This window comes from Paenibacillus sp. V4I5 (genome assembly GCF_030817255.1).
Classification (GTDB): domain Bacteria; phylum Bacillota; class Bacilli; order Paenibacillales; family NBRC-103111; genus Paenibacillus_E.
The window spans coordinates 57672-115342 of the sequence record NZ_JAUSZB010000001.1; the positions used below are offsets into that span (position 1 = coordinate 57672).

The following is a 57671-nucleotide window of genomic DNA, read 5'->3' on the forward strand; positions in this document are numbered from 1 at the left end:
CGGCGCGTAAATCGATGTGGCCTGTATTCCAGGCTTATAAGAGCGGTGAGAGCAAGGATCATGTCTATGTGCAGCCGGTAGTGCGCTGCAAGGTAAAGTATCGGGATTGGTATAAGTCGGGTCTCATGAGGCTGCCAGTGTTTGAGGAATTTATTGTTTAGGGGATGTACATCATGGAATACCGCGTAAAGCATAAAGAAACAGGCGAAACGTTGGTCCTGAATCACAATGAAGTAAACGATATGGTTTACGGTGATAACGGTCAAATTATTGTTTTTGATACGAAGATGGAAGTTTACTTATTGATCGATGAAGAAGAATAAGAAGCACTCCCGACAAGAGAAGTGCTTAGGCATTATTTTTTTACTATTATCTTACTGAGATCACTATTAATTTGATTGAAAATTGGGCGGTGGATCCGAGCATCGTCGTCAATAGTAACATGTGAAGCAACGAAGGCGAACTCGCCCTTGACCTAACTATTATTATCATTTGAAGACGAAGATCATGTGGTATAAGAGTATCTATAACTCGAAGTTGTTGAAACGTTGATATGACCACACTATCGACATTAAATTGAATTAGGATCGATTTCAGAACAATTTCACTTTCGAAGTGAATAATCCTTTAATCAAAATCATGTGAATAGAAGCGATCTAAAAGCGCATTGATCAGCATTTTTTGATTCCCCTTACGCAGCTGAGCAACAAAATCCACAAAAAGAATGGAAATCAACTCGGCAAGGGACATTTCGAAATCAAGGTATTCGGATGCCGCATCATTCAAGAAAACATCACCTCTCTGAGCTGCATCCCTGCGTAAGTGGATATCGTAAATAAGCCATTTCTTCCGAACGAGAGAGTACTCGCCAACTTCAGTTCGTTTCGTTCGGGGGAAGTAAATTTTGCGCTTATCAATTAGGCTTTTGACAACTTCTTCTTGAGTAATGCTATTTGCATCGACCTTTACATCAGTCATATTTTCCCGAACAGTCATTAAAAAGTCATCATATAGTAAGTGTATCAAATGGTCTATCGACAGTTCAGCAAAGGCTCCTTTTGTAATTTTATTCAAATCACTAATGAAGACTGCAGCTCGATCGATATCAATTTTTTCCGCTCGCACCTCAATCTTTACGAATCGTTTGTTCCGTGAAAATAGGTCTCCCCAGGATATTCCACCCAGTTTTCTTAATCTATCTGTTACTACGTCACCGGCCTTCTCGATACGCATCACTATCAACCTCCCCTCTGTGAATGTAGTTCATAATAAGTCGATAAACGGTCTTCCGAATAGATAAATTCATCTTTCTTGCTAGCTCCTCAATATAATCAAAATCCCTCAGAAGAAGTTCAGCATGCATGTACTGGCCGGTATCACTGTAGACGAGTGGAGGATACCTTTCCGGAAAGATACTGTATTGTTCTAACGCCTTCTTTAGGACATGCGTATTAGAGATTGTTTCATATTTTTTCGATGGATCCTTATTTTCAATCCGAAGTTCCTTGGCCAGTTTTCTTAATTCTTCGCGTTGAGCCGGCGTTACGGGGAATTTAATATCCTTTTTCTTATCAGCTCGTTCGTTCCTTGTTCGATGCTTCGGTGGGGATGTGGGTTTGACTTTTGGTACATCAATTACCTGCTTCGTTTCAGAAATATTTGCACTCTTACGATGTTCATTCATTTCCGATCCTGGTTTCTTTGTAACAGGATCCGTTGGTCGTAATATAGCGTTTAGGCTTGAGCTCAATCCTCTTCCCTCCCGTTATTTATGATAAATAGGTCTATTATGTCTACGGTCATAATTCCACAATTCCATTATTCCATCTTATAGGACAAGTATATGGGGAGGACCATGGTGTTAGAACACATGATCCTTATGTTTAATCTCTAATCAAATAGTCAATCATGGATAATAGGATTAATCACGGGGGAGGTGCCAATATTGGCATCAAATGAACTTTCAAAAGAACAAGCCATGAAACTCGCATCTGCAATGTTAAAAAGTTCAACTAGGGTAGGGGCGCCGAAAGTTGCTTCTTCGAAGAAATAGTCATCCAGGAATATATAAGACAAATTAATAAACTATTGATGGTTTAATTTAAACTATCGATAGTTTATTTTAATTTTGATGAAGCCTTATCTGAAGCAGAACTGATGACTGCTTGCAGAAACAAATGAGTTCTTCATGAGTGAATGTTACTGGGGTGGATGTATGATTAGGGGGGACTTCATACCCATTCGTCTAGATTGTTCGTAACCAATAAAGCTTTTACAAATTTAGGGTTAATTATTTAGGTTAGATTCTCAGGTTTAAATCTTAGGTTTACTGTTCAGGTTTTATTCCTAATGAAATATTAATCATTTTTATATAAAAAACACTCTATAGTGTTATCCACAATCCCTTTTAAAATAAGGGATTTTTCTTCGTTTTATCCACACATTCAAAGAAGTAAATCGGGCACCTTATCAGAGCGTGGAGCGGGCGACTAACTATGCACTGATTTGCACACAGATTTCTTTATTTTTGACCCTAGTTTTCTCAGTTACGAACAAGCTATCAAAATTTCCAAAAAAAGCTACCTACGTATCCTAGATTATGGTATCTTAGAACTATGAAAGATGTCGAATTTTGGTAGAGAAGGGAGGTACCCTACCGTGGCGGGAAGCCATCTAGAGAATGAGGATTTACTTTCAGTTCAGAATACTTACGGAATAGAAGAGGAAGAAAGCTTACCTATCGCAGAGTTTGATCCTTTTACATCAAAAGAGACACCTTTTCCCAATGTTAAGCCATCCCTTGATATTACTGAAACAGGAGCGGGTGTTATAGGTCATCCGACTCACGAACACGAGACATCTTCTGGTAGTGAAAAGGAATCCACCCGAACAAAGATTGCCCCTGAATCCGAAGATTCCACCATTAAGGAAGCAACCAATCAAAAGAGAGCTGCGGAAGATGATATCGAATCTGAGCTGACGGAGTCAGACGGCAATTCCAAGGAAGAGAAGGATTCCTTATCAGAAGATAGCGATTCCGACGATAAGGGGAGCGGGAAGAAACTAAAGCGACGAAACAACGCAGTTGTGCGCCGTGGTAAACCTATAGATAGGACAGAAGCAGAACTTGTCCATCTAGTTCTCAAAAACACGGAAACAGCCATGGTTCTCCATTCGCTTTACGTCCATCGTCGTCTAACCAGCAGCCAGATCCGGAGTTTGTTCTTCAGAAGTAAGAATGAGAAGTCCTTTGAATATCTGTTGAACAAGCTGAACAACTACCGTGTTTTCGAGCGGGAATACATATTCACATTAGCGAAGAAAAAAGGCGATTTTCCAATTCATTATTCATTATCTTCATTTGGAATTCGGCTCTATGCCAGAGCTGTTATGGATATCTCTCTCTATGATGAAGAAGTCTCAAGTACGGATAAGTTGCCCAAACAGCATTACCTTTACAAAGACCTCCTAATCAGAGATCAAGATGTCCACCATTATGTTTTACAAGCTTTCCTTTGCGCGCTCTTGGGTTCCTTCTGGGGAAAAGAAGTCTATCTTCCTAGTTCTGAGTGGCGCCGCTTCCTTTACTTGGATCCGGCACCTGTCGATAAAGAAGGAGAGAAGCCCGAAGTTCCATATCGACCTGACTGGGTTATCTTCAAACCAAATGAGTATTACAACGATCTTGTCAGGAGCGGGAACTTAGGAAAGGATATCTTAAATGTACCAGTCAACTCACGGAACGAAGAGGACAACCGGATTGTAAAAGAATACTACCAGCCATTAATATCCGTGGAGTCGGATACAGGCACCATGAGTTCAACGCAGCTGGAAGGAAAGTTCAAGAAAATTCAATCCGTGCTGCCAGCCCTTCCGAAAGGCATCGCCTTCGTGGTCGCTGAGGGTTCGATGGGTAAGGTCAAAGTCGACGAGGACAAACGCGATCAGGCAAAAAGAAAAAGTCGGCAAAACAAAATCAGACTTCGAACCATTGCAGAGGCTGCAGAAAAGGCAATCAAAGACGAACTGCTTTCCGATACGTTGCAGATGTTGGTTGGATGGGAAAGTACGCTCACCCCTACGACTGAAAAATACATATCTGCAGAAGGAGAGCTTAAATCATACTTTCATGTGTCGGATGATACATGGAAGACTCTGTTCCCTTCCTATACGATGATGTCGAAGCGGGACTGGGCTACATACTCGATAAAAACTGGACTCCCAGATGTAGGGTTGATCGATAGGGGAGCGGGTAAGATCATCGCCTTCTATTTTGCCTTACCTCATTGGGTGAATCCACAAATTAAGGTGAATCATCTAATAGGAAACAAAATTCCCGATTTGAAATGTGTGCTGGTATATCCTGATAGATGCGATATTGATACAGACGCGCATATCGCAAACATGGAAGTACTTAGTCTAACTCTTGAGGATATCCGGCAGGATAAACGTGTTGCACATCAGAGGACATATGACCGACGAACCGGTGTGAAATGGGGGGAGGTGCCGTCATGGCCGTTCTGACCAAACGTTTACCAGTCATTGCACTCTGTATCGGCTTCATAATCATTTGGCTCATCTTAATGTCGACGATGGGAATGTGGATGGGATTTATCATTGGTCACGGAAATTTGACACATGAGCAAATGGGAAGAATGTTGTTTGTATTCTCACCACTCATGCCATTCTATCAACCACCGCTTACTGTACCGATCGGCCTTCTGATTTTTACTGGAATCCTTTGCAATGGCACCTGGTTATTCAGCACTCGTGTGAAATTAACGAATAGCTCTGTTCTGAGAAGATCGATTGCGTTCATCTATACGTGGGGGACGTTCACATTACTAGCGATGCTTGTCACGGCTGCTTATGTAAAGCCAATTGGGTACGATATCATATGGCAATTCGATGGTTGGGTGAAAACTCCAGAATATCGGGAGTATCTCCATCCAGGTGGGCTCAAGATGATGGGGTGGTTCCTGCTGTTGCTTCCATCCTACGCAATTATTCGTTACTGGATAAAAATCGTCGGCGAATATCGTTCCGACCCCGTATTGCAGGAATGGTTTGAGAATTACAAGTTCCAGTGGAAATGGATCGGAAGGTTTGGAGATGAGCGCGCTAACGTAATGCCTGACATCGTGCTTGCGCTAGAGGCTGATTCAAAAACACCGGTCGTACTTACGGGAGATTCTAGGCAGCTTGGTACCATGCTGATTGGTCCACCGGGATCTGGTAAAACGAGCTTGAAAATCATCAAAGCTTTCCGTCAAGATCTTGACCACTTACAGAGAGCCATTAATGCATTTCCGGTTTACGTTAAAAAGTATGGATATGGAACGCCGGAATTCCAGAAGGCTTGGGGTAATCATCTGATCGGGAGTATCATTGTTGAACCAGCTAAAGACCTTTGTGATAAAGCGTATGAGCTTACACTCGAGCACGGGATTCCCGAAGAATTTGTTGTTTACCTTGATCCATCGAATCCGGATACGCCTGGATTCAACTGTATGGTTGGTCCGCTATCTCAGGTAGCAGAGACATTGACTGCCGTCCTGGATAGTATGAGTGAGTCGAGCGATGACTTTTTCCGCCAATCATGCCGTACCGTTCTTAAAGCGTATGTATACTTACTTAAGTTCATCAAGAAGAACGAATGTACACTTCTCGATCTTGACCAGATGTACCAAGACCCTCGCTATACAGCTGATTTAGTTGAAGAACTTGAACGGCGTCTTCCTGAGCCAGCAATTGTCGCCAAAATGTCTCGGGATCGGCAGATTTTTTGGATGCTTGCTCGTCGTACTGCTCAATGGTTCCGAAATGACGGTATTGAACCGGAAAAGACTCGCGAAGGTGTGTTCGTTAGATTTAACGATGGTCCTCACAAAGGGAAAATCAAATATGTGGACAAGCAGTTTGAGTTTACACGAACCACCCGTAATCTAATCGCCGACTTGCTGCAGAATCCTTATTGTGCACGTGTCCTTCTTGGCGAAAACCGTGTGGATCTGGATAAGCTGATGGGTCGCGGGGGTATCCTGCTTTGTAATACGGCGAACGGAGAATTAGGTGATGTCAGTTCACCTTTCGGGAAACTAGTGTACATGTCTGTACAGAACGCGGTCTTCCGGAGAAAAGGTGAAGAAAAGACAAGACCTTTGATCTCATCGTATGCGGATGAATTCCTTGAATATATGAATGCCAAGTTCCTGAAACTGACAAGCCAGGGTCGTAAGTATAAGTATGCACCTCTTGTTGCTACACAAACGCTCTCTCAGTTCGATATTGAACTTGGTCGGGGCTTCGTGGATGGAATGATGGGTACAATTCGTAACTACATCGTTTACGGCGGTGTCGGGAAATATGACGCAGAAAAGTTGTCAGAGATTTTCGGTACGACGGTAGTAGATGAGTTTTCCCGCCGTGAAAGCATAACACCAGAGAATATGACCAGTCCGAACTACTCCTTTGCTGAAACGACTACTCGTAAGGAGATGGAGCTTGTTACGTCGGATAGCATCATGTATAACAAGTTCAAATATTCTTATATTCGACTAGTTGTTGAAGGAAGTACGCAAAAAGCCATTAAAGCAATGGGTGACTTTGTTGACTTCGGTCGGGCCGACAAGTGGAATAAGGCACTGAAAGCCGACGCGCTCAATTCCTTTATGGAACATTGGCGAATTGCCCTTAAAGAGGACGAACAGTTCGATATGGACTGGATCGAAGATAGTGCTGAATCTAAGGACGACGCTGAAAAAGGAATTCGGCTGCCAGGTCAAAGTGAAAGTACCTCTACCAGTTTAAGTGATGGCTCTTCGAATATTTCGGAAGCAGCAGCCACAACCGAGACGCAGGAAATTAAGCGTAAACCTGAATACATCGGTCATCCGTCATTCAAGGAAGTTCCGAAAGTGGATGTTCCGAGGAGACGTTTCGCTGAAATCGAACTCGTAAGTGGACAGCGGCAGACTGGAACAATAGATCCGGAGATTATTCTCGCCCCTGGTTCAGAGCCTTCCGCATACAGCGAAATTGAAAAACAAGCTTCTCAAAAAGAAGAAGTGACCATTGAGGAAAAAAGAGAGGACTCGGCAGCGTCTAATCCGACTCATGTAGTGGAAACGAAAGCTCCCAGTTCGGCGCCTCTATCTGCAGAACCAATTATTCAAGCCAGTGATTTTCTATTCGGCGGGCCTTCTCCAACGAAAGAAGATCCAATGAAGGAAGAGAAACTTTCTATTTCAACTCCTACAATTGAAAGAATAGAGAATACGCCGAGTGAAGCGATAGTTTCTGAGGATCGTGGAACTGAGAAAAATGATACTCCATCAAAGAAAGAAGCCACACAGACAATAGCCAACCCTAAACGTGATGAGGAAATTAATGCGGCTAGGCGAGGTAAGCCCACAAAGCAGGAACAGCCACCTATTAATAAATACAATATAGCGGATCCACCTAACAATGAATTTATTGCGCGGATGATCCAAAAGCAGAACAGGAAGAAAAAATAATTCTTAAGGGATAAAGGAGTCTAATTTCCATGTTGATGAACAACGATGCTATTTTAGAAATACTTCGAGAATCTATGATTCGTAAATACGTGCAAATGGGGACTGTAGCAGACGTAAAGCCAGTTACGCTCAAAGGAGTGAAAGACAGCGTCATTGTCATCAACTTCAATGGCGTTCCCGTATATTGCTCCCGTGAACAATTTACTACAAGAAAGGTTTCGAGTTTTACAGGCTTTATGGGTACGCCTGTACCATTCCTTGTTACGGATATCGACCGCGAGACTGGTGTAGCGATCGTTTCCCGAGTTCAGGCAATTCCGATCGTTCAAAATCAATTTCTGAAGAACGTCAAGGAGGGGGACATCGTACGTGGTACCGTAACAGGCGTACGAAACGATTCAAAACTCGTTTTTGTTGAGGTACAAGGCGTCCCCTGCATGGTGCCTCCTGGAGAGTGGGACTTAAACAGTATCACAGATTTAAGAGAAGTCGTCATGATTGGCGGAGAAGTAGAACTTAAGGTAATGGCCGTTGAAAAGATTAACAAAGACGGGGATGAAGGTGCAGATAGCGATTTTGAATATCGTCTCCGGTTGTCCCGAAAAGAAATTCAGAAAGAATACCGCTCTCAGAAATGGGACCAGATCGAGCAATACCACTCGGTCGGGGATCATATCCTAGCGAAAGTTGTGGCAAAGACGCAAAATGGCCCTAACACCTATTTGATTGAGCTCGCGTCAACGGGTATTGTCATTCTTGGCAATCTTCAGTATCCGCTAAGTCAACAATTCCGCTATGGCCTTCCTCTTGGGCTTCGTGTGCAAGCACAGGTTACTTCGTTAGATAAGATCAAACGGGTCGGAAGAGCGCGGATTTACCGAATTGACCCTACGCTGCAAACAGCAGGCGCATTTGGCAGTGGCTTCTGATTTGAATAGCTTGAATAGTGGAGCAGCTATCTCCTCGGCGTTGGAGTATTCTGATCTTTGGAGGGCGCAGGATGGCAGCCTGCCGCCCTTAGATGATCCAACGTTACAGTTTTCCGCGCAACGGAGTGAGAAGCCGTCTGTCCTTCATTTTCAAACCATTGTAAATCGCGTAACGGCTGGCCAAATTGGTCCTCCAGACCTCATCCTGACGAAGTTCTTCCAAGAATGGATCTGCTTAACCGAACGTCAAATCCGGCGTCTTGCTGCAAATTCATTTGAAAAGGCTCATCATATAGGCTCTCGACTAAGGACACTACAGAAGCTAGATTGGTTCGACGGATATTGGTTCAATCGCCATGGTATACCAGAAAAAGAACACGTATGGATGCTAGGACAGGGAGCGTTTCTGTTTTATTCGATGATGCATGGCATGCAGCTCCTAGAGCCGTGGCAACTTCATAAGTACAAGAGCTACTCGCTTTCTATATGTGCGGTCAACGAACTCCGTATGATCCTTGAGGAACGAGGCAAGTATGCCGAAGTGGTTTACGCCCCCAACTGGTCCAAAGGTGATCCAATTCGCCCTTTTAGTCAGTTCTTTGTACAGTCGGATAAAGGGCCGCTTACTATGTATGTAGAGCGGTTGGCGCAAAAATCTAACCCGCTCCGACTTATGCAGAAAAAACAAGAAATGTATGAAAAAATGGTCCAAGAAAATGACGGTAAGCTCCCCATGGTTAAACCTGGTGCTGCGATGGTTGTATGGAGTGTAGGGTCCCTAGAAGCGATCGAGGCAGTTGTTGGGTCCATTGATTTTATGTCGGATTCCTTTGTTCAAGTTTTTTTGCCCGATGAATGCTTAGATGAGTTTCCAAAGTCCTTCTTTGTAGCAAGGAAAGGTAAACGAGAAGGGGAAGTTGAGCTGCAGCGGCTTAATATGGATATTCTGTAAGGCTGCCGCCGAGCTTTCCCTCGGCGGTTTTTTTCATATTCGATGGAGGTGTAAGTTTGGCTAGAGAACAGATTATCGTTGTCGGTTTTGGTACGGAAGGCATGAATGAAATTATTAAAGAAGCTGTTGAAGAAACAGGTGTCGGCCGCGTGGCTGGCGTCGCTATGGTGAGGAAAAAACTTGTGGATCGGGTTATTGAACTTGCTGCCAATATGGTTATTGTTGGAGAAGATTTAGTTGGCGACAAGGAAACAGATGAGGAGTGGCTCGACATTATCGAGGAGCTACGCCGAGTAGACATGTATATGCGCATAGTGTTTGTGTGTAAGCGCCCGGAAGAAGATCTATTTCTGGCAAAGCTTGCACTTCAAGGCGTAACCGATATTTTTAATGAAGGTAAGCTTTCGTCTGAATGGGAAGAGCAACTCCTGAATCCTCCGAAATTTGACTCTACTGAGCGGTTTCGCAAGCAGCAGGAGAAAGCTACGGAGCAACTACGCAAACGAAAACGAGAAAACTCTTCTCCAGAGGAAATCTTGGAACAAGCACATATCCCGCAACAGGAGAAGAAGCTAAGCCCAGCGCCCGCTGAACCGAAAAGTGAAGTTAAAACCGAAGTCAAGATTGTTGAAAAACGAATAGTTGAGAAGCAGGTTGTCGTTGAGCAGGTACGAGTCCCATCACGGAGTGTAGTTGTCCTTTCACTATTCGAAGGAGCGGGTTCATCTCTGTTGACACGCATGTTGGCCGAGTATGTTTCAGAACTGCAAGTAGATGTTGGTGTCCTAGAATCACCAATCGCCCCTTCCGCTTGGTTCGAGATTATCAATGCTTGGGGATTATTTGACGGAAGTAAAGGATACATCAGCCGTAAAGAAGCGATCGTGAAGCAAAAACAAAAACAACCGATCGATCTGCCTGTTTGGGAGAGTTGGCACGAAACCGTGCTTCGAAACGAGGAGCTCCCTGCGTGGTCGGAAGTATTCACTCATGAACACGTCAAATATATCATTCGTGGACCGAAGGACGATCTGAATGGTTGGACGGAAACCGATACAGCACACCTGCTGGCGTACAGCCGTAATCTGTCCGTTTTATTATGTGATGTCAGTACAGATTATGATGATCCCAGCGTACAGATATTGCTTCGCAGCGCGGACCACATTATTGCGGTAGGAGGCTATGATGTGGTCCGGACGGAGAGGGAGCATTCTAAATTTAAGGAGCACCTTCACCGTTACTATGATAAGCTTCATGTTGTTATGAATAAGAGTACTCCTCGCCTGGAACGTTTACACTCTGGAGAGATTAAATCGATCTACAGCGTAAACAACCTTACCCATGTACCGGCCATGACTGAACTATTTGAGTTGTACATGGAAGGGGACTCCTTCTGGAAAGCTAGCTTTATTCGAGATGAGAAGCGAAATGCCATGAAAGAGGTCATGGATGAACTAGCGGACTTGATCCTTGGTGAAGAAGTCATGCAAAAGCTTCGGGCCCGGAAGAAAGGTAGCTTATGGCAACGTATGGGGGCTTGGTTTACACAAGATGATAAGGAAGTCGAGATCGACGAAGGGACGGCATAAATGGGGATGATGATTAGAAATTTTGCAGATGCTCAAAGCGCCGTCGAAAAGCTCCTAGAGGAGGAGAATGCAGATTCATGTTATTTGCTTAGTGATGAGATCGTTTCGGGACGTCTACAGTACCTGGAAGAATTAATCAATAGAAGTGTACATTTACAGAACATTGACAACTTAGAGTCCTATGATTGGCAAACCTTAGAAGAGTATTATTTAAGAACTGAGTCTATTTGTTCTCCAAAAGATATATTTTCACTCTTCGATGAGTTGGCCCATCTTGAACTCGAGGAGCCTTCTGTGAAAAACAGAAGCATTTATCAGGCAGTCTTCAATATGAGTAAAATTCAGTATTTTAGAGCGTTAGCAGCCGTTGATAATGATCCTGAACTCCTTCGATGCTTTGGGCGTCTGATGAATGCCGCAGATTATTTTATAGATCTTAATGGATCTAATGATGAATTTATCTCAATAGCTACATCCATTGTTAATGAGTTACCATCTATCAAATGGATGGCCTTGTCGGAATTAATGCGTGTCTATAGAGATGATCTCTTAGCAATGGTTAACGGTGAGCATAAATACTATTCTTACACCGACACAGAATATGGAGTTTTCCAACATGCGATTGTTTCCCGTTTTTCAATCCAGATCGAGGATATTGTCTTTCCAAATAGGAGTAAGGAGACAATAGAACTACCTTCGGACAAGCTTAACCTTAACAAGAATGGTCAAATATCCAATTCTGTTCCTGAAGATCCTGTCGTTATTTTTGAAAAAATGGATCGTATTATCGGTCTGAAAACAGTGAAAGATTTTATCCGCAGTTTATATTCCTTTCTTACTGTGCAAAAGAAACGGAAAGAGTTGGGTCTTGCAACTCAGAGTACACAAACGGTGCACATGATTTTTAAAGGGAATCCGGGTACGGGGAAGACAACCTTTGCTCGAATTGTAGCTGAGGTCTTGCACAGTGTCGGATATCTCCCACAGGTAAAACTTACGGAGATGGATCGATCTAAGTTGGTGGCCGGATACGTCGGGCAAACGGCGATACAAACCCGTGAGGCCGTTCAAAGCGCGCTGGATGGCGTTTTATTTATTGATGAAGCATACTCTCTTGCATCAGATGCTGACTCAAAGAATGGATTTGGTAAGGAAGCCATTGACACCTTAGTTAAGGAAATCGATGATAATCGTGATCGTATTGTTGTCATCTTAGCCGGCTATAGTAAAGAAATGGATGATTTTCTACAAACTAATCCTGGATTAAAATCCCGATTTCCAAACGTCATTGATTTTCCAGACTATAATACGGACGAGCTGCTAGAGATCGCGTCTCGAATGTACACAGAGTCGGATTATCAATTAACAGAGGTAGCCATTTCAAAGATGAGAGCTATCTTTGATGAAGTACGCCATGATTCTCAGTTCGGGAATGGACGTTATGTCCGCAACCTGTATGAAAAATCTTTGCGGTTACAATCGCATCGTCTCGTGAATGAAACTGATTTCTCCCGTGAAACTTTCATGATGATTGACGGAAACGATATTGAAAAAGTTTAAGGAGAGCGCAATGATTCCTGAACGCTATATACAGGTAGACCCCAGTGTGGCACATTACTTTACTACCCTTGAGTCCATATCCGCTATGGGGATATCCCTAAGAGCAATGATTAACGAGGATGAGGACCGTGCCATGCAACGAAGGAAATTCGTTGCTTTTACCCTTCAAGAGGTTGGCGAATTTGACCCGCTCCTATGTTCGTGTATTGCCGGTTATTTAATCAGCTTGGATGATAAGAAGCTTTTCAGCGATATAGCCCGCGGTGCGGGAATAACCATTCATGACAAGCTGCTTAAGAAGTCCGATTGGAAGAATATTCTACTGGAGAAAGTCCTCTTTCGCGTAACGAAGCCTGTCATTCGTGAATATCTGCTTCACTTAGCAGCCGGCGCAAGTAAAAGAGTAGTCGACCGTCTCACAGGGGCGTTTGGTAATCTTAAGGGTTTCTTAGATAACCTTGGCAACGAACAGAAGCTTGAATTCTATGAAGTTCTCCGTCGACAAGGGAAGACCTCTCCTGAACATAAGATTTATGCCCAGGCAGTCAATAAGATAGCTGTCTATGAATCGTGTGTCATACTTGATCGTAAGGAAGACGCCTCCCTTCTTATGGATTCATTCACGCCCTTAGATTGGGCGGTCTATGAAACAGAGATCTTAAATGGATATTATTTCGTCTATGGCGGCCGTATTGGCGGCAAGGCGGAGGGAATGACCTCTCATCTTACGGCTCTCCAAAAAGCGAAAGAATTTGAAGAGCGTTATGAATTCGAGCGTCTACAAACTGAAGAGTTGCAGCAACAACTGGAGCGGGTCAATCAATCCGCAGAGGAGCAATTGGAAGAGGCTCTGCGGCGCATTAAGGAGCTTGAAGAACACAACGAACTGCTGCAGCGTCTCTTATCAGAGCAGGAGCGGGTTACCGATGAATATAAAGCACTTCTCGCTGTGCAGCCGAAGCCTCTTGCTGGCAAGCATGTACTTGTTGTGGGACACCGCGATCAAAAGCAGATGTACGAAGAGGAGATAGCAAAGAGAGGTGGGTTTGGTGAATTCTTTCCTGCTACCGACGATGAAACCAATATTCATCTCCTTGCCGGACCAATCCGGCGCGCTGACCTCATATTTTATATTAGGACGTACACGCAGCATCGCATACAAAAATATATCCAGAGTAAAAATCCCGAGAACTTAGTTATTCTTACATGCAAAGGACGAGACAGTTTTACACGGGAAATTGATAAATACTTAGAAAAAATATAATCAGTATCTCGGGAGAACCATATGGAGATCGCCAAACTTGTTTATCAGGAAATTAATATCGCAGAAGAATGGTTTAAGCAGGCTACAGATGGATCTTCCAGAGAAACTATCGTTCGTTCCTTAGAAGACAAATACCGCATCCATTCCCAGAAGGATGCATTTGTATGCCTTTGCTGCAATCAACCTGTAAGGCTTGTTCTTCGAGAAGAATCCCCTCATTTTCGGCATCATGGAGACCGGTGTCCCAGTGCAGAGAACTACACTAAATATATTCACCGGATTCGAAGTGGCGAGAACACTCTTACGCATCGAGTAGGTCGTACCATCCTTCGTGCCTATCTCGAGGGGCAATTGAAACCTCGCGGTGTTATTCTTCAAGAAGGGTATATGTATCGTTCGGCCCTTAAGATTGTACCTGACTTCATATTGACGTTTCCGAATGGCACCAAATGGTCGGTAGATTATGTGACTGGCAAACGTGAGGACAACACGTATAATAATTACATTTCTAAACGTACATCTACGTACCAGGCAGCCGGCTTCAGGCCATTTTATTTTATAAATGCCGATTGGATCGCTGATGTACCTGATCGTTCCATCGTATCACTCTACTTAGCTGAATCTCAGATGAAAATTCAATCAAGTGTTGACCAACAGTGGAGCGCTTTTGTGAAGGAATTTTATGAAACATTTGATGCATCCTTTGTTCTCCGTGAGATGTTCGGGGTAAAGTCATTTGGTGAGCAACGTCTCACTCCGGAAGCGCAGGATGTATTTAGCCTCGCTTATATAGACCCGAGTGAGGGTCGCGCATGGATAGAAAGGTTCATTCCGACAAACAAGAAATTTGGGTACCATATCCACCGAGCGTCTATCTCTTTGGAGAAAGCAACATCCCTTTCCGAAAAGTTGGACGAATTCCAGTGGTGGGGGTTAGATGAAACAGAAGATATGAGGGCATGTCTTGAGCGGCTAACCCATCAGTATGAGGCTGAACAGGCGGCTATTGCAGAACGTGAGGCTGATCGACTGGAAGCTTTAAAGCGAAAGAGGGAGGAGGCGGCTGAGTATGAGGAGAGAATGAAACGTCAGAGGGAGCTTGCGGCTAACCTTACACGACGAGCTCCTACAACTGTACCTACAACTGCTTTACAACCCCGATCCGTTACAACCGCCTCAACCAAGGTCTTTGGCTTGCCTGCTGTGGAGATCGCTTCCTTGGTCGAGAAGATAACGTTGGAGATGACGGCTGCGGAAGCTAGGCGAATTCATTCAATTTTAAGCCCAAGGAAATCCAGTATCACAAAACCCACCCTTGAACAGATTCGAGCAAAAGCTCGAATGGTGCTGGGGCCAAATCGAAATCTAAATCCAATCCCACATGATTTACGTAAGGCCCTTATTGATCTGGCTTTGTTGTAGGGATCAGAGTCAAACGACATAAAACTACCCACAAAATACGCAGTTGTGGTTACAGAGCTAATTCAACCTGCTCTATCGGTTGAGAATATCTAATAAAATGAAACGAACTTAATCGAAAGTGGGCGTTTCTAATGCCAAAGCTTGTAGACTTAACCAATAAACAATTTGGAAAGCTCACCGTTTTGGAAAGGGATTTTGAAACACAATTGCAAAGAAATTCTCTAAAACCTATGTGGTTGTGCAAATGCGATTGCGGAATGAAAATTTCTGTTAGATCGAGTAATTTAAAGTCTGGAATAAGTGCTAGTTGTGGCTGCTCAAGAAAAGAGAACGATAAGAAAAATCTTATGCATGAATTAAATAGCGCAAATAATGAATCTGATTTTAGATGGATTCCTTTGAGTTTAGAAGTTAATGCTAAAGTAGATATCGATGATTATGATATTTTAAAGCAGTATACTTGGCGTATTGATGGTGCTGGCTATGCGAGTACAACAATAATAACTCACGGGGAAAGAACAGAAATATTAATGCATAATTTAATCATGCATCCACCAGTTGGTACGTGCGTGTCTTTTATCGAAAAGGGTAAGCATGATTACAGAAAAAAGAATTTAAAAATTGCAAATAGACAACAAATTGTTTTTAATCGAAAAGTAAGCAAGAATAAAAGGTATTCTAATTACAAAGGGGTTTCGAAGCGACGAGGAAGATGGATCGCGTCTATAGGTAAAGATAATAAGCGTTATAATTTAGGGACATTTGAAACTGACATAGATGCTGCAAAAGCATACAACACTAAGGCTATTGAGCTTTTTGGAGAGTTTGCTTGGCTAAATGAACTGCCATGAAAAAAAAGCAGTTGTTTAAGAAAGGTCTTCGCAAATGGGCCGGAATTAAATTTGTGGTTGTAATTGACTAGCTCAAAATGACATGAACTTAGTTTCTGGTTAGAAGTTCCTAACGATTTCGATATGGTACTACAAGATGTCAAGACAGTTATTTTAATATATTTAAGGTGTGAAATGATTCACAAGGATGGAATAAATAATTTATTTTGAAAATGTTTGTTGAATACCTAGTTCAAGATTAAGGGTGAGTAGTGTGGAGCAAAAGCGAAAAGGGTAGACGGGGAACGCCAGTAGAATGTAAAACGAACATTTATCCCCTGACAAAACCGGCATCAGGGAATTTCTGCTATAATCAGCTTCGTTAGATATTAGGCTACTGCCGATGGGGGACAAAATGATGATTGCTGAAATCCACAACAAGATATCTTCTACCGGTAGTAATCTCCACGAGAGACTGGAGGATCAGCTCACCGGGAACGTGTTCGGAACATTGAGGTATGTTCCATATACAATGGGGCTGCAGCCGATCTTATCACAAGCGTATTTTGAAAACGAATCACATCGTGATACCGTTCGATCGGCATTGGGAGAGATTTCTGATGACTGTAAGCTTATTTATTACTTCTGGCCGCGTCATGCAAACGGAGAAATTGACCTGATCATCGAAGCCCCGAAGCTTATGATTGGGATAGAGGTAAAATACAGGAGCGGTCTTTCCTCAGACGACGATATGGATTTGTCAGACAGCGAGGTATGGATGGAGAGCGACAATCAGTTGGCTAGGTACCAGTCGCTCCTGGGTGATGCCCCCAAATTGGGGAAAGGGAGCATGCTATTATTCGTGGCACCGGCTGATATTGGCGTCACAGTGTATCAAGACGTTGTACGAAGGAAACTTATACGGGACGAAGTCTTCTTTGGTTTACTTACATGGGAAAATGTATTACACGCACTTGAAGAAGCACAACCGCCGGCGGATCGTTATCAGTGCTTGGCAACTGAAGATATCATTGACCTACTGAGGAAAAAAGGGTTCGAGATGTTTAATGGTTTCGATGCTGTTTCGGTATCCGTAAATGCAAACAAGTATTATGAATACAATAAAGGTTATAGTTATTTATCCTTACCAATTCAGGAGGGACAAGCGTATGAATACCGGTGAGAATATAACGAATGCAGTCAAGGTAATCCAGCGGACGTATGAAAATTTATCTCGGATGTTTAAAGACCTAGATGAAATCGCGAACCGAGCGGGGTTTGTCACTATTACCCCGAGATTTCTCCGGTATAAATCTGATAACGATATTACTGGATGGATGGTCGGCGGGTTTATTAAGCTGTACCAACTAAAAGAGGATCCAGAGATTCCTGGCTCAGGTGGGTTACACAACGGGCCGATCTATGGTGTAGACGTCACATTGTCCGACGAAGGGTATTCATTCCCCACTCTTACAGTGGTGAAATATGTGTACAAGACATTAACTGGATGGGGGAAGCTGCCAGCGGTAAATGAGCATTGGGGACTCGAAACAAAGAGTACATGATATTTGAAGAGACCGAGGATGGTTTCACGCGGGGGACAATGCGTAAGGAGAAGCCTGAAAATACGTATTGGTGGCTCACGGAGACATTGTTTACTCGATTTGAGTTACTTTCGATTACCGGTAGAGAAGGGATCGAGGAGAAGATATTCTCTGTTATTGAAAAGCTTCGGACAAAATGATTCTAAACGTCAAAAACTTTCTTTCGGTCAAAGATCGCATCCTCTCGAGTAAAACGGATTACGGTTTGTTTGTTCGAGCTAATGTCAGAAAAATGTGATATGTTTGTCCAGGCAGTCATCGTGGAATGGCAGCCGCGTTACGCTAACGGGAAACTATAGTTCAATCAAGCCATGAAGGCAGCCGGCACACGATCGGCTGCCTTTGTCTGTTGAAGTAAACGGGCAGTTTAACATAATAGTTATTGTTTTCTTAAATAAGAGACCGCCATATAAAGCGGCGGTCTTGGGCATAACGTTAGAATATTCTTTGACGTCTCTTAACTAATGACATGAAAGGAATGAACCAAGTTGAAACTTATTCAAGTGACAGGTGAAGCCTTTCTTATGACATATCTATTAAATACTTGAATTATGGTTATGAGGAATACAATCATTAAAAGTCTTATTAACAAATCTATAAGTTGCTTATCAGCTGTAGTAGATAGGAATCTAAATCCATACTTCGCAATAATTGGTGAATCCGTTGCCGACCAATAGAGAAACTTTATGGAATGCCTGACTAAGTGCCATACATTGTAACATACAGAAAATATTAACGGTAGCAAACTTATAAACTGATTTCTTGTTACAAAATACAATCCAAGACCAAACAAGGCTAGGAATATAGCTCCAAATAGGTTCATTGGATACCAATATGTTATAGAAAATGATAAATACCAATTGAATGTTTCATGAGGAAATAAAATATTTGTTAAATAAGCTATGATAAATGGGGTAAATGCAACAGGTATGAGAATACGGTCAATCCGTTTTCTTGTTTTTATTAGGGTAACAACACTAAGTAACAGTGCAAGCATCAAGGAGGGTGATAATACCCTTAGACTAGGGAGTGCGATTGCGGAAAATATAAACAAAATGAGAAAGCACGCAGATATAATACCAATTAATTTGATATCTAATCCAAACATCTCTTTAGTTATTTGCTTTCTGAGTTGCTCTGGCTCACCGAATTTTGTTATTGCCTTTTTTACAGCTTCTTCTTCTCCCATGCCCTCTTTTTCCTTTAAAGATAAAGCTGAACTGTTTATATGAGATTCCATTTCTTCTTGCCACTCTGCTTTTTCGCGTTTTGATAAAAAACTATATTGCAAAATTTGTTCCAAGAATTGTCTTACTCTTTGCATCAGATAATCCTCCTAAGAACATGTTAATAATACTTGTATTTTGTTGCCATGATAATCTGCTCTCATCCAACTTTTTTTTGCCTTTTTCACCAATCTTATAGTATCTCCTTCTAGGAGTAGTTTTCTCGTCCCAGTAGCCATCAATATATGAATTAGCTTCTAAGCGTTTCAATGCTGGATAAAGAGTACCTTCTTTCAACTCAAAAAGACCTTGGGTTCTTTCGTTTACGATTTTAGTAATTTCATAACCGTAAGCATCCCCATTACTCAGAACTGAAAGAATAATAGCATCTATGTAACCTTTAAGCATTTCTTTTTGCAATTATGCCACCTCCATATACTTTGTAATTCTATGTATATAGATTAACAAGATACCATCAGTAAGTAAATAGTATTTTTTGTTACATCGCTCCTAGTTGTTTTTTTAATTGTGCCAAGCCAACTTAGCCATAATGGATTGCTCAAAAAACTGTTAACCCTTACCATTAGATATACATGCGGGGCGTTCAGCTAACGAAGAACGTTAGTTTAACACCGAAAGGGCTGCCACGTGGTAGCACTGTTCTCAGCTAATGGGAAGATTTGCTCATTCTCAACTCGTATTTGAATTTGGAAAAATGAAACAATTTTACTTATTTTTCGTATAAGAAAAAAGAGGTGATGATGTAATGAGAAAATCTTTGATCATAATGGCATGTATCATATTTATTGTGGGTTGTTCAAAAAATAATGATAATAAAGATTCTAAAATTCTCTCCGTCGATACAGCATTTACGAATCAAAATGGCTTAGAAAATTGGAAATTAGTGATGATTCCAAAAATCAATACTCTAGGACAACAGGGTTACGATATTGAATTTATGTATACAGGGAGTGTTCCTGTTGAAAGTGTAGTTATATATTATCGAGTGGATACAAAAGAAAAGCTTTCAGGTAAGACTGTAAAAGCCGATTCAAAAACCGTTGTTTCAAAATTAGATCCGAATGAAAAGATAACGTTATCCGAATTAGAACTGCCGATTAATATACCTGTATCGGTAGAAGTGGATTGGCTCGAAGGAAACCATATTAATAAGGGAACGGGGACTTTTAACATAACAGAATCAAAGCAAAAATAGGTTTTGTTTAACATTGTGGGGCGTTTATTGGTGTTTCACTCGCTGATCGCAAAGCTAAGGCTTGGGGTCGATAGCGGAAAAGATACCTGAGAGAGGGACGCCTCGGAAACTTGCTCTTGTCGTTAAACTAACGGATACGATAGTTCAATAAAACAACGGCATTATATGACTTTATTTCATATTCTGCTGCCTCTGTTTCGATTATATTTTTCGAAGTCTGAGGCTTAAAAATTCGAAAAGCCAAATACCCTTTTCAATGATGTTGTTTCGAAGAAGGACCTATTACTTTAATTTCGCTTTAACTTCCTATGTTACTTGGGGATGAAATCGGCTATTTTATTTTAAATGCTCAATAATCTGTAAGGCTCTAAAGAAATCATTGCCTGAATCATTTGTAGTTTTTCTTGCCAAGAACTTAAGTTCATTAATTTTACTAGTATATTCTTTATTAATAATTAATTCTAAATCAGGCAAAGTCTCCAAACCTCTGGTTATGTACCCAATTGGAACATATGGACTCCAGAACATGAAGCGAATGTTCTCAAAGTTTTTTAAATATGTTTCAGCGTATTCCTTTTGTTTTAGATGTTTTGAAGATATCTTTTCAACCGTAGTTTTATTATCAACATACAAAGCTCCTAGGAGATGTGTTGTGACTTCACACAAGTAGGCTGTATTAGTGGCAAAATTCATGCCTATTACGTCTAATTCATCTAAACCTTTAATTCCCCCGCCTCTTGGTCGTGCGTTATATTCAACAAAATCGCATCCTTCAATTTGTTTAAGGTAAGCACCTACAATTAATTCTCCCATTTCTGTCTTCAATCCTATTTACACTCCCTCAGAAATCTAACTTTCTTTCCTTTAACCATATTGGCTAAAGAGCTTTAATTCAACTTACGTTCACCCATTTCGTCCAGTAGATCATGAAGAAACGTATACTCCATAAATTCCAATGCCTTAGCTAATTTAGTTTCAGATAGTTTTCCTTGTGATTCTAATAACTCTTGTGTTTCACCGAGAAATTTTTCCAATAGGGCAATCTCTTTGTCAAGCAATTGATTTTAAAATCCGTTTTAAAATAGTTTTTGTTCTTCATTAATTTCGTCCTCATGCGACATTTTTAGTTTCCTCCAATCTCATAATGGATGAGTCTTTTAGTCCTAGTAAGCATTTAACAATCATGCTTTCCCCATTATAGAGAATCTTTTCATCTGCATTCTGAACACTCGGTTCTACCTTTGTTGTGGTATTTGGTTTTACACTTATCACAAAGTTTCATCCCTTTTTTATCCCATAAGAAAGCGCATTTACTACAATATGTTTTAGTCCCTTCAAAGGAAATATATTTCTTATGCTGGCTAATACTTTCTAATATAGCTTCTTTTCTAATTTTTTCTTCGAATGTCTGCCATATCTTCTCATTAATAAATTTCCTGGCAAAGCCACTTTGAAAATCGTCTTTGGTTGATAAGCCTATAAGTTTACCGATAACTGGTTCATCAAATTCATCTTTACATTTATTGCATCTGTATCTCGGTGTCTTTGTTTTTCTTTCGGTAAAATTAATCGAAGAACAATTAGGACACAGTTGTTTCTCTTCTGCTTCCTCAACCCAACGTTTTTCAGTCAACTCACTTATAAGTAAATTATTTTCAATTAGAAATCTATCGAAATATTCATCTATATATCTACCTACAATCGGATATTGAATACTTGAATAATCTTGTGGATGCCAAAAGTGTTGAATAACCTTTGTTCCTTCTTTTTTGTTGCATTGTTCGCAATGATCCTTCAATAATTCTTCTCTTCTTTTCTTCCATTCTGCGGTTTGCCAAGGTTTTGTACTCTTATTAAATAATTGATCAGCAACTTCTTGAAATCCGATTCTATCCTCTGCTAAAGCTACCTCTAACTTTTCTAAATCAATTAATTTCATATTGCATCCTCATAACATAGTATTTTTATTGATTGCTTTATTGTACTTTTATTTGTCTTTCAGTTTCTACAAACTCCAACCAATGCCGAGCAGGAATCATCAATACCATTATTCTCTAATAAAAGCATAGCATGATCAGAAAACTTGGTCTATTGCAATAAAATTTTAAAACAAAACAACTTGTTCGGATCCCCCGGTTCGTTCAGTCAGGAAACGAGGCAGCAACAGCAATTTATCAAAGATATCATCATTATTAGGCATATTTGTAAGTCCAAAAATAAAAACTTGGCTGATTTAGAAAAGACTGACGATGGCAGTCTTATTACTTTCTTGGGCCAGATAACTATCTCAAATCTGGTCATTTTGTGATTCTGTGGAACATTTTCACGAGAATTCAGAATTTAGGTACTGATAACCCTAAATAAGCCTTGTCAGATCAACACTTTGCGTATTTCACGACCTCCCTCTTTTTATTTAGGGGGTTATAAGCAATGTTCCACGGGGGTGTTTAATCCCGTTTTTTATCTTTTAATCCCGATTTAATTAATGTATAATGGAAATATGTGTGGTGTGGTGTGGTGGGTTAGCATATTAATATTGTCGTTCTTACTTCGAGTTCGCTGGATGGGGAAATAGGCATAATTGAGCTGGACTATTAAGGCTCTTCGAAAAATATGGTTGAATACGCTATTGTGTTTCTCAGGGGGGATTAACGATGAAGGAAAGATTAATTAACAAAGGCGAAGATGCTATGGAGAAAACCTTTAAAAGATCCAAAAAGGGATTGATTTTTGATTTACATCCATTTGAAACACTTCATGATAATGAGGGAAATGAAATAACTGTGGAATGGCCAGACGCTAAAAAAGAGTTGCTGAATGGAAAAATCATTGCTCAGTCAAGTGTGATGGGGGGCTACTTTTTCTTGCGGATTAAGAATGAAGGCTTACAGGAATATAGTGGAAAGTATGCAGGTTGGAAGGATGTATCTTTCGAAAAATACGACGATGTTTTTGAAAGTGATTGTCGGAATAATGTTAATAGAACAGAATGGTTGATAACAAACCTAATTATAGAATAAGCATGGGACATCAGTTGGGAAGTTACACCCAATTCCTGGCGTTGTTTGTGAGCGTAGAGAGCTTCTTAGTATCGACATTTCCATCTTGATTGAGAAAATACCATCCTACTTTACCTTAAATCGAATTGAGTGGTGTTAAAAGTATGAATGTATTGGACCATTTTGTAACTAGCTATCAACAGACGAAAGAGTTAAAAGAATTTATTTTAACGCTTGATCAAGTGGATCACGAAGTTAAAGGCTTTGTTTTCGTACTTGATAAAAAGCTAGCCGGCCTGGAAGAAAGAATTCTTAGCCTGCGTGGTGGAGAAACTCAATTTCCGCATAGATGTGGTCTATGTGAACGGCAGTATGCAGAAAAGGATGTTCGGATAGTGGGAGAGTTGAAGGTATGTCCGAACTGCAGATCCCTTAGTACCAGTTTTCTTGTCGCAAGTGATTTTGAAAACAAATTTAAGTTGTCTCGGGGTACTGTTAAACGAGATTGTCTTTCTAAAGAAGGGCAGCCAGCCAAATTGCAGTCTTTTATCGATTGTGGTCTGATCATAAAATCAGGCATTCATAACATTGTGCATGAAAGAGTCTACGGAATGTATTACGGCAGTGATACCTATAAGCGAAGAAAAAGATCAAAACAAAATCCTTGAAATTAGCAACTGCTATATCGATATGATAGAAGGAGATTTTCGTCATGATGGTTTCATTTACTAAAGCAATTCTGCATCAGTTAGGTCTTATCAAAGGATTAGACAGTGTTGTTTTCTTTTATTCAGAAGAAGGCGATACATGTATACGTAAAGCACTTACAGATGAAATAAATGATTCATACAAAATCACAGCTGCCGGCAATCTATATATACCAACTAAGTTCAGAAGCAGAATGTCGCTCGAGCCTTCAGATAGAATCAGAATAGTTAACATTGAAAATGGGACAGGTTATCTTACAGTCCAGAATAAACTGTGGCCAGCCAAAGAACATCTTGATTATAGGGAGCCGTTAGCAGCTGCTCGTCCTTCTCTTAACCAATATCTGAACCGTACACCAATTAAAAAAAATTCAGTAGACACGTTTTCGGATTTTATAGATTATAAAGCAGGGTTAAGAGATTCAGAGAATGTTCCTATAGTAATCATAGATTTTCGTGTACGTGGGGATCTTAAAGACGCCAAAAAGGCTATTAATACAGAGTATCCGGATAAACAAGTTGTTTGGATCATGCCTGTTTAGTAACAACTAGGGAGAGAGGTCAGGGAGTTCTTTTTTTCGCTAATTCTACGATCACTATCTTTTTTTGCAATATTAGGTGTTTGGGGGTGTTTGTTGCGATAGTTAATAAATTAATAAGAATAACAGCGTTTCAAGTAATGACTAGAGTTGCAGTCACAGTCTTTCTTATTCTAATAACGATGACTATATTGTACTTTGTACCTGCGAACGATAAAACCATTTACGCAGTAGGTGAACTATCTGAGACGGATAGTTATCTTGACAGACAGGGCTGGGAAAAATATAGTGGCAAACCATTTGACAATAATCTTCCTCCCATTTATGCGACGAGCGTTTACACAACTAATCCTAAAAACGTGCTGAGCTTACTGTGCGAAGTATTGTTGTTTCAACTTCAAGGCAGATCCCCATCACTCAAAACAAGCACATTAACCGCTCCGGGGCTGCAAGAGGATATATTGGATCAATATGACACTTATGCCGAAATGGTGCTACATAGCCTGGTTTCTGCGAAACGGGAGTTGTATTCTTTCGATATTGAAGTCAAACCTACGATTCAATCTTATGATCCGAAGCTTCACGAAAACAAAAATTCATTTGATATTAACGATATTATATTATCTATTGACGGTGTTGAGGTGAACAGTTTACACGAATATGTTTCGTTAAAAAAAACATGGAATCTCCAGTATGGGGATAGACATGTATTTACTGTTCTAAGAGAGGGGAATAAACAAGAGATTCCCTTTACTTATACGGAAAAGACCGGGGACCAGTTTATAACTGGAATTTCCGTTAGAGATTCTATTACAGATACAAATCATGCATATTTAATTAATGAGTTGTTTAAATATGATTATCATACTGCCGGTAATTCAGCGGGACTCATGCACGCTCTTAATCTAGTTCAAAGGATCAGCGATAGAAGTCTGACAAAGGGATATAAAATTGCCGGTACAGGGACGATGGAACTTGATGGAAAGGTCGGTCCAATTGGTTCAATAGATCTGAAAATTAAGACCGCTGATCGTGAAAAGGTCGATATCTTTTTTGTTCCGAAATATTACCCGATTGCGCGTTGGAAAGATATCACCTATGAAAACTCAAATGAGAAAGAAGCAATAGATACAGCTGCAAGGATCCATTCGAAAATGATAATTGTACCAGTGGAGACGCTACAGGGAGCAATTGACTTTTTAAGTAATCTACCTGAACGATGACGTTAGTATAATTTGAAAGAGGTGTACATAAATGACTCCGGTATATTGGGAACAAATAGGAAATTTCATCCTTTACATGATTATAGGCGTATCGATTTTGCTTTTTTTTGGTGTTCCCTTTTGCAGATGGTTTATCAATTATGTATCAAAATGAATAGGCGGTGTACATGATGCCTTATGTTTTAAGAACAAATACTATCGGGTGACAAATAATCGGCCTGAGTTATTAATCCATCTTCCTTTTAAGGGGGTATTCATATATCACGTACGAATCCATTCATGTTGCAAGCTCGAGCACGCGAAAATCGGATAACTGAGCTAATGGTTCATATCCTTGAAGAAACCGCACTCGCTTCACAATTTGCTAATTTTATTTGGAAAAGTCAATCACTTTCTCATGAATCGGTTACAATGGGCCTGGAGTGTGAAAAGCTACCTTTTGATGTGGATCAAGCGATCGTTATTGGATTAAGTAGAGACGGAAAGATTGATCCTTCCACTTCGAAGAAAGCGGGTGGAAGACCTGATGCATATTTCTGCTTCAAAGAAATCAAAAAAGTTATACTTCTGGAAGTGAAAATAGCTGCAAATACTCTAGATGAGGACCAACTTACTGGTCACTATGGGATATGTAATGCATCAAAGCTAGAAAGCCACGCAACCCTAACTTGGGATGAAGTTTTAACTTTCTTCCAGGATCAAATGAGTATGGCGTTTGAAGGGAGCAAGAATCATTATCTCCTAAAAAATTTCCTGGAATTCGCTAGGTTAGAATCCCTCGGTATAATAGCTGATCATGAATCATTTTTTGCACGATTTGGTATGAAAGAAGAGATCGTTAGATGCTTGCATAATCATTTTATCTCACAGGGATTCAATCCTGAATTTTACAATACAGCGGATCCACGTACTATGGAATATCGCAAAAAGAGAAAAAGCACAAGTCATGTTGCAATTGATCTTAAACATAACAGAATCATCTATAAATTTGGGAAACCAAAATACAAAGAAGACATGGAAAGACGCATCAAGAATTATTTTGGTATTAATTACATAGGCACATATTTTGATGAACCGTCACAGGCTAATTTATCTATAGATCTTATAACTTTAGACAATGTACAAGATGCTATCGCACTTTTTAATATGAGTAATCACTTTCGAACATCGGGGGAATAAAAACTACTAACGGAAATTAGTAGACTAGTTGGTCTACCTATCTCGGCATTTCTTTGACGAATCGCTTTAGGGATGAGTAGTTCTCTTTCCTACCTGTTCATCCTGGATACTGCGAAACATCGTTTTCGCCATTGTGGTATCCAATAGGACATGGCGTTGATGTCTTTTCTGAAGAGGATGTAAAAGCGATCGAACGAATAAAGGCAAGGGAAAGAGAAGTAGAGGAAGAACAAGTATGTTCGTTTATATCTGAAGTTAATATTGCGTGAATGAGCGTATTATGAAAATGGAGGGTGCGTGAATATATGTTGATGCGCTATGAGTGGTACCGCAAGTTGATCCTCGAAACTGGTTGGATCAGAATAGGAAAGAGCTTCAATTGAAACCAGGAATGAAAAAGGCTAAGTCAGCTCCACTTTTATCATATTCCCCGCTCCTTGAATTATTCTAAGCCATGAGTTAAACTTGATTAAAAGGTCAAAGAAGGTCAAAGTCATGGCTCTTAGGAAAGATTTAGAGGCTAAAACAATAATAGGAGGGCAAGAAAATGAAAAACAATAACTACTTCCCGCTAAAATCTATTGTAGTGACTAATCAGGACAAGCTTGAGTTTCTACAGGGAATCGATTTTCCAATTGACCCTGCCATTCTCCCTGTTGTTGAAGCGATCAATAAGACAAGCATTTTTTTGACCGACAGCTCTTGTGAAGGACAGAATGGAAACCCTTACTCTAAGCATTTTAAATATGCCTATGTTGGCATTGGTGTATTATACAACCAAATTAGTTGGCTTGAAAAATTCGCCCATCAAATTAAATCTACATTAGGAGAAGCAGTCGATTGCTCGCTTAATTTTTCAACTGTAAGTTATTCAGTAGATGACGATCACCCAAATGTAGAGGTTCCAGTTTTCAGAACTTTTCTTCGCGTTGATATCTATGAAAGAGAAACGTTTTCGCAAGTCATTCATTTCATTCAGAAATTTAGCGAAGACATGCCCGACATTAAACAATTTATAGATGATAGCATTTTTCAGAATGCAGAATACCGTGTGTCTGCTACTGTTCAACAAAACGTTGACGGACTAATAGCAGCTCACATTAAAGAAGATCTTGATGATACTCAACTGGAAAAATGCAAAGAAGAAATCCGTGCGTTAGGTGGGGAAATAGATGACGACTCCATCGTTAAAATATCATTTAGTGATAAAAATAGGCAGGTAGAAGAATTGTTCCGGCTGCTCACTGCTACAATGAAAGGTAATATGAAAGGGTTTTGCCAAATCAATCTTGACGATGATAAAAACTTCTTCAACAACATAAGAATTGATCTGTTCGATGATTTCCTATTACCAGTGATCTCAGCAATTTTACAACGCTTTTTCAACAGTCCTGACGGAAAGATTGCTGAAGTCTAAACTGAAAAAGAATATGAAAGTAGCGTAGTAGCTCTCTCGCGGCAGCTACTATTTCTTATGACTCCCCCTTTTATGCGGAAATCAATTTTTGTTACAAGAAGTTACTGAACACTGAAGGCATACCATCAATGAAATCTTCCTAATAGTTTTAGCTTGTACACGACTTAGAACCTCGTAATAATGTCGATAATAAAAGCTCCTTACTTGTATCCACGTGGGGCCGGGTTGCTAGATTAGCTAATTTATGCTAAACTACCAGCAGATTAGCATTTAATTGTTCAAGTCAAAGGCCCTATGGGCTCTTTATCTCAAACGGGATTTCTATGTCCACGTTTAGGAGAAAGAGTTCGTGGGCCTTTTTTGGTTTCCACTTAGTTCCATAAACGTTTGGTTTCAAAGGTTATTTTGTCATTTTTTTTTTTTTGGATCCTTTTCGTTTTCTCAACGATGCATTTGCCATTGTTATATCTGTGTCCAAGACATAAAATAGAGAGAGGAACAAAAATTCGTATGGAGCGTGTTCGAATGAGTAAAAGACTACTAAATGCAATCGAAAATTTTAGTCTTGAAATCTTTGATAAGCAAAAATCCTTAATGGATGAAGGCTGTTCTCAAGATATTATTGATGATTTCGTTACACGAGTTATTGATGAGAAGTCGTCTAAAATTCTAAATTTCATATCTACTGATCTAGATAAAGCCTATATTCAAATCGGTCGAGAAATTAATAAACTCAACGATAAGCTTTTAGACGCCAAAAGGGCTGAGGAAGATCCGGACGCAATTCACCTGCACGATCTCCAGCTTCTTGAGTATCAAATGAAGCTGCTTGAACACACCATCGTACAGAAAAAATTAGCGCGTCAGAAAAAAGGCGAACATCCCTTACTGACTAAGCATATCGATTATCCAATCTTTAGCGTAGACAAACCCAAACAAAAAACACTCGATAAATTGATTTCATCTGGGAATGTACTCATCGAGAAGCGGGGCAATGGATTTAGAGCCATCTATTTTAAAAATGAGCGCGGCACATATTTAACGGAACAGGATTCCAAAATATTCTCATGCCTATGTAAGTTGTGGGAGGAGAAAGGACGACAAATTGAATTCGATATTGAGATTCGTGAAATCGCGGAAGCCATGAAAACCCCGATGCCAGGCGGTGGTGATTATGAGTCCATCAGAGAAAGTTTAATGGATATATATAGCACTTCCCTAGTTTTTGAGGACGCTAAGGATGAGAGCTTTGAGGATCCGACAACGATCTCTTATCATCGAATGCTGCAATCATTAACTGTGAGAGGTAAGAAATTCACTAGCGCACGAATTCGATTTCACGACTACATTCAGGAATCTTTGCTCAATGGCGAATACACCATGATTAATATGTATTTGTTGAACGATTTATCTTTAAGTGTTTCGAAAAGCCTTTATCGTTTTGTTTTAAATGAAATGAAGAAAGAACGTAAGGATGTCTACACGTTTGAATTTACAACTCTTCGAGGTTATGTTGATGTAAGCCGAGATAACCAATCAAGAGCCTATCAGGTCATCAAGAAGGGTCTGCAGCAATTAGTAGAGCTTGATGTCATTACGAATGTAACCGATGTTAAACTTGAAGTAGGAAATTGGATGTTTTATGTGACGCCGCATCCCAATCAGCTTGCTCTTGTCTGAAACAACGAATTCAAACATCGTTACAATGTTGCGAGAAGGTCAACGGTAGCGATGTTTTTATTTTTTTAAAAATAAATTTTTGCTTAAATCTACTGTTATGGATGGTTAGAAACTTTGAAAAAAATGGTAACACCGAAAATATAAAACATAAGACGAAAAATACAACGTATACCGAGAAAATATACAACGTATGCCGAAAATACATACAACATAAGACGAAAAATACAACGTATGCCGAAAAATACAACGTATGCCGAAAAAAAATACAACGTATGCCGAATTTATATGCAACATAAGACGAGAATATATACAACGTAGGACGAAAAAAAATACAACATAGGACGAAAAATACAACGTACGACGAATTTTCATGCAACATACGACGAAATATACAACATAGGACGAAAATACATACAACGCATCCATTTTGACACACATAGAAACTATTGTTATTGTCGAAGAAGGCAGAAATATGGAAGAGATTTCTTCTTCCATTTCAAGGAAATAGAAAGCAAAAAGCCTCCAATTTGGCGAATTGGAAGCTTCGGGTGATTTCGAGAAGTTTTGGCGAACTCTCGAATGATCTTAGAGTGTTAGAGATCGGTTTAGCGGACCAGGTATCTCAATAAGAGAATAAGTTATACAGAAGCTCCGACTTTCGAAAAAAATCGATTGTTGAGGGCCTGCTTTCTTATTGCCTATACCTATTATACCAATAAATGATCTTACTATTCAATAGATTTAAGGGGAAGGAGGTGTAATTTCATGAGGTTTTTTCTTGCCAATAAACGCAGTCTTGAACAAGGGCTTCAAACTACTCCAATAAGACTATCTGTAACCTTTATGCAGGCTCTATTTGATATTGAACTCCAGTATGATTCTGGTCTCACTTATCGCGTTGGTGGGGAAAAAACTCGTGAATATCACCTTCATCACCTAACTCAATCCGATCTACAACTAGGTATTATCCTGCAGAAGTGCTGCAACACAGCGGGACGCTTTCATGATCTCACTGCACTCTCCAATGTTTACGATAAGATTACCGAGTATTTTGAAGAACCGGTATGCTTGTCACAATTCTATGCATCTTTTGCAAAGTTTAGAACACTAGGACTTCTTCGTGTTGAACATGATGAAGGCATTAATACATATAGCATGGAATTAAATCATTACCGGAACGAAGAAACGGATCGGATCGGTAACCACATGAAGGCACACCCGTTTATTTTCTCAAAAGCATTTACAAGCCTTTCACTGAGAGAGCAAAAACTATTCTTGTCCCTATACATTCAACAAGGTGTAAATCCAGATAAGGTAGAAGCAACATTCCGTTGCTTCGTACCAACAAAGAGTGAGCACGTACAATACCAAGACTTGCAGCGGTTCCTACACACAAATACTTCATATGTCCGAAGCGCAATTAGCCGGCTTGCGGAGGAGAAGTTATTTGATAAGGCTCCTTTGTTCAGTAAAGCTTTTTATCGCAAAGAGGGGAAAACGTTCAGTAAGGTATTCATTTTGGTGAATCCAGCACTTCATGAACATCCCCTTGATGAAGACTGCCATGATCCGATCCAACCACAGACCGCATACAAACGAAAAGCAAATCTGCTGCAAAGAGAACTCGAGAGTGTTGGACTCGGCGATCTAGTTGCCTACAAACAGGGGGCTGAATTCAATAAGATGGTTCGGGTTCTACGTAACGCGGGCGTAGGCGTTGTAAAATATGTGGTGAAATCAATTTACGAGCGCTTTGTCCTGAAGGAAGCATACCCACACCAGGTAGTTCCGCTTGTTTATGATGCTGTTCGTGATCGGACTAAAGCTCGCCTCTTGGCACTTGCAGACCAGCACGGCCTGTATAGACTCATCTCGCCAGGGTGGGATGAGAGCGAGAAAGAGAAACGGCATAACGAATTTGCAAATGCCCTTAGCCATCTATCTGAGGAGAAAGCAAAGTTTTTATTCGAACGACTTGCTCCAAAGATAAGGGAGCGATTCATGGTCCCACCGTCATCAAAGCCACACCGGTACCAGTATGATGAACGGTTGACATGGCTAAATGGAATTGAAGCAATTCGCAAACAAGCTAAACGATCGTACAAGGATCCGGAAGATTACTTCAAACTGGAGCAGGAATACGGCCACCGTTACACATCATTACGGGGAAATCATCGTTTGGAATCTCTCTCTTATCAAAGAGAAGTACGGAGTCTAGTCGATGATTTCCTCGAAGATATAGATAAGTTGCCTACTCTAATTCTCGTACCAGCTGTTGATGAGAACTTCCGCCTTGAAAACGAATTGTTTGCGTTGGCTGCTCAATCGGCCTAACCCCTGACCTGTAAAAGGATTGGGGTATTTGTGCTGCCCACATAAGGTTTTCGTATCATTCATATCCTGGTGATCCTCACGATCATGCCATCTGTAAGCCATTCTAGGTTCAGGAGGACTGAAATTTAGACATTGTTTAACATTACAATCTCGCTCTTTTCATCTGAAAAAATTGTTTTTTTCATATTTTTTATTGTGGATTGTCTGAAGTATGGGGATCTTGTGGAAAATCTACATTCCATCAATGTACCAGCCAAACTTATGAATTGTTTTTTTCGAATTGATTATTGGGGATGAACTTGATATTGAGGATAAAGGGGGATAAGTCGACAATGAGAATAGTAATAGTAAGGCCCAGGCTGATATATCATCAACAGTTTCAGTTATCATATAACCTGATATGAAAAAAACAAATATGTGCATTTTTACTCTTTGCATTTTGCAATTTTGAGTCGATATACTTTAAAAATGAATTTGCTTTATACAACGTAAATCACTCAAATCCCTTACTACGTAGGGGATCCCAGTCTCCCATAAAGGTTTTATTATTTAATTCTTTATAAAGGATGTCATATTATATAGGTTATATAACTATATGAGGATTTAATTTGAATCTTGTTCTTAATGAATCCCTGTGGTAATATTTTCATCAGAGTAGTAGTTTCACCTTGTCGCAAGTCAGAAGCCCTATGTGGCGGAATTTATGAGAAACGGGAGTATTATGCCATTTCTAATGATTCCTACCCCACATAGGGCTTTTTGTTTTCTACTCTATTGGCGGATGTAGCGACCCGTATCAATTAAAAGGCTCACACCTATTTGCATCATTGTAATTCTTGATTCCATTGGAATCTCGATCGATGCTTGGGTGTGTATTTTATTTTCAGGAGGTGAAGCCCCTATAGCATATACATATAGCATTAGGGGCGATGAGATGAGTACTATGACGGATTTGTTGTTACAACAAGACGAAGGATCAGTACAAGCCAGTACTGATAAAAATGCGGTTATCGTCAAAATCAAGGATAGGAAGCAATTCTTATCCATGGTGGAAGACGTCGCTAAAGCAGCTGCCACTTCGGATTCGATTCCTGTTCTTGAGATGATCAAGATGGAGATCAAAAAGTCCGTACCGAGAAGAAAGACCGATGGCAGTGGGGAAATGGAAAATGTCCCTGGTAATGCTTTGACGCTAGTTGGCAGCGACGGAACGATAACCATTGTGAAAGCTGTGGCAGCCGTCGAGGGGGCAGAAAACAGCGTAATTGAAGCAGACAGAGAAATCAGTGTGTTGATACCCGCTGTAACCTTCTCTAAAATCTGCAGCAATCTTCCCGCCGGTGATTTTAGGTTAGAGCTTGAAGAAGAGCGACTGACCATAAAGGCAGGCAAAGCAAAGTATCAGCTGGCAACTCAAGATGTCAGTATGTATCCGAACATCCAGACAGAAACAGATGCGGTTTCATTCAGTACCCGCTCCAAAGAATTCTGCTCGGTTATCAAAGAAACCCTATATGCGGTTTCCAAGGATGAATCGAGACCTCAAATCTGCGGCGTACAGTTAAAAGGTACTGATAGTGGTGTACTACTCCAGTCCACCAATCTGAAACTAGCTTCGTTACAGCTTTTGGCGGTTGAAGTGACTCCTTTCGAAGGCATTGTCTCTCACAAGACCGCGAAGCTAATCCTGGAAGTTTTCGATAAGACAGACGGGCCAGTCCGTGTTTCAATTGGGCCGAGTCTGATTACGGTAGCCGGCATCGGTGTCATGATTGTGAGTAAACTGATCACCGGCAACGTGATTGATCTTGAAACGCAGTTGCCCAGATCGTTTGCCTCTGAATGTACCGTTAACCGCAAGGAGCTCGAAGATGCATTCAAACGAGCAATGTCGGTTACAGGAAAAGAACAACGAGGAGTCAACTTCAAACTCGTAAGCGGCGAGTTTCATATTACGGCTAAGGGTGAGCTGGGTAACGGGGAAGAATCCATATTCGTTACTGATGCTACCGGTGATATGAAGGGCTGCGTCGATGCTGAGGTAATGAAGGATACGCTTAAATCGTTGGAAGCATATGAACAAATCCACTTTAGCTGGTTGGAACCCCTGAAGCCCTACATTTTGGCCCCAGTCTTAAAAGATGGTGAATCCTCCAATAGGCGAGCAGTTGTTGTACCGCTTCGCTCTCGTGAGGTGTAACGACATGATGGGGATCATTGAGAACATTAAGCTATCTTGCAGATGCTGCGGACGTGCTCAATCTCAAATTGTAGATGTAAAGGCGTCTGTTAAGGTTCAATGCCCAGAATGCGGACAAACGGAAGAATCTTTTCTTCCGCTGTCTTCTTTCGACAAAGTGGAGGGCCATCCTATTTATAGGGTATTTGAAGCTCGGCTGAAGGACGAGGGAACGATGATTAAGTTCTGCTGCAGCAATGTACGACAACCGAGTCTTGTAGAAGATATCCGGAGCGGGAGATTTCTCATTGACCCCGATACAGCGGTATGTATCTTTGAGACTTTCGATCGGAACGAAGCGCGCAGCATGGCAACCGAGTTCTAATGTATGGAAACAAAGGAGGCATGGGGATCATGGTTATCAGCATGGGAATGGGAATTTACGAAGTTTGCCCTGAAGCTTTAGAGAAGGGGAAGTTTCTCATTTTACGGGTAATCCGTCCAGATATTACAAAGGCATAAAGCGAAATTAAATCTAATCGCCCAGAGTGGGGGCTATCATTCACAGCCCACCACTTATAGGGGCTGCATAGGGAGAATACTTGTATGAACAACAATAAGGCTACTAACGGTGAAATTGTAAAGAACGAACTATCTTCTGCTGACCAATTCGGCTCATTTCTCTCACTAAATCGTTTCTTTGCTCTCCTTGAATCCGGAAAACCTACATTGAGCCAAGCTCAAGATGCTATTCAAGCCCTTTGCAATATGTACGGGGTAAAGGATGAAGAGGAATTACTCCTTAGAGGAGATAGCGAAATTACCACGATTTTTAAAGAGATGAAAGCCAAAATTTTGTCGTTCGTCAGCGTAGAACAGTAATCGACTATTATCTGATAAGGGAGGGAGCCTCGCTAAAAAAGTAATGGCGAGGCGTCACAATATGAAAAATGTCCAATTTCTTGGCTTTGAGTGCACGGTTGAAATTTCCCGCTATGTTAAGGGCGGCGCCGCAATTCAACTCTATGATGCGCAGGACGGTACACCGTTTGCGACAGCAAGCATTTGTGTGCCAGGACTAGAGCTTCCTTCTGAAAGCCATGTAGTGATCAAAAACTATGCGGAAAATGAAGGTATCCTAGATGCATTAGAGGAAGCAGGGATTGTAAAACGGACTGGAGTTTCTGTACGCACTGGGTTTGCTTCATGCCCTGTTGCGGAACTGATCTTGGAACCGGCTCAAGTATGATGTAAGGATATGAGGGTGCTTCGGCATCCTCTATTTTATTTTTACGAAGAAAGGGGTTCCTCTTTATGCATATTCAAATGAACTTGCTGACGTATCAGTCTGACCTGGACAATGAAGCTTATGAATATTTTTACGAGCTGCAGACGATAACCACTACTCGAAGGAGCGAGGCTGGGTATGCCGGTGATCATCGTGGGGAAGCGGCAGTACATAGACTCTATGCGGCTGGGGCAGAGTTGTACAAAGCCAGAAAGAAGGCTCTTGTACCACACGATGAGTTTATTAAGCAAATACTGGAGCTCATTGTTGAGACTTATTGCCTTTCCATTAATGGAAACGTGTTTAGGGATATTTACTTCGTACCTCAAAAGCCTGCTGTCTACCGACCGCGCTTTGCCCGAGACCTGAGGAAAAAGGTGCATGCTGGATTAAGAGTTCCGGCCGACGCACTTCTTGTTTTCTTTGAGTCGGGTGAAAGAGATTATTGTCATTATTTCACAGCGGTCTATATTCATGAAGGTCGATGGTACCAATCCCATCTATGGGACCTCAAAGATAAGGACAAGGTTGAATACAGAGTCAAAAAATTGTATGGGGGAACATTTCAGGCAGATCGTGAAGGACAATTTTGGTCACGTGAAGGTTTCCAAAAGGCAAAGGACGAGAAACGGCTAGATTCTCAGATTGCTGGAGCTGTTTTTTTAAATTATTGGCGTTTTTATGGACGAGATATGGCACTTGAGCGTCTGGGGCTTCCCCCATTGTCGTTGAAGACAGAAGGCGTAAATTGGAGGGATTATTTCTATGGAGTGGTACAAGGATCGGATAGTAGAGATCGGGAGCAAAGTCCATGTGTATCGGAATCTGCATAAGGATTCCATTGTCATTCGTTGTGCGAAGACCGGATTGGTGGCCGGGTACTGTAACACGGTGAGGCTAACCGATGCTCGCTTTTTTGTTTCAGAGAGCGGAAGAGCGAAAGTCTTGGAGAAGCGGGTTCGCTCAGTTCACGCATACGTCGTGGGTACTTTAAATGCCTACGACTTCGAGCTGGAGAGGGAAGGTAAAACTCCTATGACTGAGACCTTTATTAATGAACAGACATGGGAGCCAATTTTTACTGCACCTGAAGTTGTTGTCTCATACGATAGGGCCTTTATAAACAGGACGTTAATATCCACAATCCCGAGCGTGAACATAATGAGCGAGATTGAATGTGGTCAAATGTGCTTGATTGATTATGGTGCATTTCAAAAAGTTGCGACTTATTTAGCATCAGAGAACGGCAATAATGTATTTGTTGATACAAACGGCAAGTTTGTTTTAACAGATCGCTTTTTAACGAAAGGCTCAGTACGCATTAATACGCTTGAGGAGGAGTAAGAACTCCGTTGTCATTGACTAATATTTCATGATACAATGGCAATAAGAATTTTTGGCCCCTTAAGTGATGGGCGTTTGTGTGAAGTCGAAGACCCTATGGGTTGAATTTATGTGCGAAGTGCGCATAAATCTGCTCATGGGGTCTTTTTTGTTATTAAAGGAAAAATCGCTTTCTGTCGAAAGCGTAAGGGGGGATGATATTAAAATGATTTCGGTGAGCTAGTCGAAATTTAAATTGAGTGAGTGCGTAAAATGGCTGCTAAAACTTTTCCGTAATACAAACGGGGTGTTTTAGGAGCTATTTTTTGTTCATAGATATAGCTACATATTCGGTTTAAATCAGTAATCTGAAAACCAAAAACCCCAGAAAGTGCACTATCAACAAGAAATTTATAGAAAGTGATTGATTATATTTACATTTAATGAAATGTCGTAAACCTCAAAAAGTCTTTAACGGTCGTTAAAAGTTTTTATTAGGTTTTCTATAGTCCTGAAAAGCTAAAAGAATAATAATAGTAATGGTGATAAAAATGATGACTACAAAATACAATTTAAGTCAACTGGAGAAGTACTCTACTGGTCTTATTAGCTCACAATATTCAGTAGAAGATTATAAAAAAAATACTGAACATATTACTGGTTCAACGAGAAGAATGTTTTATTTAAAGAATTTTCACCAATACAACTTAATTCTTAAAATATTGCCGGTTCCTGACCGCCTAAAATTAGCGAAAGATTTTAGGGGGTTAAGTAATCAAGACTTAAAAGATAATGGAGTAACTAGTGGTTCCATCACGCGTTTCTTCAATTATGGTGAATCAGAAGAGAGTACAAGTACTTCGGGATTGAAAATTTATATGAATATGTCCATTGCTTTAGAGATACCACCAGAGTTTCTTATTTCAGATAATCCAGCACAATTTAGTTCAGGTTTTATCGAGGGAGTGTTGAATGAAATTCCCGAGATTGGATTGAACAAAATTGGTGAACAATTTGAAGTGTTAGACAAGAACTATTCAGGACGTGATAGTAAACAGCCTAGAACAATTAAGGCCTTCTTTTTAAAAGGACTGGGATTGTCCTTTACGCAGGAACCAGTATTTACAACACTAGATTTTCGTTACGATTTTTTTGAAATTTCTATTTTTATCAGCAGCGAAATCTCTTTCCAGACCCTACTATTATTGAAATTAAAACTGTTATTAGAAAATTTCTGTTTACATAGCTACTATTTTAGTCCGGCTACTCTAAGGCCTAACTTTGTAAAGGTTAATATTATTGGTTATCCAGCATCTTCAACAAAGTCTAGTGCTGAAGAATATGTACAAGAAATAGGCCTTGCATTCCGTGCGATAGAAATCGTTTAGTGAACTTTGTGAGGTTTTCAAGTAAATAAATAAAATCAACTGGCAAACCTCCTGATATGAACCGATCAGGGGGTTTTTACATTGGAGGATAATCGCAAACGAGCATTAGAGCTTCTAGAGACATGGCTAAAAGAAGAGGAGGAGCGAGTAGAACGCTCCGACAATGAAAACAAAGAGAACGATGCAAATTCAAACGCTCATGAAAACAAAGAGTGATGCAGCCATAGCAGCCAAGAAAAGAGTTATTGAGTTGATCATCAAAAGGCTACTATCCAAACCGACTGAATAAAGTCGGTTTATTTTTCTTTTCATTGGGTATAACAGTAATGGGAACAAATGTTCTATTACTTTGGAATGTAGGTGTTTGCATGTTTGATTTTGAGGAAGGTTATGCATTGCTAACTAATAATGGCATTGATTTTGAAGGGAGATTCTACTCATGTAGTGTAGCTCTAAAAAAACAGTGGTTTAGATTAAAATCAGAATCGATTTGTAATGAGGTAACGGTTTATTTCGCTCCTGATTGCCTTGATTGTATTTACATAATTAATCCTAATTCGGAGTTGATATGTTGTAATTTACTGCCTACTCCTAAAGTGCTTCCTGAAGAGTATCTAGTCCAATACTATGCTCGTTTTCAAGAGTTGAAGGATCACAGGGCACAAATAGATGCAGCTAAGAAAGGAAGAAGAAAATGGCTATAGCAATATACCCGCGGGTTTCAACTGGAAGCCAAGCAGCAGATGGTACAAGCTTAGACGTACAGACGGAACTCTGCTTAAAGCGGGTTTCTGATCTCGGCTATTCCTTAATCGATGTAAAGGTATACCGTGAAGAAGGTGCAAGCGGCGAGGACATCGAACGCCCTCAGCTTAACCGGCTTCGGCAGGATATAGCAGCTGGGCTGATAACTCACGTCTTTGTTACTCATCCTGATCGGCTCTCTCGGGATCTTACAGATAAGCTTTTTATTTGTAGAGAGTTTGAGTCCAAAGGAGTTACATTGCTTTTCGTTGATACCGAATATTCTTCAACACCGGAGGGCCAGCTGTTCTTTAACTTAATGAGTGTTATTGCTCAGTACGAGCTAGCACTCATTAAGAAAAGAACGGTGCGCGGCAGGCTTAAAGCAGTTGAACGTGATAAGAAGATTATGCCAATGCGCGTTCCACCGTTTGGTTATAATTTCGAAAACCAAAATCTCGTAATAAACGAAAAAGAGGCAGAGGTTGTTCGGAATATTTATCAGTGGTATATCTTTGATCACTTAACGCTTCGTGAAATTGGAAGTAAACTTTATGATTTGGGCGTATCACCAAAAAGGCAAGAAAGTTGCAATTGGGGATCTTCTTCAATTTCGCGTATTTTAAATTCAGAGGTTTATATCGGTAAATACTATTACAATCGCCGAAAATTCAAAAAGGTTAAAGGTGAGAAAACCAAAGGCGGTGCACCTAAAAAAACTTATGAATTTCGTGAGAAAGGTGACTGGATTTTGGTTGAAATTGAGCCTATCGTTGATTCGGCAATTTTTGAATTAGCACAAGAGCAAAAAGTGAAAAACACTACTAGATCCGGAAATACAAAATATGAATATCTTCTTAAATCAATAATTAGATGTTCACATTGTGGAAGAACTTGGGATTGTACAACCTATGCTTCAAAAGGTTTGTACGATGGTGTGAAAAGAAAGTATACCTGTTATCGATGTCCAAATAAAAACCCAAAGCGTTATGGAAATGGAGTAACAGCTTGTCCTGCAAAGACTTTAAGAGCTGATTTACTTGAGGATTTTATATGGAATCTCATAATGTCAGTGGTATCTGACCCAAATGAGTATATTGCACAGTTAGATATTATGTCGGAGTCGATTGCTAGTGAGATTAAACAAGCTAGTGAGTTAGCAAGAAATCAACTCAATGAAAAGGGGAAAGAAATTGAAAAAATAAAAATAATGTTTATGCGTGATGTAATTAATGAGGAGCAGATGGCAGAAGAGATTGCCAGAATCAATGTTTCTAAGTTGGATCTTCAACGAACTCTAGACAATTATTTATTGCAACTTGAAGGGTTTGAAGAGGGGAATTTGAATGCTGAAAAGATTACATTAGCTACAGAACGCATTAAGGAGTTCATTGGAAGCAATGGCTCAGAACTATCATTTGAAGATAAAAGAAAAATCGTCGAATGGCTTATTGATGAGGTGAGAGTTCATTATCTAGGTAATGAAGTTCAAATTACAATGATTGGCCACTTAGAAAACTTGTTAGCAGAGAAGACCAATAAAGAAACGGATGTTGGTGTAGTGCTGCATAGAAAGTTCAAGTTAAAGCAGGCAAATGTATATAGTCCCATGAAGATAGTTGAGTGGGAGTAGGTTTATAAATGACGATCTTTCATCTTAACTATTTTTTTGAGCAGGGCAAGTATAAGGAAATGAAACAGTGCGAATTCATTACGAGCAGTATTAAGGAAAATGTTCGTCTGTTTCAAATGAATTCTGAAAAAATGAGAATTGAATGGAAGGAAATTGGTGTAGTTAGCAAGTTTGTTTCTAACAAAGAATACGCCTGGGAAAAGGATGCTCTAAAGGAGATGTTTTATGATCTAGGCATTTTGGTTCATGCATGTTCTATTTGTATAGAGAAGTTAAGTGAAGATCAGCTATTAAGATTAATTAATAAAAATATGCTATTAGTAGAGAAATTTGCTCGTTTTAGCCCCAATAAACAATTGAAAAGTACATATAACAATTGGTGGGCTGATATGGATATTCAAGATCAATTGGTGATATGGCATGAATATCATAAAAAACTAGAGATCTTATCTGGAGAGTGGTACAGACTTAGAAAACGTGCGTGCTCTTCAGTAATCCTTCAAAAAGAGAAAAAGGTTGTATCCGATTATGGAACAATCTCTCTTTTAGATATGCAGCCAACTGTTTTAGTTCAACATTTTCTAAGTATCTTTGGGATCAGTGAATTGTTGGATATGGTTGTTATAGATATTTCTAAGGTAGAGGAACTTGCGGCCAGAGGATTTATTTGTATGTCAGAAATCAATAAGTATAGAGAGTTTAAGGACGTTAAATTGAAGTTTTTTCTGATGGAGATCTCAAAAGAGCAGGCGATGTATGAGTTCAATCAAAGGAGACAAAAGTTACTTTCTCATCTTAGTGTAACAAGGTCCCCACAAGTTAATTTAGAAGAGCTAGTTCCAGATGACTTCTTTGTCTAAGTTATAAGGTACAGGCACTTCTAGGCTCCCACCCACATACACTAATACTAAGCTTAAAGCGGAGACTTCCGAACAGCTAAGATCCGCTAACATTGAAGGGGGTGGCTGGAATGCCTGGATTGTTTAGCGCAATAGCCGTATTAATTAAGCAGCTAACCTTACTTGTGTCCTATGTCAAAAATAATGCGTTTCCACAGCCTCTTACCGAGGAAGAAGAAGAACGGCATCTGAGGCTTATGGCAGAAGGTAATGATCACTCTAGGAACAAGTTGATTGAACACAATTTGAGATTGGTCGCCCATATAGTAAAAAAATTCGATAACACAGGAGAAGATCTGGAGGATTTGATCTCGATCGGGACGATTGGTCTAATCAAAGCCATCGAATCGTTCTCGCCGAACAAAGGGACGAAGCTGGCGACTTTCGCAGCGCGTTGTATCGAAAATGAAATACTTATGCACCTTCGCTCGTTGAAGAAAACGCGCAAAGATGTGTCGTTGCATGATCCCATCGGAACGGACAAAGAGGGGAATGAGATTACATTGATCGACATCCTCGGGACGGAAGCGGACGATGTCGTGGATAAGGTTCAGCTTAAGATAGAAAAGAGTAAAATCTATCGCAATCTGGAGATATTGGACGATCGCGAGAAGGAAGTCGTCGTTGGTCGGTTTGGGCTGGAGCTTGGCGGGGAAGAGCGGACGCAGCGGGAGATTGCGAAAGAGCTGGGTATCAGCCGCTCCTATGTGTCGCGGATTGAGAAACGGGCGCTCATGAAGCTGTATCATGAGTTTTATAAGGCGAAGCGGTAAGGGGCGATCAGTCGGAAGAGTCGCATACTTCATTTATTTGGTTTCAGATAATGGAGGCGAAGAGGATGACCTTAATTCAGCTCCAGCATGTGAGCAAGAACTATGTGATGGGCGGAGAAACGATACGTGCGTTGGACGGTGTTTCGTTAGAGATAGATCACGGCGAGTTCGTGGCGATCATGGGGCCATCGGGGTCGGGAAAGTCGACGTTGATGAACATCTTAGGTTGCTTGGACGTTGCGGATTACGGGACGTATGTGCTGGATGGGAAGGCGATCAATCAGATGAAGGATGCTCAGATGGCTGAGATTCGGAATCGGAAGATCGGATTCGTCTTCCAGAGCTTCAATCTGCTGCCACGGCTTAATGCGTATGAAAATGTGGAGTTGCCGCTTATATATCGGGGTATGAGCAAGAAAGAGCGGGAGCCGCTAGTAATGCAGGCTATGGAAGATGTAGATTTAGTGGACCGCAGGCGGCATCTGCCTTCGGAGCTGTCCGGCGGGCAGCAGCAGCGGGTTGCGATTGCCCGGACGCTAGCAGGAGATCCAGCGATTATTTTGGCGGATGAGCCGACAGGGGCGTTGGATTCGAGGACTGGTGCTGAGATTTTGGATATTTTTAAGAGTTTGAATGAGCAGGGTAGGACGATCATTTTGATTACGCATGATCTGGCGATTGCACAGCAGGCGAAGCGGGTTGTGTATTTTCGGGATGGGCGGTTGAGTGAGGTTGGATAGGTTGAATAAGAACTGGGACTCCATTAGGAGTGCCGGTTTCTTTTTGATTTACTCGATATTCGAAAGGCCTTTCTGCAGATGGGCTCTTGAAGCGGGCCGATGAAGCTATGTATTTCTCTAAGTCAAATGGTGAAAATCGTGTCACGGGGTTCATGTCTGCACCTTTTGAGTGGTTTCCAGACATTTTCAAAGAGATACATGATAAGTTAGTCAATAGTGAACTTGAACATCTTGAAAAAGTATTGGGACAACGTTGATATTATGCCGTTCAAGAATACATCGATCAGATATGGTCATAGCAGGCGATCCGTACTTTGGAGAGCTAGAAGGAAAATAAAGATCGTTAGTGGAAAATAAAGTCCGTTAATGGAAAATAGAGTTCGTTAGTGAATGTTTCCTTTTGTAAACATTCACTCTTTTTTCTTTTGGGGTTCGTTAATTAATTTATGGTTATGCGATTCGTAAGTAAGGGGGAAAACATAGCGCCACGTATATTCGGCATTTCCATAAAATATAAAATTACTCTCACCACCATCACTATAAAACATCTGATATACAATCCCCTGTCGTTAATGGAAAATAAAGTCCGTTAGTGGATGTTTACTTTTGTGAACATTCACTTTTTCGCGTTTAAGGGGTCAGGAAATACGTGCGACCTGCTGGATTCAGATCTTTCACGGCGATGGAGCTTTCTTTGACTCCTAGAGCCAGGACATTGTATCCTTTATCAAAATTGTACGGCGAACTGCTGCTCCAGGTAATGCGCACATCACCGTTCTGCGCTGCGCCAAGCTGCCAGCTCAACTTGATCGTGCAGTCCGTCATCCGCTCCGCTCCAGCGGATACGGGGCTGAGCTGCTGCTGTATGAGCCCTGACAAAATGCTAACTTTGCTACTATATTTAGCTTGAAACAATAACAGACTTTCGTTTTGCTTTGGATTGACCATATAGGTATAATATGGATAATAGACTAGATGCTAGAAGATTAAATGAAGGGGTCATCCGAAATGACAATGAAGTTCGTGTTGAAAATAGGTATTCCTTTCATGCTCTTGCTGTTCATGTTTTTCTTGGTCTATCAAGCTACCTTGGCGTGGAACCCGTTAGCAATACAAAAGAAAACCGTTGCATTCTTAAATGCAATTAAGACTCAAGAGTATAGGGAAGCTGAAAGATTGTTTGACGGGTCGATAGATAAGAATACCTGGGTGGACGAAATTCAGAAACTGCATGAGAAAGAAGGATTTAAACTCCTGGCATATGAAAATGTAAAAGCCGATTATGACGATGGAACTTTCGGAACAGGGCATTCAGATCTGACTATCGAGGTTGATGGAAAACCGTTGAAAGTTATGGCTATTCTCACATTCAGTTCAAGAGGTAAACCTAAGCAAATTTGTGCTGTTCATCCTTCAGGAACAAAACCCGGTTCAATCTCGGAAATAGTAGTATGGAACCAACTGGTCTGTGGTGCTTCTTTCTAAACATTTTTATTAAACTAACTGGGAACAAGAGTTAAGTAAATGTAACATAATTGAAATCTTATTTTCATGTGGCATTAATGAATCAAGCATAGAATAAAAGTCGACCCCCTTTAAAATATAAAACTTAGACCCTCAGCCCGTTGCTGTGGGTCCTTTTTTTGCTATTCAACTATAGGGCAGGAGAAGCTGAACACTATCGAATATAACTTAAGGGTTCGGAAAATTCATGATATTATTAATGGAAAATAACATCTAGAAATAATATTTTTTTTTCGATTGTTGAAATAGAAGGAGGATTAATATTGAAAAAATTCGCGGGACTACTATTATCCATTTTCTCAATAAGCATTTTAATGATCGTATGTAATGGAAACAATCCAAAGACTCTTTCTTTAGAACACGAACAAATAAAGTTCATTTCAATCAGTAACAATCAAGGATATAACAAGACACTGGAGGACTCGAACCAAATATTAATTGTTTTAAATGCCATTGAGAAAGCAGAAAAGCTTGAGGAAGTATTAAATCCTACTACTCCAAATCGAACACCTGATGAAGACTATATTCTGGGAGTTCACTACGATTCAGCAGTGAAACATGATGCTTTAAACTCTGTTTTTGTCTGGTTTGATAAAGAGAAGAATGAAGTGAAAATAGCACCTATTCAAAAGGGAACCACTAATATTTATAAGCTGACATCGGAATCAGCGCAAGAGATTAAAAAGTTGATTTAGTTCAAATAACTGAGTAAAGGGGGATTACAATGTGGAGAACAAGTTGAACTCGAAAGAAAAAAGAAAGCAAGAACGTGAATTACTCGATGAATATCACAAATTGGTAACTGAACAAGCCCTTGAGCCATTGTTCCTATCGTTTTTGGAATGGAAACAAGGGACCTTGCCATATTTCGAACTTACCGAACTAATCCACATATTCCATAAAAAGAATCAGGAGATCTACAAGGAATTTGAATATACAGGTCGCAATGAACTCGTTCTTCTTGCAAAGATGAAATTGGGACGATTAACTAAAGAGGATATTTCAGAATATGGATGGCTTTTGGAACGATGGGGGTACGAGGACAAAAACAGATAAACTTATCTAATAAATTGCTCTATCAGAGAACAGGTTGTAGTGAGTGTTGCTTGTTCGCTTAGGGACGGGCAGTATAAGGTAGGGGTCTTGAGTTGATAATGAAGGATACAACACAACATTTAATAGGAAGAAAATGAACCCAAAGGAAATCACAGGAGCGAGAACATGACAATGAGGAAAATGATTAAGTCCATTCTTATAAAAGTAGTAATCGCCACTATCTTGACAATCATACTCAGCGCTGTTCTTTATTTTTTAGATCTAGGTCCAAATCCGGTTGGAATTTTTATCGTTATTATGATTATACTCTTCTTTTGGGATTGGATATTATGGGGAATTATAAATCGATGATTAACTAGATTGAACTAAAGCAAACCGATAGGAGTTAAATAAGCACAAAAAACAGCCTACCGCGCTTATTACGAACGGGCAGGATAATTGAAACGTTAAATGACCAGAACTCGTAATTAAAAAGCATACTGAATGAAGGGTGGAGCTAAGCCTGTACGAGTACAAATATGTAGAAACTTCATTAGGTGGATTTTTCTCATCCGCAACACATCGAGACACAATAGATGAACATGCGAAAGACGGTTGGAGATTAGTACAGGTTCTACCGACACATTATAATGGTCATGGAAAACCGACAGATTATGAAATTATTTTTGAACGGGTTATTCAAAATGAGTAACTAGTTACCCACGAGGCTGCCGCGGATCGCACGGTAGCCTCGTTAAGCTAAAGGGCAGGTTTCTTCAATGGTTTCGTCGAATACTCAAATGAGTTCTTTTTCCGACGAAAGGAGAGTTATCATGAAAAACAATCTTTCAGTTATAAAAAGAGTTCCAACGATAACAGAATTTACAAAACTTTGTTGTGCGGTTGGCTGGAAAGATTATATGAATTTCGAAGTTGCAGAAGAATCTTTAAACCAATCACTATTTGGTATAATTGTCCAATACCAAGAAGAAGTAGTTGGAATGGGCAGGGTAATTGGCGACGGGAGAATCTATTTTTACATACAAGATATAGCAGTCTTACCTGAGCATCAAAACAAAGGAATAGGCAAATTAATAATGGAAACTATCAAAGAATACTTAAAGGAAAATGCTCCTGAAAAATCATTTATCGGTTTGTTTGCATCACAAGGTAAAGAATCTTTTTATAATAAATACGGCTTTAAAAAGCATGAAGGAATGACAGGAATGTTCGGTGTAATTCAAGATAATGATGTTAAGTAAGAGTATTTGTTAACCTAACGAAGGAACAATAGTTTAAACAGTGAAGGGCTGACGCTAACGCAAAACGAGTGAAGGAGCTTGCTTGGCGGCAGCTCTTTTTTTGTTCATTTAAGTAACGGGAAGTTTTGATTGGCACACCAAAAACTCTTATCAAATGGTAAAATGAGTAAAGTGTAAGCAAGCAATGGGACAGAACAAGTGGTTGGGGTGGAAAGAGATGGAGAACGCAGATAGCAAAACTCATGATTTATTTACTGATAAAGACTATATTTGGTGCTTAGTCGGTAATGTTTTAAGTGAAGGCGTTTATCTAGAAGGAAATAAAGAAATTGAGTTCAATGGAACCAAACAGTTTAAGCCTGAAACAAAAGTGTATTGTTCTCCTTATATATGGGGCGACGGATATGAAAGGATTAGAGTGATTGGAAGAGCTCAGGATAACAACAAATTCATATCTACCATAATGGAGTCCAAATATATAACGAATTGGAGAAGGCAGAAAGTGTTTACCCCTTATATCATAAGGAAAAACAGCACTGAAATGGATAAATGGGACAATACCGAAGTATCAAAGAATATGATTGACGAAATGCTTACATGGTTGCCTGAAAGAACAATAAAGCCTAAATTAGATTGAAATACGAAGTTCAACTAACGAGGAACAATAGCTCAACCATGCAAGGCTGCCAGCTCGATTGGTAGCCTTGTTGCAAACAGCAGTAATCTGCAGTTGGGTTATTAAATAAATCTTATATAATATTAAAAAGCCAGTTATAGTTGGTTATAGAATAGGTTTAGTTTTATAGTGCATTCAATTGGAACCTGAGGGCTCTTTGTTTTGTCTATTTAATAGAGGTGATAATTATTGGTTAATGAACATCTGCGATATATATCTCAAATGAATATTTTTACATTGGATGAGCTAATGAAACAGTACGGACAGGATGTGTGGAATTATGCATACTTTTTAGTCAAAAATTATGAAATGACGGATGACATCACACAAGATGTATTCCTGAACGTGTACCGCAATATCACTTCATACCGAGGAGAGGCGACCGTCAAGACATGGCTGCTGAAAATTACACGTAACATTAGTTACAACTACCTAAATGCTGCTTTTTTCCGTAAAGTTACGTTACTTGATTTCATTGAGAGGAAGGAAATTCAGCCGTCAGCGGAACACACCTTTCTAGATCAAGAAATTGCTAATGGAATCTGGAAAATGGTACTTAAATTGCCGGCTAAATTCCGGGAAGTATTGATTCTGGATGCTAAATACGAACTCAGCGTGATGGAGATTGCCAAACTGCTAGACGTGTCGGTAGGAACTATCAAATCACGCTTGTTCCGGGCACGTGCCAAAATTTCTGCCATGCTAGAGGAGGAGATCGCCTATGAGAGAGTCTAAACCGGATTGGTATAAAAAGCTGCAGGGCGAACCTTTTAAAAAGCGTACCTTCACAGATCATTTAGCGGCGAGCATCAAACATAAGGCAGTATCACCGGAATCGAAGAGATCAGGTATGAGGTGGATTTATGGGATTGGCGCATGCGCAACGTTCGCAGCATTGATCATTTTTGCAGGTCAAAAAGGCTTTATTTTGCCGGATTCATTTAATCAAACTTCTGCAACTGCCTATAAAAGTACCATCCCGAATTATGAAACCATTCATGATCGAATGTTGAACGCGATCGATAACTATAAAGACATTAAGGGTACATACAAAATAGGCAATCAAACGGTCGAATTTGAAGTCGCCGAAGGCGATTCTCCCGGTAGTTATACCAAAATGACTGAAAACAACGGGCAAGTTGTTGAGATAATTTCCGATGGAGTCAATGTCCTTAATTTAAATCATCAGTCCAAGACATTTCGAAAACATGTGAACCCAACTTCGGAACCAGTGAAAGGACCCCGTATTTATAGAAACGAAAATGGAACTATGAATTACATTCACCGTCCTGATCCTGCTACAGCGGCATCAGCGTTGGTTACCTTCCCTGAAAACTATGCATTTATGTTGACGGATGGAATCAAAACCGGGCAGGAAAAATATTTGGAAAGGGATGCTACTATTATCGAGGGCAAACCAAACGAAGATCTTCCCAAAAATTTCGGTGCCAACCATTTTAAAATGTGGGTGGACTCAGAGACGGGTGTATTGTTAAAAGTAATCGGGACCAATGAGAAAAATGAAGTGGTTCATAGCTTGGAGGTGATTTCCATTCAGATTAATAAAGGCGTCGATCGAAGCAAATTCTCAATGGATGTGCCGTCCGGATGGAAATCCGATACTGGTGGAGGGTATGTGGTCCACAACGGATATTATTACATGAAAACGGGTGAAACTGTCAAAGCGGAGATGATTGGAAAGCAAATCGGTAAGGTGATGCGGATCGGTGATTGGTCCATCAAAAAAGAAGGAGATACAAATGAATTTGTACCGGATTCAGGTATGTTTGCTCTTAAAGGAGTCGATACCAAAGTAAAAATGGTTATTAAGGTGAACAAAAGCTCTAGACGGGTCGATCCGAAGGATGCCGTTTATGAATATCAGGTTGTAATGCGTGATAATCCAGTAGAACAAGTTGATAAATCGAAGTTAATGGGTGCTAAGAACGACCCTGAAGAAGTTACTGCGGTAATCGAAAATATTAGAAAGGTCGATCCAGATCTGTATGAGTTCAAAGGAAATGATAAACAGGTAACGTTAATTGGCGCATCTTATGTGAAAGAAGGAACGTCTGATACCTTATGGTTTGGAACGTATTTGACTTATAGGCTACCTGAAGCTGACTATAAAGAGCAGAACAATCAGTTAGCAATCCAGGGCATCGTTGAGGTTTCCGAGTATAGCGAAGAGATTAAACAACAAGGAAAATTCAAGGGGAACTCGGTTTTCAGACAAGATTCATTCCAAGCATCATTAAATATCCAGGAAGAGTTTGAACTAAACGGACTCCACTGGAAGCGTTATGTAACCAAAAATAAAGATGGCGACAGTATTTATGTCGGGCAGCAAGGTAACCAATATTACGAGATCCATCTTCAAGGGAAGATTAGTGATCAACAAATGAAAGATCTCCTTCACCATTTTGTTCCTTCTGGATCATAATAAGAGTGATCCATGGGTAAGGTACAAGAAAAAGAGGCTGGGTTTTGAGATACAAAGCTTTTTGATATCAATTTGCCTATTATTACTGATGCTCCTTTGATGACGTCTGAATTGGAAACGGTAATTCAAATTCATTAAGGCTGCTAAGGTGTGTTGTCTGGTAAACTGAAATGTTTAATCATCTGAACAAAAAGACTGAAATTTGTGCAGTTGTTACGCTAACGGAAACTATAGCTAAATAGCAGAATGGCTGCCGTGTCATGGCAGCCATTCGCTTAGTTAACGGGCAGATTAACGAAAACAATTGTTTTTATTGATATACTTTATTATAAAAGTTTTCGGAGGAATAAAGATGGATAAAGACTTTGACCTTTTTGAAAAGGTACTAAGCCTGATTAATTCTAATGGGGAACTGTTAAAGGAAAAATTATCGAATAAGACGATTTCCTTTTTAGCTGACTATAAGATTCCTAATGGTATAACAGGATTTTTAAATCGTTTTTCTTTTGAACGAGCTATAAGATTCAAACATGTATCCTTTTATCAAGTCAATGAAATGCCTGATGAAAATTTATATGAGCAAAATCAAAGGTGTATTGCTGAAAAGCTGCTTATAATTGGCTGGGGTTTAAACGGTGATTTCATTGTGTTGGATTTAGAAAACCTAAAAGTAGGGTATGTATTCCATGATGATTTATGGGAAGATGAATCCGTTAATCCAAGAGACATTTTTATAAATCTAAATTGTTCAATTGGTGAGTTTTATTATAATGCGATTACAGTTGAAGATTTCCCTGTCGATGGGTACGAAGCAGAAAAATTTATAGAAAATAACTAATCAATGCTTCCCTTTATTAAGCTAACGCATCAATCCAAACAAAGAAAGTCCTGCAGGTTTTTAGAGGAAAGGAAAAGATTTGAATGAATAGGAAAAGTGTGGTTGCCGGGATAATTTTATCCTTGTCTGTACAGATGATCGTATATTTCGCAATTGTAGCTATTACTAATCTCGGTAACGTGCAGGGGCCTCCAGAAGATTTTCAATATCACAATTCTTACTTCGTCGTGATACATCTTGATCCATTCGTATATTGCCCGGTGACAAGAACTTGATCTCATTAAAGGTCGCATAAAATAGCGGATTTTTCATTTTATGGGATCAAGTTGTCCATGAGGGCGTAGATGACACCGTCGCCGCCGGAGAACACCTGTTTGGCTTTCCACCCGTTGCCGACCTTCACGCCCTCATTGGCCGCCCATGCAAAGCTGCCATCGAACCGACCGTCGTGGCGATACCAAAGCAGGTCGCCGTTGTCCATGAGAGCGTAGATGACACCGTCGCCGCCGGAGAACACCTGTTTGGCTTTCCACCCGTTGCCGACCTTCTTGCCCTCATTGGCCGCCCATGCAAAGCTACCATCGAACCGACCGTCGTGGCGATACCAAAGCAGGTCGCCGTTGTCCATGAGAGCGTAGATGACACCGTCGCCGCCGGAGAACACCTGTTTGGCTTTCCACCCGTTGCCGACCTTCTTGCCCTCATTGGCCGCCCAAGTGAAGCTGCCGTCGCCCCGACCATCGTGGCGATACCAAAGCAGGTCGCCGTTGTCCATGAGGGCGTAGATGACACCCAGCGCTTGCACCCTCAAAGGATGTGTTGATGAGGTGCCAACGTCGCGTACCTCGAACTCCACCCACACGTGGTCGGCCGCACTTCGAAAAAGCAGTGGAAAGAAGGGCGAGCCGATGAAAGGGGTTCCAGCGACGATACCGGTCGTTAGCGACTCGGCGATGAGATTCTCGTGGGACCCCATGTTTCCCACGGCAACCTTGACGGTGTAGGTGCGAAACGGTTGCGTCACGTTCGACCGCGTCTCCTCTGAGTCAGCCCTGAAATCCCCGTAGTATGGCCGCGAACACCAGAGGTGGATCTTCTCGCTGCGGACCCCGACATTGCCATCCGGGGGGATGTCCACCAGGAAATCTGCCCAAGCCTTGGTGCCCTGCATGAATGTGTCTGACTCTGACCTCCAAGTGCCCTCTTTCCCGGGCTGAAGATCCTTCAGGTTTGACGGCAACCATGGATCCTGCCAGGTGCCATATTCGTGTCCGTCTGTGATCCAGCGAAGGGGAAAGCTCGATCTGTTGCGTAATGTGACTTGGACAAGACGTGCTGGCATATATATCACTCCTTCTATGCATTGATCGCTTTTGTAATAGCATATCAGAATTAATTTGGAAAGAATGTCGATTCACGAGAGCGAATATCCTTTTTCTGAAACAGCTAAGTAAAAGGTTCACCCTCTTCAGCGAGATAGTTTTCTCCCCTTGCGTTGAACTAACACAGAACAATAGTTCAATATCAATAGGGCCTCGTGCAGACCTTTGCACAGCCTTTAAAACCAAGATAATAATGTACGAGAGGATGATACAATGTCGATGTCGAAGAGAAAGCAGAATTGGGTTATATCTATCACGACATTGTTAGTGATTTATTTGTTTTTCTTTCCCACTCCAACGGCGGAATTAGCGGTTAGGAAGCATTTATTCTTCTCTCTCCATCCGATTAAGGTTTTCAGTGCTCAAGTTAAAGGGACGGGAAGTACTTCTTTTGGGGGAGCGAAATTGTACTATGTAGGTGATGTATCCCGATCTTATATTTGGGTGAAGAAGAATAGGTTAGGTTATCGTGTGATTGCGGATGGAACTGGACCATGATTTTTACGAACACACTGCGGTCCAATGCCGACAGACAACAGTGGGGGGGGAGGAAGTTTGAGTTTTTGGGGTAAGAGGGTTAATAAGGTTTAATGCCTGTTCAACTTAACGGAAACTGATAGTGAAGGAGCTCACCTCGCGGCAGCTCCTCTTTTTGTTCATTCAAGTAACGGGCAGTAGAGAGTGATGGATTGCCAGTGGATATGCAGTTCAAAGTTAGCTTTGGGTTACTTTCCCAAGCTCTTATTCTGTAGGAATTATTTATAAATAAACTTTGACCATTCAGATGAAACTTTATTAAATTCTTTTTTTATTTCATCAAACCTATTATTTTTTTTATCGCTTCCAAATACGCATGATATTCGTTTAAGAGAAGTTTTTTTCAAGACATCAATATAATCTTCTGGTTGCATGTTGTTTGCAAATAAATGGATGAATTCCTCTAATGCAGGTGCTGATTCTAAGTTGCTAACATCTTTAAGACCTTTCATATTTTCCAGAGATATGTTCCTCAAGTTTTTTAAGTTATCGAACGAAGGCAACTGTTCAATGTTAGGTAAAGATTGTAAAAAGAGGTTTTGTAAACCGTTCAGTGTGGAAATAAACCCAACATCTGATAACCCTCTAATCTGCCACAGTTCAAGATATTTAATATTCGTTAAACCTTCTATTGCTGAAAAATTATTAATCCCCCCGAGCTTTATATCCAAGGACCACATCTTCTTTAACGGGACTAAGTAATTCAAATCTGGTGTTGTTATCGACCTCAATGTTACATCTTCCAAATTTGTTAGGCCACTGAGAACATCTATATTTTTATGTTGTCCTTCTATATAGATTTTCCTTAGCATTGTAAACCTTGATAAAGGAACTAAGTCGGGTTTCTTTGATTTTGTTGCTCCTAGAACTAACCGTTCTAAAGTGTCTGGAACTCCATTTAGAAAGTCGAAGTTTTCAAGTTTATATATACCAATCTCTAACTCCTTCAAATTTCTCAAATGGACTAAATTATGCATACCTTTTGCGTCCATTAAACAGTCTGCTGAAAATCGCTTGAGATTTGTTAAAGAAGAAACAAAGCTTAAATCGCAAGTAGAGCTGTAAAATCCATATGCACGAAGACAAATATCATTTCTGACGGAAAATAATAAATCATTAAGTAATCGGAAAGTTGCAGGGTCAACTTCATTAGAGAATTGAACAACTTTTAAAGAGTTATCAGCTGCCAGAGATTGTACTTCTTCTTGATTTAACGAATTATGAATATCAACTCTATCTTTAGAAATTTGAGTGAACATGTGGCACCTCTTGTGTTTAAGTATCAGGAAACATAGTATAAATGAACGTAAATTGCAATTGATTATACCATATGCTGGAATACGCATGTTATTGTACCGCTCAAATTCACCCCATTATCGCTTAGAAGTGTATACCCCTTATCTGAAACTGACAAGTACTAATAACGTCGCTCAACTAACGGAAACGATAGTAGAGGAGTTTGCTATGTGGCAGCTCCTCTTTCTATTTAAGTAACGGGCAGAATCAATCAGAAGAATTTTTTCCATAAAAGGGAGCATGCAGGGTTAGAAACATTTCAAACTAGTTTTTCGTCCCTAATAGAGAACCAATCGAAACTAATGGGGGAAAGTTGATGAAGAAATTTGTATTAATTTTAACAGTAATTTTAGTCTGTTTAGTGGGGTGTTCAAACTCGCAAAGTGTTAATAAATCTAATGAAAGCGATACTGTCGCAAAAGATTATTTGCAAGGCAAAGGATATAAGGTGATTTTAGATGAAGGTATTAGCGAGACCTACACTTTAACAAAAGAAAAATTAATGAGTTTACCATATTCACATTACTGGGGTTTACAAAGCGAATACCCCAGCAAGTATCTTAGTAAAGAAGTTAAAGTACAAAAGTTGACGGTGACGAACCATCCGTTAGATAACTGGAAATCAACAAGTACAAAGTCGGAGAATATCATCAAATCAAAGGGAAAGACAAATGTTTGGGTTTATATCGTAGATAACCAAGCAGTGGGTGGACACTCCTATCCGCATATCGACCAACAAATGTATGGTGGCGTATGGTCATTAGATGGAAAAACATTGGAAGGAGTTCATTCTATTAGCTTTAAGGATTGGTCAGAGCAATGGAAAGAAAAATTTGGAAATTAATCACAGAAGGAATTTAACAAATTAAGCTCTAACGGGACATGATAGTTGAACAAACAAGGAGCAGTTCAGCTACTACGGCGGCTGCTGGCTTGGGACGATCTGAATGAATACCTTGGATTGGCTTACAATGATGGAATTATTACTGACTGGAAATGGGTACAGTCTGTTAGAGATAAGTCTATGGTTTACAAAGACCTGATCCTTCTTAAGATTCTTATTGATGAACGCAGACGCAAAAAAGCGTAGGATTTTTATGAGACTAATTGAAGGTGAACATTTAAACGAAAAATCAAAAATGTAAATAAACAAACAATTATATTGCATAATTTGAAGCGCTTTCATATAATGATACTAAGCATCCAGAATATAGAAATGGACGACATCTTATTCGGGAGTTGATGCCAAATGAATAAGGATGGAAGTTTAGTTATCGGATTGTTCTGGAGTACCTCATTATCTATTCCTTTATGGGTATCGTTGATTGGTTGGGTATGGTTAATAGCCGACATGATGAAATAATTAATCGATTTTACAGGCACCCAAATGGGTGTCTTTCTTTAAGTAACGAAGTGGGGAACATGATATGAAACTTGATGATAATGTAACTAATTATATCTTAGATGTGCTAGGTGATTATTGTCTTAGGTGCGAGGGCAACAAACAGATTCAGGATTACACAAATGACGTTGCTAATGCTTTGCATAAGGCTGTAGGAAGACCAGAAGTGTAAATAAAGATTAAATGGGAAGGGATATTCCAGATTAATCTAGAATAAATATTATTTCAACAAAATGAATCTTCTATATGAGGAGAATGGTGAAGTGATTTATTTATCCATAGTGATTCTAATACTCTTATTTTATATAAGTTTCATCTTACCTACAAAATGGCTAAAAATAGAGCGGATTAAATATCCTCTGATTTAAATTTGAAAATCCTACAGATTAGTGATTTGCATGTAGAATGACTAAGAATAAGCCCCACAAAAATAGCAGCTATTATCAATGATGAAAAGCCAAATCTTATATTTGTTACAGGTGATTTTACCAAGCGCCGAACAAGTCTTAGTAAGCTAGAAAAATATCTAAGAGCTATGACTATTAGCAATGTACCTATTTATTGTGTCCTTGGAAACCATGATTACCAGCAAAAGAATGTAAATGCTATTATTAATCTATTAAGGAAGTATGGACTACATTTATTAATTAAGTGTCGGGTGACAAGAACATTTAAGCTTAAAAGTCGCATAGTTGCGGCTTTTTTTGTTTTAACGATATATGTTCTTGTCAAAAGCCAATGACAAGAACATATATCGTTTGCCGAATGATGACAAGAACTTGTATTGTTATGCGTAACTGAAAACCTTTCTCAACAACAGGTTAAATTAGATGAATTTAAAACGTAAGCTGGAAAGGGGCAACGATTGAGCTAAATGGCAGATTAGTTGAGCAACACATCTATTATTAACCAGCTAATAGTGAGTTCCATGGGACAATAATGGCATCTAAATATTGGGGTGAAATTTATAAAGTCCGATTTCCCAAACCTACAACTATTTAAATCAACAAAACAACTTGTAGATACTGTTCGACTGTTCGGCTTGTGCCAATACCAATATAGCTGAATTTTACCTTTTAATTCCTTCCCCCTTATGTCATCCTAGTAAAGAGAAGGATTAGATGAAATAGGGGGATGTGCATGTCGATTACATTAAGGCCACTTCGTCTGCCGGACGATTATGAAGCGATCGCGAAATTGGTGAATACCTATTGGTCGGAGCCAACAGATGCTGGAAGGCTGGAGGAAGACGACGGTAAGCTGTATACTGTCGGGCATACGTTCGCGGATGAGAATGGACTTCTTTGCGGATACGACCGGCTTAGGCAGGTTGCCGTCACGGAGCACGATGAAATCGTCGGTTACTTGTGGATATGGCGAGCGCCCTGGACCGAGCCGGGGAATTTGAACCATACGATGGTCGTCGATCAGACGTTCCGCAAGCAGGGCGTCGGCAGGCTGTTGTTTCAGCATGCCATGGACTGGGCTCATACGCTTGGCACGTGTAAGATCGTAACCGAAGTATGGGACGATGATGCGGTAGCGCTGCATTTTGCCCGCAATCGCGGGTTTGTTATCGAGCGTCATGCGTTTCAATCCGTGCTCCCGTTGGAAGGACTCGATGCTGCGACCGTCTACGGCGCGGATGTTTCCGAGCGTCTGGGGCGCGAGGGTATCCGGTTCACGACACTCGCCGAGGAAGGCGCAGATGAGGGAGAGCCCAAGCTGTACGAGCTTTACAAAGAAACGCTGATCGACATTCCGGGCTACACTGGCGAGATTCCCGCGATCGCCGAATGGCGCAAATGGTACCTAATGGCGAACGGTTACGCGCCCGAGCAGGTGTTGATCGCCGCTGCCGGGGATCGATATGTGGGCGTGTCCAACGTACTTCATAATACGCAGACCAACGGCATGTATCATGAATATACAGGAGTCAGCCGCGACTATCGCCGCCGTAACATCGGATTAGCGCTCAAGGTCAAAGCGATCGAGCTGGCTGCCGCGAGGAGGGCCGCATACATTCGGACCGACAACGATTCAACGAATACACCGATCCTGTCCATTAATCGGCGGCTTGGCTATGAGCCGCTCCGCGGATCATACCGGCTGGTCGTTTCGC

General features: G+C 40.4%; 60 protein-coding genes (2 of these 60 cut by a window edge). 50 read left to right on the forward strand and 10 right to left on the reverse strand.

The annotated features are described in order from the left end of the window. Positions 1 to 161, forward strand: the final stretch of a protein-coding gene (locus QFZ78_RS00270; RefSeq protein WP_307544336.1) for an ATP-dependent DNA ligase. The gene continues 673 nt to the left of window position 1, outside the view; only the last 161 of its 834 coding nucleotides appear in the window; its start codon lies off the left edge, out of view; its stop codon occupies positions 159 to 161. Positions 162 to 173: 12 nt separating this feature from the next. Beyond that, positions 174 to 323: a hypothetical protein gene (locus tag QFZ78_RS00275; RefSeq protein WP_307544338.1), complete on the forward strand. Its 150-nt coding sequence runs from the start codon at positions 174 to 176 to the stop codon at positions 321 to 323. A 304-nt stretch (positions 324 to 627) separates the two neighbouring features. On the opposite strand, the gene QFZ78_RS00280 is transcribed toward QFZ78_RS00275, so the two are convergent. Both QFZ78_RS00280 and QFZ78_RS00285 read right to left on the reverse strand, forming a co-directional pair. Continuing rightward, on the reverse strand, positions 628 to 1233 hold the full coding sequence (locus QFZ78_RS00280) for a hypothetical protein (RefSeq protein ID WP_307544340.1): 606 nt from the start codon (positions 1231 to 1233) through the stop codon (positions 628 to 630). Continuing rightward, positions 1211 to 1750, reverse strand: coding sequence for a hypothetical protein (locus tag QFZ78_RS00285; RefSeq protein WP_307544342.1), 540 nt, complete (start codon positions 1748 to 1750; stop codon positions 1211 to 1213). Before QFZ78_RS00285 ends, QFZ78_RS00280 begins: the two co-directional genes overlap by 23 nt. Positions 1751 to 2658: 908 nt before the next feature. Here QFZ78_RS00285 and QFZ78_RS00290 point away from each other — a divergent pair. The 11 genes from QFZ78_RS00290 (at position 2659) to QFZ78_RS00340 (ending at position 17628) form a co-directional block, all read left to right on the forward strand. After that, positions 2659 to 4524: a replication-relaxation family protein gene (locus QFZ78_RS00290; RefSeq protein ID WP_307544344.1), complete on the forward strand. Its 1866-nt coding sequence runs from the start codon at positions 2659 to 2661 to the stop codon at positions 4522 to 4524. Continuing rightward, positions 4512 to 7517, forward strand: coding sequence for a type IV secretory system conjugative DNA transfer family protein (locus QFZ78_RS00295; RefSeq protein WP_307544347.1), 3006 nt, complete (start codon positions 4512 to 4514; stop codon positions 7515 to 7517). The genes QFZ78_RS00290 and QFZ78_RS00295 overlap by 13 nt, the downstream gene beginning before the upstream one ends. A 29-nt stretch (positions 7518 to 7546) precedes the next feature. Further along, complete coding sequence (locus tag QFZ78_RS00300; RefSeq protein ID WP_307544349.1) at positions 7547 to 8446, forward strand: S1 RNA-binding domain-containing protein; 900 nt, start codon at positions 7547 to 7549, stop codon at positions 8444 to 8446. Then, positions 8430 to 9398, forward strand: a complete 969-nt coding sequence (locus tag QFZ78_RS00305) for a hypothetical protein (RefSeq protein ID WP_307544351.1) — start codon at positions 8430 to 8432, stop codon at positions 9396 to 9398. Before QFZ78_RS00300 ends, QFZ78_RS00305 begins: the two co-directional genes overlap by 17 nt. 56 nt (positions 9399 to 9454) lie before the next feature. Further along, positions 9455 to 10987 (forward strand): hypothetical protein, encoded by a 1533-nt coding sequence (locus QFZ78_RS00310; RefSeq protein ID WP_307544353.1) that lies wholly within the window; start codon positions 9455 to 9457, stop codon positions 10985 to 10987. Continuing rightward, positions 10988 to 12547 (forward strand): AAA family ATPase, encoded by a 1560-nt coding sequence (locus tag QFZ78_RS00315; RefSeq protein WP_307544355.1) that lies wholly within the window; start codon positions 10988 to 10990, stop codon positions 12545 to 12547. 10 nt (positions 12548 to 12557) lie between these two features. After that, complete coding sequence (locus tag QFZ78_RS00320; RefSeq protein ID WP_307544357.1) at positions 12558 to 13811, forward strand: hypothetical protein; 1254 nt, start codon at positions 12558 to 12560, stop codon at positions 13809 to 13811. Positions 13812 to 13832: 21 nt separating this feature from the next. Continuing rightward, a complete protein-coding gene (locus tag QFZ78_RS00325; RefSeq protein WP_307544359.1) occupies positions 13833 to 15233 on the forward strand; it encodes a hypothetical protein in 1401 nt (466 codons plus the stop codon). Between the two features lie 131 nt (positions 15234 to 15364). After that, entirely contained in the window at positions 15365 to 16084 is a 720-nt protein-coding gene (locus QFZ78_RS00330) for an AP2 domain-containing protein (RefSeq protein WP_307544361.1), read from the forward strand. A 394-nt stretch (positions 16085 to 16478) separates the two neighbouring features. Beyond that, on the forward strand, positions 16479 to 17246 hold the full coding sequence (locus tag QFZ78_RS00335; protein ID WP_307544363.1) for a hypothetical protein: 768 nt from the start codon (positions 16479 to 16481) through the stop codon (positions 17244 to 17246). Further along, positions 17233 to 17628, forward strand: coding sequence for a hypothetical protein (locus QFZ78_RS00340; RefSeq protein WP_307544365.1), 396 nt, complete (start codon positions 17233 to 17235; stop codon positions 17626 to 17628). Before QFZ78_RS00335 ends, QFZ78_RS00340 begins: the two co-directional genes overlap by 14 nt. 538 nt (positions 17629 to 18166) lie before the next feature. Here the strand turns inward: QFZ78_RS00340 and QFZ78_RS00345 are convergent. Together QFZ78_RS00345 and QFZ78_RS00350 are read right to left on the reverse strand one after the other, a co-directional pair. Then, complete coding sequence (locus tag QFZ78_RS00345; RefSeq protein WP_307544366.1) at positions 18167 to 18991, reverse strand: permease prefix domain 1-containing protein; 825 nt, start codon at positions 18989 to 18991, stop codon at positions 18167 to 18169. Beyond that, the gene (locus tag QFZ78_RS00350) at positions 18948 to 19313 is read right to left on the reverse strand and encodes a PadR family transcriptional regulator (protein WP_307544368.1); all 366 of its coding nucleotides are present in this window, start codon (positions 19311 to 19313) and stop codon (positions 18948 to 18950) included. The genes QFZ78_RS00345 and QFZ78_RS00350 overlap by 44 nt, the downstream gene beginning before the upstream one ends. Positions 19314 to 19659: 346 nt before the next feature. Here QFZ78_RS00350 and QFZ78_RS00355 point away from each other — a divergent pair, with 346 nt between their 5' ends. After that, positions 19660 to 20109 (forward strand): hypothetical protein, encoded by a 450-nt coding sequence (locus QFZ78_RS00355; protein ID WP_307544369.1) that lies wholly within the window; start codon positions 19660 to 19662, stop codon positions 20107 to 20109. A gap of 336 nt (positions 20110 to 20445) precedes the next feature. Here QFZ78_RS00355 and QFZ78_RS00360 read toward each other — a convergent pair whose 3' ends face one another. From QFZ78_RS00360 to QFZ78_RS00370, 3 genes are all read right to left on the reverse strand, one after another. Continuing rightward, entirely contained in the window at positions 20446 to 20934 is a 489-nt protein-coding gene (locus tag QFZ78_RS00360; protein ID WP_307544372.1) for a hypothetical protein, read from the reverse strand. Positions 20935 to 20996: 62 nt separating this feature from the next. After that, positions 20997 to 21143: a hypothetical protein gene (locus QFZ78_RS00365; RefSeq protein ID WP_307544374.1), complete on the reverse strand. Its 147-nt coding sequence runs from the start codon at positions 21141 to 21143 to the stop codon at positions 20997 to 20999. Positions 21144 to 21319: 176 nt separating this feature from the next. Beyond that, positions 21320 to 22048, reverse strand: coding sequence for a hypothetical protein (locus QFZ78_RS00370; protein ID WP_307544376.1), 729 nt, complete (start codon positions 22046 to 22048; stop codon positions 21320 to 21322). A 715-nt stretch (positions 22049 to 22763) separates the two neighbouring features. On the opposite strand from QFZ78_RS00370, the gene QFZ78_RS00375 reads away from it, so the two are divergent. The 21 genes from QFZ78_RS00375 to QFZ78_RS00475 all read left to right on the forward strand — a co-directional run bounded on the left by QFZ78_RS00375 (position 22764) and on the right by QFZ78_RS00475 (position 43154). Then, positions 22764 to 23129: a hypothetical protein gene (locus QFZ78_RS00375; RefSeq protein WP_307544378.1), complete on the forward strand. Its 366-nt coding sequence runs from the start codon at positions 22764 to 22766 to the stop codon at positions 23127 to 23129. A gap of 143 nt (positions 23130 to 23272) precedes the next feature. Further along, on the forward strand, positions 23273 to 23776 hold the full coding sequence (locus tag QFZ78_RS00380; RefSeq protein WP_307544380.1) for a hypothetical protein: 504 nt from the start codon (positions 23273 to 23275) through the stop codon (positions 23774 to 23776). A 44-nt stretch (positions 23777 to 23820) separates the two neighbouring features. After that, positions 23821 to 24357, forward strand: a complete 537-nt coding sequence (locus tag QFZ78_RS00385) for a hypothetical protein (protein WP_307544382.1) — start codon at positions 23821 to 23823, stop codon at positions 24355 to 24357. 86 nt (positions 24358 to 24443) lie between these two features. Further along, a complete protein-coding gene (locus QFZ78_RS00390) occupies positions 24444 to 25577 on the forward strand; it encodes a PDZ domain-containing protein (protein WP_307544385.1) in 1134 nt (377 codons plus the stop codon). Positions 25578 to 25898: 321 nt separating this feature from the next. Beyond that, on the forward strand, positions 25899 to 26756 hold the full coding sequence (locus QFZ78_RS00395) for a hypothetical protein (RefSeq protein ID WP_307544386.1): 858 nt from the start codon (positions 25899 to 25901) through the stop codon (positions 26754 to 26756). Between the two features lie 547 nt (positions 26757 to 27303). Further along, positions 27304 to 28173 carry a hypothetical protein gene (locus tag QFZ78_RS00400; RefSeq protein ID WP_307544388.1) on the forward strand — a complete coding sequence of 290 codons (870 nt, stop codon included), beginning with the start codon at positions 27304 to 27306 and terminating at the stop codon, positions 28171 to 28173. Positions 28174 to 28698: 525 nt separating this feature from the next. Beyond that, complete coding sequence (locus QFZ78_RS00405; protein ID WP_307544391.1) at positions 28699 to 29853, forward strand: hypothetical protein; 1155 nt, start codon at positions 28699 to 28701, stop codon at positions 29851 to 29853. Positions 29854 to 30618: 765 nt separating this feature from the next. Continuing rightward, a complete protein-coding gene (locus QFZ78_RS00410; protein ID WP_307544392.1) occupies positions 30619 to 32187 on the forward strand; it encodes a hypothetical protein in 1569 nt (522 codons plus the stop codon). A gap of 934 nt (positions 32188 to 33121) precedes the next feature. Then, positions 33122 to 34387, forward strand: coding sequence for a DNA polymerase III subunit beta (locus QFZ78_RS00415; protein WP_307544394.1), 1266 nt, complete (start codon positions 33122 to 33124; stop codon positions 34385 to 34387). 4 nt (positions 34388 to 34391) lie between these two features. Next, positions 34392 to 34751, forward strand: a complete 360-nt coding sequence (locus QFZ78_RS00420; protein WP_307544396.1) for a hypothetical protein — start codon at positions 34392 to 34394, stop codon at positions 34749 to 34751. 221 nt (positions 34752 to 34972) lie between these two features. Further along, positions 34973 to 35248, forward strand: coding sequence for a hypothetical protein (locus QFZ78_RS00425; RefSeq protein ID WP_307544397.1), 276 nt, complete (start codon positions 34973 to 34975; stop codon positions 35246 to 35248). A gap of 61 nt (positions 35249 to 35309) precedes the next feature. After that, the gene (locus QFZ78_RS00430; protein WP_307544399.1) at positions 35310 to 35615 is read left to right on the forward strand and encodes a hypothetical protein; all 306 of its coding nucleotides are present in this window, start codon (positions 35310 to 35312) and stop codon (positions 35613 to 35615) included. Positions 35616 to 35680: 65 nt separating this feature from the next. Further along, positions 35681 to 36487 carry a hypothetical protein gene (locus QFZ78_RS00435; protein ID WP_307544401.1) on the forward strand — a complete coding sequence of 269 codons (807 nt, stop codon included), beginning with the start codon at positions 35681 to 35683 and terminating at the stop codon, positions 36485 to 36487. Continuing rightward, a complete protein-coding gene (locus QFZ78_RS00440) occupies positions 36468 to 36998 on the forward strand; it encodes a hypothetical protein (RefSeq protein ID WP_307544402.1) in 531 nt (176 codons plus the stop codon). The genes QFZ78_RS00435 and QFZ78_RS00440 overlap by 20 nt, the downstream gene beginning before the upstream one ends. Positions 36999 to 37528: 530 nt before the next feature. Continuing rightward, the gene (locus QFZ78_RS00445; RefSeq protein WP_307544404.1) at positions 37529 to 38365 is read left to right on the forward strand and encodes a hypothetical protein; all 837 of its coding nucleotides are present in this window, start codon (positions 37529 to 37531) and stop codon (positions 38363 to 38365) included. Between the two features lie 81 nt (positions 38366 to 38446). Next, positions 38447 to 38581, forward strand: a complete 135-nt coding sequence (locus QFZ78_RS00450) for a hypothetical protein (protein ID WP_307544406.1) — start codon at positions 38447 to 38449, stop codon at positions 38579 to 38581. A gap of 110 nt (positions 38582 to 38691) precedes the next feature. Continuing rightward, entirely contained in the window at positions 38692 to 39069 is a 378-nt protein-coding gene (locus QFZ78_RS00455) for a hypothetical protein (protein ID WP_307544408.1), read from the forward strand. After that, positions 39060 to 40742, forward strand: coding sequence for a recombinase family protein (locus QFZ78_RS00460; RefSeq protein WP_307544410.1), 1683 nt, complete (start codon positions 39060 to 39062; stop codon positions 40740 to 40742). Before QFZ78_RS00455 ends, QFZ78_RS00460 begins: the two co-directional genes overlap by 10 nt. 8 nt (positions 40743 to 40750) lie before the next feature. After that, on the forward strand, positions 40751 to 41602 hold the full coding sequence (locus QFZ78_RS00465; RefSeq protein ID WP_307544412.1) for a hypothetical protein: 852 nt from the start codon (positions 40751 to 40753) through the stop codon (positions 41600 to 41602). A gap of 110 nt (positions 41603 to 41712) precedes the next feature. Continuing rightward, positions 41713 to 42414 carry an RNA polymerase sporulation sigma factor SigK gene (gene sigK, locus QFZ78_RS00470; protein ID WP_173191367.1) on the forward strand — a complete coding sequence of 234 codons (702 nt, stop codon included), beginning with the start codon at positions 41713 to 41715 and terminating at the stop codon, positions 42412 to 42414. A 65-nt stretch (positions 42415 to 42479) separates the two neighbouring features. Then, on the forward strand, positions 42480 to 43154 hold the full coding sequence (locus QFZ78_RS00475; protein WP_307544415.1) for an ABC transporter ATP-binding protein: 675 nt from the start codon (positions 42480 to 42482) through the stop codon (positions 43152 to 43154). Between the two features lie 630 nt (positions 43155 to 43784). Here the strand turns inward: QFZ78_RS00475 and QFZ78_RS00480 are convergent. Then, complete coding sequence (locus QFZ78_RS00480; protein ID WP_307544417.1) at positions 43785 to 44033, reverse strand: hypothetical protein; 249 nt, start codon at positions 44031 to 44033, stop codon at positions 43785 to 43787. Positions 44034 to 44162: 129 nt separating this feature from the next. Between QFZ78_RS00480 and QFZ78_RS00485 the strand changes: the two genes are divergently transcribed. The 9 genes from QFZ78_RS00485 (at position 44163) to QFZ78_RS00525 (ending at position 50932) form a co-directional block, all read left to right on the forward strand. Continuing rightward, entirely contained in the window at positions 44163 to 44639 is a 477-nt protein-coding gene (locus QFZ78_RS00485; RefSeq protein WP_307544419.1) for a hypothetical protein, read from the forward strand. Between the two features lie 302 nt (positions 44640 to 44941). Beyond that, complete coding sequence (locus QFZ78_RS00490) at positions 44942 to 45373, forward strand: YhfM domain-containing protein (protein ID WP_307544421.1); 432 nt, start codon at positions 44942 to 44944, stop codon at positions 45371 to 45373. A 31-nt stretch (positions 45374 to 45404) separates the two neighbouring features. Next, positions 45405 to 45734 carry a hypothetical protein gene (locus tag QFZ78_RS00495; protein WP_307544423.1) on the forward strand — a complete coding sequence of 110 codons (330 nt, stop codon included), beginning with the start codon at positions 45405 to 45407 and terminating at the stop codon, positions 45732 to 45734. A gap of 490 nt (positions 45735 to 46224) precedes the next feature. Then, positions 46225 to 46425, forward strand: coding sequence for a DUF4177 domain-containing protein (locus tag QFZ78_RS00500; protein WP_307544425.1), 201 nt, complete (start codon positions 46225 to 46227; stop codon positions 46423 to 46425). Positions 46426 to 46546: 121 nt separating this feature from the next. After that, the gene (locus tag QFZ78_RS00505) at positions 46547 to 46975 is read left to right on the forward strand and encodes a GNAT family N-acetyltransferase (protein ID WP_307544427.1); all 429 of its coding nucleotides are present in this window, start codon (positions 46547 to 46549) and stop codon (positions 46973 to 46975) included. A 217-nt stretch (positions 46976 to 47192) separates the two neighbouring features. Continuing rightward, positions 47193 to 47612: a hypothetical protein gene (locus QFZ78_RS00510; protein WP_307544428.1), complete on the forward strand. Its 420-nt coding sequence runs from the start codon at positions 47193 to 47195 to the stop codon at positions 47610 to 47612. A gap of 261 nt (positions 47613 to 47873) precedes the next feature. Continuing rightward, complete coding sequence (locus QFZ78_RS00515) at positions 47874 to 48386, forward strand: RNA polymerase sigma factor (RefSeq protein ID WP_307544902.1); 513 nt, start codon at positions 47874 to 47876, stop codon at positions 48384 to 48386. Then, the gene (locus QFZ78_RS00520) at positions 48373 to 50094 is read left to right on the forward strand and encodes a sigma-E factor regulatory protein RseB domain-containing protein (RefSeq protein ID WP_307544430.1); all 1722 of its coding nucleotides are present in this window, start codon (positions 48373 to 48375) and stop codon (positions 50092 to 50094) included. The genes QFZ78_RS00515 and QFZ78_RS00520 overlap by 14 nt, the downstream gene beginning before the upstream one ends. A gap of 352 nt (positions 50095 to 50446) precedes the next feature. Next, positions 50447 to 50932 carry a hypothetical protein gene (locus QFZ78_RS00525; RefSeq protein ID WP_307544432.1) on the forward strand — a complete coding sequence of 162 codons (486 nt, stop codon included), beginning with the start codon at positions 50447 to 50449 and terminating at the stop codon, positions 50930 to 50932. A gap of 313 nt (positions 50933 to 51245) precedes the next feature. On the opposite strand, the gene QFZ78_RS00530 is transcribed toward QFZ78_RS00525, so the two are convergent. Further along, complete coding sequence (locus QFZ78_RS00530) at positions 51246 to 52274, reverse strand: tachylectin-related carbohydrate-binding protein (protein WP_307544433.1); 1029 nt, start codon at positions 52272 to 52274, stop codon at positions 51246 to 51248. A gap of 259 nt (positions 52275 to 52533) precedes the next feature. On the opposite strand from QFZ78_RS00530, the gene QFZ78_RS00535 reads away from it, so the two are divergent. Beyond that, positions 52534 to 52812 carry a hypothetical protein gene (locus tag QFZ78_RS00535; protein WP_171640638.1) on the forward strand — a complete coding sequence of 93 codons (279 nt, stop codon included), beginning with the start codon at positions 52534 to 52536 and terminating at the stop codon, positions 52810 to 52812. Between the two features lie 257 nt (positions 52813 to 53069). Here the strand turns inward: QFZ78_RS00535 and QFZ78_RS00540 are convergent, their stop codons facing one another. Continuing rightward, a complete protein-coding gene (locus tag QFZ78_RS00540; protein ID WP_307544436.1) occupies positions 53070 to 54110 on the reverse strand; it encodes a leucine-rich repeat domain-containing protein in 1041 nt (346 codons plus the stop codon). Between the two features lie 353 nt (positions 54111 to 54463). On the opposite strand from QFZ78_RS00540, the gene QFZ78_RS00545 reads away from it, so the two are divergent. The 5 genes from QFZ78_RS00545 to QFZ78_RS00560 form a co-directional block, all read left to right on the forward strand. Further along, positions 54464 to 54991 (forward strand): hypothetical protein, encoded by a 528-nt coding sequence (locus QFZ78_RS00545; protein WP_307544437.1) that lies wholly within the window; start codon positions 54464 to 54466, stop codon positions 54989 to 54991. A 45-nt stretch (positions 54992 to 55036) separates the two neighbouring features. Then, positions 55037 to 55237: a hypothetical protein gene (locus QFZ78_RS00550; protein ID WP_307544439.1), complete on the forward strand. Its 201-nt coding sequence runs from the start codon at positions 55037 to 55039 to the stop codon at positions 55235 to 55237. 337 nt (positions 55238 to 55574) lie between these two features. Next, a complete protein-coding gene (locus QFZ78_RS00555; RefSeq protein WP_307544441.1) occupies positions 55575 to 55721 on the forward strand; it encodes a hypothetical protein in 147 nt (48 codons plus the stop codon). A gap of 270 nt (positions 55722 to 55991) precedes the next feature. Further along, positions 55992 to 56291 (forward strand): metallophosphoesterase, encoded by a 300-nt coding sequence (locus QFZ78_RS38330; RefSeq protein ID WP_373460990.1) that lies wholly within the window; start codon positions 55992 to 55994, stop codon positions 56289 to 56291. 398 nt (positions 56292 to 56689) lie between these two features. Then, positions 56690 to 57671, forward strand: the 5' portion of a protein-coding gene (locus QFZ78_RS00560) for a GNAT family N-acetyltransferase (protein ID WP_307544443.1). Its footprint extends 23 nt past the window's final position; 982 of the gene's 1005 nt are visible here — the first part of the coding sequence; its start codon is at positions 56690 to 56692; its stop codon lies beyond the right edge, outside the window.

Bases quoted from the DNA above. Each gene is read 5' to 3' on its own strand.
- QFZ78_RS00275 (WP_307544338.1), top strand. From the start codon at position 174: ATGGAATACCGCGTAAAGCATAAAGAAACAGGCGAAACGTTGGTCCTG.
- QFZ78_RS00280 (WP_307544340.1), bottom strand. From the start codon at position 1,233: ATGCGTATCGAGAAGGCCGGTGACGTAGTAACAGATAGATTAAGAAAA.
- QFZ78_RS00295 (WP_307544347.1), top strand. From the start codon at position 4,512: ATGGCCGTTCTGACCAAACGTTTACCAGTCATTGCACTCTGTATCGGC.
- QFZ78_RS00300 (WP_307544349.1), top strand. From the start codon at position 7,547: ATGTTGATGAACAACGATGCTATTTTAGAAATACTTCGAGAATCTATG.
- QFZ78_RS00315 (WP_307544355.1), top strand. From the start codon at position 10,988: ATGGGGATGATGATTAGAAATTTTGCAGATGCTCAAAGCGCCGTCGAA.
- QFZ78_RS00320 (WP_307544357.1), top strand. From the start codon at position 12,558: ATGATTCCTGAACGCTATATACAGGTAGACCCCAGTGTGGCACATTAC.
- QFZ78_RS00325 (WP_307544359.1), top strand. From the start codon at position 13,833: ATGGAGATCGCCAAACTTGTTTATCAGGAAATTAATATCGCAGAAGAA.
- QFZ78_RS00330 (WP_307544361.1), top strand. From the start codon at position 15,365: ATGCCAAAGCTTGTAGACTTAACCAATAAACAATTTGGAAAGCTCACC.
- QFZ78_RS00335 (WP_307544363.1), top strand. From the start codon at position 16,479: ATGATGATTGCTGAAATCCACAACAAGATATCTTCTACCGGTAGTAAT.
- QFZ78_RS00340 (WP_307544365.1), top strand. From the start codon at position 17,233: ATGAATACCGGTGAGAATATAACGAATGCAGTCAAGGTAATCCAGCGG.
- QFZ78_RS00345 (WP_307544366.1), bottom strand. From the start codon at position 18,991: ATGCAAAGAGTAAGACAATTCTTGGAACAAATTTTGCAATATAGTTTT.
- QFZ78_RS00355 (WP_307544369.1), top strand. From the start codon at position 19,660: ATGAGAAAATCTTTGATCATAATGGCATGTATCATATTTATTGTGGGT.
- QFZ78_RS00370 (WP_307544376.1), bottom strand. From the start codon at position 22,048: ATGAAATTAATTGATTTAGAAAAGTTAGAGGTAGCTTTAGCAGAGGAT.
- QFZ78_RS00375 (WP_307544378.1), top strand. From the start codon at position 22,764: ATGAAGGAAAGATTAATTAACAAAGGCGAAGATGCTATGGAGAAAACC.
- QFZ78_RS00380 (WP_307544380.1), top strand. From the start codon at position 23,273: ATGAATGTATTGGACCATTTTGTAACTAGCTATCAACAGACGAAAGAG.
- QFZ78_RS00385 (WP_307544382.1), top strand. From the start codon at position 23,821: ATGATGGTTTCATTTACTAAAGCAATTCTGCATCAGTTAGGTCTTATC.
- QFZ78_RS00395 (WP_307544386.1), top strand. From the start codon at position 25,899: ATGGTTCATATCCTTGAAGAAACCGCACTCGCTTCACAATTTGCTAAT.
- QFZ78_RS00400 (WP_307544388.1), top strand. From the start codon at position 27,304: ATGAAAAACAATAACTACTTCCCGCTAAAATCTATTGTAGTGACTAAT.
- QFZ78_RS00405 (WP_307544391.1), top strand. From the start codon at position 28,699: ATGAGTAAAAGACTACTAAATGCAATCGAAAATTTTAGTCTTGAAATC.
- QFZ78_RS00410 (WP_307544392.1), top strand. From the start codon at position 30,619: ATGAGGTTTTTTCTTGCCAATAAACGCAGTCTTGAACAAGGGCTTCAA.
- QFZ78_RS00415 (WP_307544394.1), top strand. From the start codon at position 33,122: ATGAGTACTATGACGGATTTGTTGTTACAACAAGACGAAGGATCAGTA.
- QFZ78_RS00420 (WP_307544396.1), top strand. From the start codon at position 34,392: ATGATGGGGATCATTGAGAACATTAAGCTATCTTGCAGATGCTGCGGA.
- QFZ78_RS00425 (WP_307544397.1), top strand. From the start codon at position 34,973: ATGAACAACAATAAGGCTACTAACGGTGAAATTGTAAAGAACGAACTA.
- QFZ78_RS00430 (WP_307544399.1), top strand. From the start codon at position 35,310: ATGAAAAATGTCCAATTTCTTGGCTTTGAGTGCACGGTTGAAATTTCC.
- QFZ78_RS00435 (WP_307544401.1), top strand. From the start codon at position 35,681: ATGCATATTCAAATGAACTTGCTGACGTATCAGTCTGACCTGGACAAT.
- QFZ78_RS00445 (WP_307544404.1), top strand. From the start codon at position 37,529: ATGATGACTACAAAATACAATTTAAGTCAACTGGAGAAGTACTCTACT.
- QFZ78_RS00455 (WP_307544408.1), top strand. From the start codon at position 38,692: ATGGGAACAAATGTTCTATTACTTTGGAATGTAGGTGTTTGCATGTTT.
- QFZ78_RS00460 (WP_307544410.1), top strand. From the start codon at position 39,060: ATGGCTATAGCAATATACCCGCGGGTTTCAACTGGAAGCCAAGCAGCA.
- QFZ78_RS00465 (WP_307544412.1), top strand. From the start codon at position 40,751: ATGACGATCTTTCATCTTAACTATTTTTTTGAGCAGGGCAAGTATAAG.
- sigK (WP_173191367.1), top strand. From the start codon at position 41,713: ATGCCTGGATTGTTTAGCGCAATAGCCGTATTAATTAAGCAGCTAACC.
- QFZ78_RS00475 (WP_307544415.1), top strand. From the start codon at position 42,480: ATGACCTTAATTCAGCTCCAGCATGTGAGCAAGAACTATGTGATGGGC.
- QFZ78_RS00485 (WP_307544419.1), top strand. From the start codon at position 44,163: ATGACAATGAAGTTCGTGTTGAAAATAGGTATTCCTTTCATGCTCTTG.
- QFZ78_RS00505 (WP_307544427.1), top strand. From the start codon at position 46,547: ATGAAAAACAATCTTTCAGTTATAAAAAGAGTTCCAACGATAACAGAA.
- QFZ78_RS00510 (WP_307544428.1), top strand. From the start codon at position 47,193: ATGGAGAACGCAGATAGCAAAACTCATGATTTATTTACTGATAAAGAC.
- QFZ78_RS00515 (WP_307544902.1), top strand. From the start codon at position 47,874: ATGAATATTTTTACATTGGATGAGCTAATGAAACAGTACGGACAGGAT.
- QFZ78_RS00520 (WP_307544430.1), top strand. From the start codon at position 48,373: ATGAGAGAGTCTAAACCGGATTGGTATAAAAAGCTGCAGGGCGAACCT.
- QFZ78_RS00525 (WP_307544432.1), top strand. From the start codon at position 50,447: ATGGATAAAGACTTTGACCTTTTTGAAAAGGTACTAAGCCTGATTAAT.
- QFZ78_RS00530 (WP_307544433.1), bottom strand. From the start codon at position 52,274: ATGCCAGCACGTCTTGTCCAAGTCACATTACGCAACAGATCGAGCTTT.
- QFZ78_RS00535 (WP_171640638.1), top strand. From the start codon at position 52,534: ATGTCGAAGAGAAAGCAGAATTGGGTTATATCTATCACGACATTGTTA.
- QFZ78_RS00540 (WP_307544436.1), bottom strand. From the start codon at position 54,110: ATGTTCACTCAAATTTCTAAAGATAGAGTTGATATTCATAATTCGTTA.
- QFZ78_RS00545 (WP_307544437.1), top strand. From the start codon at position 54,464: ATGAAGAAATTTGTATTAATTTTAACAGTAATTTTAGTCTGTTTAGTG.
- QFZ78_RS00555 (WP_307544441.1), top strand. From the start codon at position 55,575: ATGAAACTTGATGATAATGTAACTAATTATATCTTAGATGTGCTAGGT.